Source organism: Alkalilimnicola ehrlichii (genome assembly GCF_003399765.1).
GTDB lineage: Bacteria > Pseudomonadota > Gammaproteobacteria > Nitrococcales > AK92 > AK92.
In genome coordinates, this window is record NZ_NFZV01000010.1 from 1 (window position 1) to 57,671 (window position 57,671).

General features: G+C 57.0%; 46 protein-coding genes, 3 tRNA genes and 3 pseudogenes (1 of these 52 running past the window's edge). 25 read left to right on the forward strand and 27 right to left on the reverse strand.

From position 1 onward, the window contains the following. Positions 1-255: DUF7931 domain-containing protein (locus CAI21_RS10965; RefSeq protein ID WP_147305099.1), on the reverse strand; the 255-nt coding region annotated here is incomplete at its 3' end. Positions 256-368: 113 nt separating this feature from the next. Further along, complete coding sequence (gene purB, locus CAI21_RS10970) at positions 369-1,736, reverse strand: adenylosuccinate lyase (RefSeq protein WP_116302329.1); 1,368 nt, start codon at positions 1,734-1,736, stop codon at positions 369-371. A gap of 243 nt (positions 1,737-1,979) precedes the next feature. Here purB and CAI21_RS10975 point away from each other — a divergent pair. Further along, positions 1,980-3,322, forward strand: a pseudogene (locus CAI21_RS10975) (class II fumarate hydratase). Between the two features lie 307 nt (positions 3,323-3,629). Here CAI21_RS10975 and CAI21_RS10980 read toward each other — a convergent pair. Further along, entirely contained in the window at positions 3,630-4,304 is a 675-nt protein-coding gene (locus CAI21_RS10980; RefSeq protein WP_116302330.1) for a RibD family protein, read from the reverse strand. Positions 4,305-4,565: 261 nt separating this feature from the next. On the opposite strand from CAI21_RS10980, the gene uvrY reads away from it, so the two are divergent. From uvrY to CAI21_RS11015, 8 genes and pseudogenes are all read left to right on the forward strand, one after another. Further along, positions 4,566-5,207: a UvrY/SirA/GacA family response regulator transcription factor gene (uvrY, locus tag CAI21_RS10985; protein WP_116302331.1), complete on the forward strand. Its 642-nt coding sequence runs from the start codon at positions 4,566-4,568 to the stop codon at positions 5,205-5,207. 389 nt (positions 5,208-5,596) lie between these two features. After that, a pseudogene (gene uvrC / locus CAI21_RS10990) lies at positions 5,597-7,074 on the forward strand (excinuclease ABC subunit UvrC); the annotation flags it as partial. 33 nt (positions 7,075-7,107) lie between these two features. Then, positions 7,108-7,353 (forward strand): helix-hairpin-helix domain-containing protein, encoded by a 246-nt coding sequence (locus CAI21_RS26265; RefSeq protein WP_472973967.1) that lies wholly within the window; start codon positions 7,108-7,110, stop codon positions 7,351-7,353. Between the two features lie 5 nt (positions 7,354-7,358). Further along, entirely contained in the window at positions 7,359-7,928 is a 570-nt protein-coding gene (gene pgsA, locus CAI21_RS10995; protein ID WP_116302332.1) for a CDP-diacylglycerol--glycerol-3-phosphate 3-phosphatidyltransferase, read from the forward strand. Between the two features lie 67 nt (positions 7,929-7,995). Next, positions 7,996-8,071, forward strand: a tRNA-Gly gene (locus tag CAI21_RS11000). A 147-nt stretch (positions 8,072-8,218) separates the two neighbouring features. Continuing rightward, positions 8,219-8,292 (forward strand) — tRNA-Cys (locus CAI21_RS11005). A 36-nt stretch (positions 8,293-8,328) separates the two neighbouring features. After that, a tRNA-Leu gene (locus tag CAI21_RS11010) sits at positions 8,329-8,415 on the forward strand. A 358-nt stretch (positions 8,416-8,773) separates the two neighbouring features. Further along, positions 8,774-9,412 (forward strand): radical SAM protein, encoded by a 639-nt coding sequence (locus CAI21_RS11015; protein WP_116302333.1) that lies wholly within the window; start codon positions 8,774-8,776, stop codon positions 9,410-9,412. A 103-nt stretch (positions 9,413-9,515) separates the two neighbouring features. Here CAI21_RS11015 and fabB read toward each other — a convergent pair whose 3' ends face one another. Then, complete coding sequence (gene fabB, locus CAI21_RS11020) at positions 9,516-10,733, reverse strand: beta-ketoacyl-ACP synthase I (RefSeq protein WP_116302334.1); 1,218 nt, start codon at positions 10,731-10,733, stop codon at positions 9,516-9,518. A 272-nt stretch (positions 10,734-11,005) separates the two neighbouring features. Further along, positions 11,006-11,533, reverse strand: coding sequence for a bifunctional 3-hydroxydecanoyl-ACP dehydratase/trans-2-decenoyl-ACP isomerase (fabA, locus tag CAI21_RS11025; RefSeq protein WP_116302335.1), 528 nt, complete (start codon positions 11,531-11,533; stop codon positions 11,006-11,008). A 561-nt stretch (positions 11,534-12,094) separates the two neighbouring features. On the opposite strand from fabA, the gene CAI21_RS11030 reads away from it, so the two are divergent. After that, positions 12,095-12,547, forward strand: coding sequence for a hypothetical protein (locus CAI21_RS11030; RefSeq protein WP_116302336.1), 453 nt, complete (start codon positions 12,095-12,097; stop codon positions 12,545-12,547). Further along, complete coding sequence (locus CAI21_RS11035; RefSeq protein ID WP_147305100.1) at positions 12,481-14,058, forward strand: transglycosylase SLT domain-containing protein; 1,578 nt, start codon at positions 12,481-12,483, stop codon at positions 14,056-14,058. The genes CAI21_RS11030 and CAI21_RS11035 overlap by 67 nt, the downstream gene beginning before the upstream one ends. 78 nt (positions 14,059-14,136) lie before the next feature. On the opposite strand, the gene dxs is transcribed toward CAI21_RS11035, so the two are convergent. Next, entirely contained in the window at positions 14,137-15,990 is a 1,854-nt protein-coding gene (gene dxs / locus CAI21_RS11040) for a 1-deoxy-D-xylulose-5-phosphate synthase (protein WP_116302338.1), read from the reverse strand. Positions 15,991-16,266: 276 nt separating this feature from the next. After that, positions 16,267-16,734: a YcgN family cysteine cluster protein gene (locus tag CAI21_RS11045; protein ID WP_258867979.1), complete on the reverse strand. Its 468-nt coding sequence runs from the start codon at positions 16,732-16,734 to the stop codon at positions 16,267-16,269. Between the two features lie 165 nt (positions 16,735-16,899). Between CAI21_RS11045 and CAI21_RS11050 the strand changes: the two genes are divergently transcribed. The 6 genes from CAI21_RS11050 (at position 16,900) to CAI21_RS11075 (ending at position 22,780) form a co-directional block, all read left to right on the forward strand. Then, the gene (locus tag CAI21_RS11050; protein ID WP_116302340.1) at positions 16,900-18,480 is read left to right on the forward strand and encodes a peptide chain release factor 3; all 1,581 of its coding nucleotides are present in this window, start codon (positions 16,900-16,902) and stop codon (positions 18,478-18,480) included. A 32-nt stretch (positions 18,481-18,512) separates the two neighbouring features. Continuing rightward, the gene (locus CAI21_RS11055; protein WP_258867980.1) at positions 18,513-19,313 is read left to right on the forward strand and encodes a M90 family metallopeptidase; all 801 of its coding nucleotides are present in this window, start codon (positions 18,513-18,515) and stop codon (positions 19,311-19,313) included. Between the two features lie 273 nt (positions 19,314-19,586). After that, complete coding sequence (locus CAI21_RS11060; RefSeq protein WP_116302429.1) at positions 19,587-19,922, forward strand: CBS domain-containing protein; 336 nt, start codon at positions 19,587-19,589, stop codon at positions 19,920-19,922. A gap of 112 nt (positions 19,923-20,034) precedes the next feature. Then, positions 20,035-20,556: an Hsp20/alpha crystallin family protein gene (locus CAI21_RS11065; protein ID WP_116302342.1), complete on the forward strand. Its 522-nt coding sequence runs from the start codon at positions 20,035-20,037 to the stop codon at positions 20,554-20,556. Between the two features lie 67 nt (positions 20,557-20,623). Further along, positions 20,624-22,255, forward strand: a complete 1,632-nt coding sequence (locus CAI21_RS11070; protein WP_116302343.1) for a bifunctional aminoglycoside phosphotransferase/ATP-binding protein — start codon at positions 20,624-20,626, stop codon at positions 22,253-22,255. Positions 22,256-22,324: 69 nt separating this feature from the next. After that, on the forward strand, positions 22,325-22,780 hold the full coding sequence (locus tag CAI21_RS11075; RefSeq protein ID WP_116302344.1) for a CBS domain-containing protein: 456 nt from the start codon (positions 22,325-22,327) through the stop codon (positions 22,778-22,780). Between the two features lie 27 nt (positions 22,781-22,807). Here the strand turns inward: CAI21_RS11075 and dusB are convergent, their stop codons facing one another. After that, positions 22,808-23,830: a tRNA dihydrouridine synthase DusB gene (dusB, locus tag CAI21_RS11080; protein WP_116302345.1), complete on the reverse strand. Its 1,023-nt coding sequence runs from the start codon at positions 23,828-23,830 to the stop codon at positions 22,808-22,810. 253 nt (positions 23,831-24,083) lie between these two features. On the opposite strand from dusB, the gene CAI21_RS11085 reads away from it, so the two are divergent. The 8 genes from CAI21_RS11085 to lpxD all read left to right on the forward strand — a co-directional run bounded on the left by CAI21_RS11085 (position 24,084) and on the right by lpxD (position 34,983). Then, a complete protein-coding gene (locus CAI21_RS11085) occupies positions 24,084-24,635 on the forward strand; it encodes a PRC-barrel domain-containing protein (protein ID WP_116302346.1) in 552 nt (183 codons plus the stop codon). Positions 24,636-24,733: 98 nt separating this feature from the next. After that, the gene (locus CAI21_RS11090; RefSeq protein ID WP_116302347.1) at positions 24,734-25,477 is read left to right on the forward strand and encodes an SDR family NAD(P)-dependent oxidoreductase; all 744 of its coding nucleotides are present in this window, start codon (positions 24,734-24,736) and stop codon (positions 25,475-25,477) included. 94 nt (positions 25,478-25,571) lie between these two features. Then, positions 25,572-26,765 carry a DUF4139 domain-containing protein gene (locus CAI21_RS11095; RefSeq protein WP_116302348.1) on the forward strand — a complete coding sequence of 398 codons (1,194 nt, stop codon included), beginning with the start codon at positions 25,572-25,574 and terminating at the stop codon, positions 26,763-26,765. A 192-nt stretch (positions 26,766-26,957) separates the two neighbouring features. Next, entirely contained in the window at positions 26,958-27,929 is a 972-nt protein-coding gene (locus CAI21_RS11100) for an arsenic resistance protein (protein ID WP_116302349.1), read from the forward strand. Between the two features lie 177 nt (positions 27,930-28,106). Next, complete coding sequence (locus CAI21_RS11105; RefSeq protein ID WP_116302350.1) at positions 28,107-29,264, forward strand: efflux RND transporter periplasmic adaptor subunit; 1,158 nt, start codon at positions 28,107-28,109, stop codon at positions 29,262-29,264. Further along, positions 29,264-32,392, forward strand: a complete 3,129-nt coding sequence (locus CAI21_RS11110; RefSeq protein WP_116302351.1) for an efflux RND transporter permease subunit — start codon at positions 29,264-29,266, stop codon at positions 32,390-32,392. The genes CAI21_RS11105 and CAI21_RS11110 overlap by 1 nt, the downstream gene beginning before the upstream one ends. Next, positions 32,385-33,821: an efflux transporter outer membrane subunit gene (locus CAI21_RS11115; RefSeq protein WP_116302352.1), complete on the forward strand. Its 1,437-nt coding sequence runs from the start codon at positions 32,385-32,387 to the stop codon at positions 33,819-33,821. Before CAI21_RS11110 ends, CAI21_RS11115 begins: the two co-directional genes overlap by 8 nt. Positions 33,822-33,933: 112 nt before the next feature. Continuing rightward, positions 33,934-34,983: a UDP-3-O-(3-hydroxymyristoyl)glucosamine N-acyltransferase gene (gene lpxD / locus CAI21_RS11120; protein WP_116302353.1), complete on the forward strand. Its 1,050-nt coding sequence runs from the start codon at positions 33,934-33,936 to the stop codon at positions 34,981-34,983. A gap of 78 nt (positions 34,984-35,061) precedes the next feature. Here lpxD and CAI21_RS11125 read toward each other — a convergent pair whose 3' ends face one another. The 19 genes and pseudogenes from CAI21_RS11125 to CAI21_RS11215 all read right to left on the reverse strand — a co-directional run. Next, positions 35,062-35,679, reverse strand: coding sequence for a TetR family transcriptional regulator (locus tag CAI21_RS11125; protein WP_116302354.1), 618 nt, complete (start codon positions 35,677-35,679; stop codon positions 35,062-35,064). 378 nt (positions 35,680-36,057) lie between these two features. Next, positions 36,058-38,199, reverse strand: a pseudogene (locus CAI21_RS24840) (TonB-dependent siderophore receptor). Positions 38,200-38,589: 390 nt separating this feature from the next. Next, a complete protein-coding gene (locus CAI21_RS11140) occupies positions 38,590-38,937 on the reverse strand; it encodes an SPW repeat protein (protein WP_116302357.1) in 348 nt (115 codons plus the stop codon). 32 nt (positions 38,938-38,969) lie between these two features. Next, positions 38,970-39,743, reverse strand: a complete 774-nt coding sequence (locus tag CAI21_RS11145) for a peptidylprolyl isomerase (RefSeq protein WP_116302358.1) — start codon at positions 39,741-39,743, stop codon at positions 38,970-38,972. A 21-nt stretch (positions 39,744-39,764) separates the two neighbouring features. After that, complete coding sequence (gene narI, locus CAI21_RS11150) at positions 39,765-40,445, reverse strand: respiratory nitrate reductase subunit gamma (protein WP_116302359.1); 681 nt, start codon at positions 40,443-40,445, stop codon at positions 39,765-39,767. 12 nt (positions 40,446-40,457) lie between these two features. After that, the gene (gene narJ / locus CAI21_RS11155) at positions 40,458-41,177 is read right to left on the reverse strand and encodes a nitrate reductase molybdenum cofactor assembly chaperone (protein WP_116302360.1); all 720 of its coding nucleotides are present in this window, start codon (positions 41,175-41,177) and stop codon (positions 40,458-40,460) included. A gap of 11 nt (positions 41,178-41,188) precedes the next feature. After that, positions 41,189-42,550, reverse strand: coding sequence for a nitrate reductase subunit beta (narH, locus tag CAI21_RS11160; RefSeq protein ID WP_258868936.1), 1,362 nt, complete (start codon positions 42,548-42,550; stop codon positions 41,189-41,191). After that, a complete protein-coding gene (locus CAI21_RS26270) occupies positions 42,541-42,747 on the reverse strand; it encodes a hypothetical protein (protein ID WP_309544949.1) in 207 nt (68 codons plus the stop codon). Before CAI21_RS26270 ends, narH begins: the two co-directional genes overlap by 10 nt. Then, positions 42,744-46,526: a nitrate reductase subunit alpha gene (locus CAI21_RS11165; protein WP_116302361.1), complete on the reverse strand. Its 3,783-nt coding sequence runs from the start codon at positions 46,524-46,526 to the stop codon at positions 42,744-42,746. The genes CAI21_RS26270 and CAI21_RS11165 overlap by 4 nt, the downstream gene beginning before the upstream one ends. A 161-nt stretch (positions 46,527-46,687) precedes the next feature. After that, on the reverse strand, positions 46,688-47,977 hold the full coding sequence (locus CAI21_RS11170) for a NarK family nitrate/nitrite MFS transporter (protein WP_309544644.1): 1,290 nt from the start codon (positions 47,975-47,977) through the stop codon (positions 46,688-46,690). Between the two features lie 186 nt (positions 47,978-48,163). Beyond that, positions 48,164-49,411 carry an MFS transporter gene (locus tag CAI21_RS11175; protein ID WP_116302362.1) on the reverse strand — a complete coding sequence of 416 codons (1,248 nt, stop codon included), beginning with the start codon at positions 49,409-49,411 and terminating at the stop codon, positions 48,164-48,166. Between the two features lie 176 nt (positions 49,412-49,587). After that, positions 49,588-50,001 (reverse strand): ribonucleotide reductase subunit alpha, encoded by a 414-nt coding sequence (locus CAI21_RS11180; protein ID WP_116302363.1) that lies wholly within the window; start codon positions 49,999-50,001, stop codon positions 49,588-49,590. A 559-nt stretch (positions 50,002-50,560) separates the two neighbouring features. After that, positions 50,561-50,860 (reverse strand): DUF2218 domain-containing protein, encoded by a 300-nt coding sequence (locus tag CAI21_RS11185; protein WP_116302364.1) that lies wholly within the window; start codon positions 50,858-50,860, stop codon positions 50,561-50,563. Positions 50,861-50,894: 34 nt separating this feature from the next. Continuing rightward, positions 50,895-51,671: an ABC transporter ATP-binding protein gene (locus tag CAI21_RS11190; protein ID WP_116302365.1), complete on the reverse strand. Its 777-nt coding sequence runs from the start codon at positions 51,669-51,671 to the stop codon at positions 50,895-50,897. Then, complete coding sequence (locus CAI21_RS11195) at positions 51,668-52,738, reverse strand: FecCD family ABC transporter permease (protein WP_116302366.1); 1,071 nt, start codon at positions 52,736-52,738, stop codon at positions 51,668-51,670. Before CAI21_RS11195 ends, CAI21_RS11190 begins: the two co-directional genes overlap by 4 nt. After that, positions 52,739-53,854 carry an ABC transporter substrate-binding protein gene (locus tag CAI21_RS11200; protein ID WP_116302367.1) on the reverse strand — a complete coding sequence of 372 codons (1,116 nt, stop codon included), beginning with the start codon at positions 53,852-53,854 and terminating at the stop codon, positions 52,739-52,741. Between the two features lie 129 nt (positions 53,855-53,983). Beyond that, positions 53,984-55,192 (reverse strand): MFS transporter, encoded by a 1,209-nt coding sequence (locus tag CAI21_RS11205; RefSeq protein ID WP_116302368.1) that lies wholly within the window; start codon positions 55,190-55,192, stop codon positions 53,984-53,986. A 3-nt stretch (positions 55,193-55,195) separates the two neighbouring features. Further along, positions 55,196-56,533 (reverse strand): amidohydrolase family protein, encoded by a 1,338-nt coding sequence (locus tag CAI21_RS11210; protein WP_220347995.1) that lies wholly within the window; start codon positions 56,531-56,533, stop codon positions 55,196-55,198. 144 nt (positions 56,534-56,677) lie between these two features. After that, positions 56,678-57,671 carry the 3' portion of an aminotransferase class III-fold pyridoxal phosphate-dependent enzyme gene (locus CAI21_RS11215; protein WP_116302369.1) on the reverse strand. 287 nt of this gene lie beyond the right edge of the window, so only the last 994 of its 1,281 coding nucleotides appear in the window; its start codon lies beyond the right edge, outside the window — the gene reads right to left on this strand; its stop codon occupies positions 56,678-56,680.

Genomic DNA, 57,671 nt, shown 5'->3' on the forward strand with positions numbered 1-57,671 from the left:
AAGGATGGCGGGGCGAGGGTCGTGGATAAGAAACCGGATACGGGTGTTGCGCCGTCGTGCGGCGACCATGCGTCTTATCGCGTCAATGAAGGGAAGGCTACCGTAGAGGGAGGCTTCCAGGTCTCGACTGACGATGGCTATCTCGTGCTCGGTTTGCGCTGCTAACGCTTCCGTTGCAGCTTGTACCCGAGCGGATGTACCGAGATCAAATACTTCGCGTGAATCCCCGAGTATAAGATGATCGAAATCGCTCACGCCTACCTCCCGCTGGCTGTCATCTTCCACATCTACGGTAACGGTAACGGGAAATCAGCGCTATGGGCAGCCTTGGGGCGGATGGTTCCCCAAGGCTGCTGCGGCCGAAAACCTTAAATAGCCTTCGCTTGCGCTTCGGCGTTACCGAGGTAATTCCAAGGCGTTAGCGCGCTTAGTTCTTGTTTTGCTTTGTCAGGCAACTCAAGATTGGCGATAAATCGCTCAAGGGCGACGTTATCGATGCGTTTGCCGCGGGTCAGCTCTTTAAGCTTCTCGTAGGGGTTTTCGATGCCATAGCGTCGCATAACGGTCTGAATCGGCTCGGCAAGCACTTCCCAGTTTGCCTCCAAGTCCGCTCGCAGCCGGGCTTCGTCAATATCTAACTTGCCTAAGCCTTTTTGCAGTGCCCGATAGGCAATAAGGCTGTGGGCCACGCCAACGCCTAAATTACGAAGCACGGTAGAGTCGGTTAAATCGCGTTGCCAACGGGAAATAGGCAGCTTACTGCCCAAATGGGCGAAGACCGCATTAGCGATGCCGAGATTGCCCTCGGCATTTTCAAAGTCGATTGGATTGACCTTGTGCGGCATGGTGGATGAGCCGACTTCGCCGGCGATGGCCCGCTGCTTGAAATAGCCTAGGGAAATGTAACCCCATACATCGCGTGCAAAGTCGATCAGGATGGTGTTGATCCGGGCGAACGCGTCGAACAGTTCGGCAATGTAATCGTGCGGTTCGATCTGCGTGGTATACGGATTCCAGGTCAAACCCAGGTCTTTTACGTACGTTTCTGCCAATGCCGGCCAGTTAATGCCCGGATACGCACTCAGATGCGCGTTGTAATTACCGACAGCGCCATTGATCTTGCCAAGCATTGGAACATGAGCGATTTGCTCCCGCTGCCGCCGAAGGCGATAAACCACGTTCGCCAATTCCTTCCCAAGCGTAGTGGGAGAGGCCGGTTGACCGTGTGTCCGCGACAACATCGGGACCGCTGCATACCGATGCGCTAGCTCGCGCAACGTCTGGATGACCTGGTCGACCAACGGCAAGACGACCTCTTCCCGGGCTGCCCGCAACATCAGGCCGTGCGATAGGTTGTTAATGTCTTCCGACGTGCACGCGAAATGCGTGAACTCGCCGATCGCGGCCAGCTCGCCGTTCTCGGTCAGGCGCTGCTTTAGGTAGTACTCTACCGCCTTGACATCGTGGTTCGTGGTGCGCTCGATGTCTTTTACCTTCTGCGCTTGCGCAGGCGAGAATTCCTCGATGATGCGTTCGAGGTGAGCGGTGGCCTCGGCACTGAAGGCAGGCACCTCGCCGATTTCAGGGTGGGCGGCTAGCGCCTGTAACCAGCGGATTTCCACAATCAAACGGTAACGCAACAGGCCATATTCGCTGAATATGCTCTGTAGCTCGCTTGTTTTATCTCCGTAGCGGCCGTCGACGGGAGATATCGCGGTTAAGCGGGTCAATTCCATAGCGCAACACCCTTAAAGTCACCAATTCTTGGAAAGGCGCTGATTCTAAACCCTGTCGCTACGTCACGCACCCCCAATCCTTCCGATTTCCGCCGATACCCATAGCTAGTCGCTCGCGCTCGCTCGGTTTTCAGTTTGCGCTACGGCGAAGTGGCGTTAGGTTAGGTGGTAAATCCATCGGACGAGAGGTGTCGAGCTGTGGCGCATAAAAAATACCGAAAGGTCACCGATAGCTTAGGCGAGATGCAAGTGCCTGCGGAGGCCTTGTACGGCGCCCAAACGCAGCGAGCGGTTGAGAATTTTCCCATCAGCGGGATTCCTGTGCCGCGGATGTTTATTCGTGCGCTGGGGCTGATAAAAGCCGCGGCTGCGCAGGCCAATCAAGAGCTTGGCGGTTTAGACGCAAAGCGAGCGGTAGCCATTATCGAGGCCGCCGATGCGGTGGCGACGGCGACTACGATAAGCAGTTTCCTGTCGATGTGTTTCAGACCGGCTCCGGTACTAGCAGCAATATGAACGCCAACGAGGTTATTGCAAACCTTGCGAGTGCCGCTTTGGGCGAGGTCGTGCATCCAAACGATGACGTCAATATGAGCCAAAGCAGTAACGACGTCATTCCCACAGCGATCCACGTAAGCGCCGCCTTGGCCGTGAGAGAGCGGTTACTCCCGGCCCTGCACGGTTTGGTCGACAGCGTAGAGGGGCGTAGCAAGGAGTTGGAAACGGTCGTTAAGACAGGGCGGACGCACCTTATGGATGCAATGCCGGTTACCTTAGGTCAGGAGCTTGCCGCCTGGGGATCGCAGTTACGCCATGGAAGAGAACGGATTACGGCAAGCTTAGAACGGATTCACTGCTTGGCGATCGGCGGCACGGCCGTCGGTACCGGCGTTAACGCTCACCCTGAGTTCGGGCATCGCGTCGCAGCGATATTGGCGAAACGCACAGGTATTGCGTTCCAACGTAACGAGAATCTGTTAGAAAGCCTTAGTAGCCAAGATGCCGCCGTGGAGTTGTCCGGGCAACTAAAGGTGTTGGCTGTCAGCTTGATGAAAATCGCCAACGATTTGCGGTGGATGAACAGCGGTCCGCTAGCCGGTTTGGCAGAAATCGAGTTGCCGACGCTACAGCCGGGCAGCAGTATTATGCCTGGCAAAGTAAACCCCGTGATCCCGGAGGCGGTTGCCATGGTCGCAGCCCAAGTCATAGGGAACGACACCGCCATCACCGTTGCTGGTCAATCGGGTAATTTCCAACTTAACGTCATGTTGCCGGTGATCGCCTATAACCTACTGCAAAGTTTGGAGATCTTGACCGGAGCTGTTAGCGTTTTGGATGCAAAGGCGGTACAAGGGTTTACCGTTAATCAGTCGCGTATGGACGAGGCCTTGTCCAGGAATCCGATTCTAGTAACAGCTTTAAACGCCGTGATTGGGTATGAGTTAGGCGCTAGTATCGCGAAACGTGCTTACCGCGAAGGGCGTCCGGTGTTGGCGGTAGCGGAGGAGATGACTGATTTATCGCGCGAAGAGCTTGAGCGTTATCTGGATCCGGCAGCACTGACTCAGGGCGGCGGACATGCATAAACGATCGGCCGCAGGGAGCGTCTTTCCTGCGGTTTGGCCAAAGCCGCCTTGCATACCGTGAGCGGCCGCCGTAGCCGATGAGGCGTATGATGCCGCCAAGAGGTAAAAGACGCTTTGCACGCGCGACGGGAAAGCTTAGCGCGTCAACCCCGATCATAACGGGCAAAGAGCTGGTCGCTACCGGCGACCGCTTCAGCGTCGTAATAAAGCCAGCGCAAACGAAACCCCGCCGAGTGTGGCAATAGCGGGCCTTCGACCAACATGTCGCTACCGTCCGCAGTCCCGCCCAGGCAGCGGGATACAGAGGTTAAAAAAGCGTATCGAGCACATTGCTCGCCAGCAGGCTATGGAAAATATAAGGGCCTGCTACCGAATAGATGCGTTTGTAGCCGCGTTCGCCAAGTGTGTGTATCGATTCTCTAGCATCCAGCTCTCCCGGCTGTTGAGTTCGAATCACCTCGATACCATGTTCTTCAAGCCGTGCGATCGCGTTTGCGTCGGCATCGGCGGGAGAGAGCACGATAATTCGACGACCTTGCCGGAGTAAGCGGTGCGGAATCGGAAATTCGAGCCCGCGCGTAAATATGGCCACGTCGGGTTGAGGCGGGAGGCGATTGAGCGTACGCCAATTATGTAGATCCTTGAACTCGGATGCCGGACTCACCGGCAAGATATCCTGCGCCGTACCGCGGGCGAGCTGGCGCAGATAGTGGCCGCTGGTCAGTATGAGGTCGGCTCTTGCCGCTAACTCTTGAAACAAGCGCCAATCGCGTGGGTTCGCCGTATGCGGCGGGACTTTGCGCTGGCGGTCGTTAGGGTCGACAATGGCGATCCGGCCATCGAGGCTAGTAACAAAGTTTGTGTACACAAATGGCGTATGAACAGGCTTGCCCCCTTCTAATTCGGCGTTGAGATACAACCCCTGTATAGGCACGCGTTTGGCGGAGGGTGGATATAATTCGATAACGGATGTTTGGTCCATGATGGTCCCCTTCTACGAAACGGCGGTGTTTCCTTAAGGCTTCGGCGTCCTCCAAGGCCGCAGTTCTCGGTAACGAGAAGTCGATATCCATGCAATGCGGTAAGATAACGTTTGGCGAAGCTAATAGAAGAATGACCCTAATAGCCCGTTCATGCTAAGCGCCGTAGCGATCAGCTGGCGATCTGGTATAGGATTGCCGGGTGCAGACCAAGGAGTGGATATGATAATGAGACGGGACTTGAATGGCGAGGTAGGCCATAAATGATTAACGTCGTTTTGGTGGATGATCACCAGTTAGTCCGTAGTGGCATACGAAGGCTATTGGATGATGCGGAAGACATCCAAGTGTGTGGGGAAGCTGCTTCTGGAGAAGAAGCGTTAAAGCTCATCAAACAATGCCAACCCGACGTCGTACTAATGGACGTCAACATGCCTGGTATCGGTGGGTTGGAAGCAACTCGCAAGCTCCTGCGGATTGATGAACAGTTAAAGATTATCGCGTTGACGGTTCATGTCGATGAGCCTTACCCCAGCCGTTTGCTCGAAGCAGGCGCATTGGGGTATCTCACGAAAGGTTGCGACGAAGACGAAATCGTCTCGGCTATAAAAACGGTCGTCAAAGGCGAGCGTTATATTGGGGCCGATATCGCACGCCAAATGGCGCTGTCCGGCCTTTCGGGCATGAAGAAGAATCCGTTCGATCGGCTGTCGCAACGTGAAGTGCAGGTCATGATGATGATTACTCAGGGGCACAAGGTACAGGAAATCTCCGATGTGCTTTGCTTGAGCCCTAAGACAGTGAGTACTTATCGTTATCGGCTTTACGAAAAGCTCGGAGTCGAGAATGATGTCGAGTTGACGCATTTGGCCATACGTCACGATATGATCGATCAACTGCAGTAAAGTGCGATTTTCTGGTTAACGAAGGCGGATAGTGTCGGGGACGGCTAGCACTCCTTAACGTTATTCGCCGTATTTCCAGGGCTAGGCGCGCCTCGTAGGCAATGGCTATCGCCGGAGCAACACAGCGCCAAGGGGGTGGGAAAATGCTCCCTCCGGGCGCGCCGCAGGCGCAGAGTAGCTACATATCGAAAGGAGATCGAACGTTACGGCATTTCACGCCGTTGCCGCGCAATGCCACCCCCCCAATATAGAGCTATCGAACTCAGGAGGCTGGAGCAAGCCTCCCGGTTCGCGGATAGATTCGTAGTAACATGACGACCTCCAGTTCGCAAGCGTTTGATCCCAAAGCATTTGTTCGCACCCTAACCGAACGGCCCGGCGTTTATCGGATGTTGGACGAGCAGGGCCAGGTGATTTATGTCGGCAAAGCGCGCAATCTCAAGCGTCGGGTTGGTAGTTACTTTAATCGCTCCTTAACGGACCGAAAGACCATTGCCCTTGTTTCGCAGATTCGCGGCATAGAAATCACCATCACGCATACCGAAGCGGAAGCGCTCATCCTTGAGAACAATCTCATCAAGCAGTATCGACCTCGGTACAACGTGCTGCTACGGGATGATAAGAGTTACCCCTTCATTTACCTGTCAAGCCAGCAGGAGTTTCCCCGGCTGGCCTACTATAGAGGCGGGCGCAAGGCGCCTGGCCGCTATTTCGGGCCTTTTCCCAGCGCGACGGCGGTTCGCGAAACACTCAACTACTTACAGAAAGTATTTCCGATCAGGCAGTGCGAAGACAGCTTCTTCCGTAGCCGCTCGCGCCCCTGCTTGCAGTATCAGATCAAGCGCTGCACAGCGCCTTGCGTTGGTTTGATCAGCGCCGAAGACTATCAAGCGGACGTCAGGCATGCGGTGATGTTTCTTGAGGGTAAGAGCGGTACTGTCATCGACGAATTAATTAAACGCATGGAGCAGGCCTCCGAGCGTTTAGCCTTTGAAGAAGCTGCGAAATTGCGCGATCGTATAGCGGCTTTACGCACTATTCAGGAGAAGCAGTACATCACTGGCGAACGCGGCGATCTTGACGTGGTGGCCTGCTCGGCGAAAGGCGGCATGGCGTGTGTGCAAGTGTTTTTCTTTCGCTCGGGGCACAATTTAGGTAATAAGACGTTCTTTCCGAAAGTGCCGCAAGGGATGGCCACAGCCGACATCCTTTCCGCTTTCCTTGCGCGCTACTATCTAGGGCGCCGAGCACCCAAAGAAATCCTGGTTAGCGACGACATCCGAGAGCAGAGTTTGCTGGAAGAGGCGCTAACGCGAGAGACCGGCCGTCAGGTCGCCATAAGGCCAAGTGTCCGCGGAGAGCGGCGTCGTTGGCTTGATATGGCGCTGCAAAACGCCGAACATGCTCTCGACTCCGTGCTCGCGAGTCGCGCTAGCATGGAACGGCGCTTCGAAGCGCTCCTGGATGCGCTTGGCCTGCCCGAAGTCCCCGAGCGAATCGAGTGTTTCGACATCAGTCATACGCAAGGCGAAGCCACGGTGGCTTCCTGTGTCGTGTTCAATCGCGAAGGCGCGTTAAAATCCGATTATCGTCGTTTTAACATTGAGGGCGTGGCGCCAGGCGACGACTATGCGGCTATGCGCCAAGCCTTACTCCGGCGATACACCCGGCTTAAGAAGGGCGAGGCGCCGTTGCCGGACCTGCTGTTAATCGACGGCGGGCGAGGGCAGCTGGCACAAGCGGCCGAAGTGTTGGACGAACTTCAAATAGTCGGGGTGACTATCGTTGGGATAGCGAAAGGTCCGGCGCGTCGACCCGGCGAAGAAACGTTGTTTTTGCCCGCGACGAGCGCGAGTACCATTTGCCGCCGAATTCGCCGGCTCTGCATCTGCTGCAACAGGTGCGCGATGAAGCGCATCGGTTTGCCATAACCGGGCACCGGCAACGGCGGGCAAAGGCCCGCCAAGGTTCGGCTCTGGAAGATATCCCGGGGTTAGGCCCTAAGCGCCGACAAAGCCTGCTAAAACAATTCGGCGGTATCCAGGCGGTGACTCGGGCGGGGGTGGAGGACTTGGCACGCGTGCCAGGCATCAGTCGCGCCTTGGCCGAACAGATTTATGAAACTTTCCATAGCGAACGGGGCTAAGAAGAATGCAACTAAATACTCCTAACATCCTGACGCTGCTCCGAATCGTGATGATTCCGGTGCTTGGTCTGGTGTTTTTATTGCCTGCTCCGTGGATGAACGTTTTTGCCGTCGTTATCTTCGCATTGGCGGCCGTTACGGATTGGCTGGACGGGTATTTGGCACGCAAACTCGGTCAAACATCCGCCTTTGGGGCGTTTCTAGACCCTGTTGCCGACAAGCTGATCGTTGCGGTAGCGCTTGTGGCATTAGTTACTATCCATGCCTCTCCCTGGCTGGCGGTACCCGCGGCGATTATTATCGGCCGCGAAATTGCGGTTTCCGCTTTGCGCGAATGGATGGCAGAAATCGGTCGGCGCGCGAGCGTGAAAGTTAACGTTATCGGTAAGATAAAGACGGTTGCTCAGATGGTGGCGATCCTCGTTCTGCTTGCCGGTCATGACATCGCAGGCATCCCTTTGCAGACTATAGGCTTGTGGTTACTCTATGTAGCAGCGGCACTTACCCTTTATTCCATGATCGTATATCTGATCGCCGCATGGCGGGAGATGCAGCATGTGGACTCTACGCCCTAATATGACGGCAAAGCTGTACAGGGGTTGACAGGAAGCAGCATTTGATTAGAATAACGCCCACATCGCAGCGGGAATAGCTCAGTTGGTAGAGCACAACCTTGCCAAGGTTGGGGTCGCGAGTTCGAGTCTCGTTTCCCGCTCCAGATTTTGAAAACCCCGGCGCAGAACCGGGGTTTTCTTTTTCTTGCGATGCCGACACGACGTGGCATAATATGCCGCCTCGATACTCGCCAAGCGAGGCGAGTGTTGGTATCATCTCGGTGCCTGCTAATAGGTGTCGTGAAAGCAAGGGCTAGGTGGCAGAGTGGTTATGCAGCGGCCTGCAAAGCCGTGGACGTCGGTTCGATTCCGGCCCTAGCCTCCATCTTTCGGTATCCGTAAACGATGGGGTACGCATTTTGCCCGGATGGCGGAACTGGTAGACGCAAGAGACTTAAAATCTCTCGCCCGTAAGGGTGTGCCGGTTCGATTCCGGCTCCGGGCACCATTCCTTTATACGCGTATTATTGCATTCTCAAGTAGTGCATAATACGACCCGTGGAGTATTGCCGAGTAACGTTTTCTTAAGCGCAACGGCGCCTATAGATAGTCGTTAGCCGACCCGATAAAGTTGGCGGCTTTCAAACCGTCAATACCCCTCCCGGTTGAGCCTTAAAGCACCGTTTTCTTTATGCTAGCCTCGGTTTAGTGTGCCTGTTTAAAAAGGTTGTTAGGGCGCACCATATCCAGAGTGCACAGGATTGCTTCTTACGCTGGACGCCGCTAAGAAGCGCTTTCGCGAGCAATAAGGCTCGTATCCCAGATAAGTTACAAAACAAAACTACAAGGATGTTGGAGGAGACGATATGGAAGACGTTGACAAGAGGGCGCATTCAGTTGCTACGCCAGCGCCGCATGGCGCACTAGCAGCTGAATGCTCGACAGAAGCCATCCACCTCATCAAGGCTGCCGACCGACTTCGCATTTATTCCGTGACGAGTTTGGATTCGCAGGCCTTCCCCGGTCGGCTGGCGACGGTCGTATGTTGCGGGGGCGAGCGGCTGCTTCCCGGAACACAGCCGATCTATTCCTGGCGAGCGATCGAGTATTTCCTGAAACGCTGTAGAGGTCGCGTTTCAAGCATAGTGTTTAGCGGCCCTAATGTCTTACTGGAGGAAGCGTTACCCTGTGCCATCGAGCGCGCCCTCATGCTGGGTTGGGCGGTCGGACTCCGAACAAACGCGGAGGAACCCGAGCGTCTGCGGGAGCTGCTGCCCAGGCTTTCGTGGGTGAGCTTAGAGTTACCGCTACCCGGCAAAGCGCTGTCGGCGGTTGGCGAGCAAGCCAAGGCGAGTCTGCGAATGCTACGCACTGCTGGCATCCCATTCGAGTGTCGAACGCCGCCGTGGTCGGGCGATCATCGTTCAGCCTATATTCGGCGGCTAGGTAGCCAGCTGGCCGAGCTTGGCGTAGAGCGCTATACGGTTACCTTACAGCGGCATTAAAAGCCTATCGAAAAGCGCTATCGTAGAACGTCGGGTGGGGCGGTAGGGAGCAAGGAGAAACGAAGCTGGCCGGCTTTCATGAACCGGCCAGCTTTTGCGCTATTTAGCCTCGATAACGCTGCAAGACCAACGTCGCGTTTGTACCGCCAAAGCCAAAGCTATTCGACATGACGGTGTTAAGGCCGGCGCCGTCGATGCGCCGGGTGGCGATCGGTAAACCTTCGGCTTCCGGGTCCAGCTCGCTGACATTGGCGGATGCGGCAACGAAGTCGCCTTGCAGCATCAAGAGGGAGTATATGGCTTCCTGCACACCGGCAGCCCCTAACGAATGCCCCGTGAGAGACTTGGTCGCGCTTATGTGCGGAACGTCGCTCGGGAAAACTTCCTTAATGGCTCGCAATTCCGCAACGTCGCCCACCGGCGTACTGGTGCCGTGGGTGTTAATGTAGTCGACCTTGCCTTCTACATTCTGCATGGCTTGCTGCATGCAGCGTATGGCGCCTTCGCCGGAGGGGGCCACCATGTCGTAGCCGTCGGAGGTAGCGCCATAACCGACCAGCTCCGCATAAATGGGGGCACCGCGGCGCAGGGCATGCTCAAGCTCCTCTACGACCACGATCCCCGCGCCACCCGCAATGACAAATCCGTCACGACTTACATCGTAAGGGCGCGAGGCGGTGTCGGGGCTACTGTTGTACTTAGACGATAAAGCGCCCATTGCATCGAACAAGCACGTCATCGTCCAATGCTCTTCTTCGCCGCCACCGGCGAAGACAATATCTTGCTTGCCTAGCTGGATTTGTTCCATCGCATTGCCTATACAGTGCGCGCTCGTCGCACAGGCAGAGCTGATGGTGTAATTCACGCCCTTAATCTCATAGGGCGTCGCCAGGCAGGCTGAAGCGGTACTGCTCATTACTTTAGGAACGGCATAGGGCCCAACGCGCTTTACGCCGCGCTCGCGCACGGTGTCGGTCGCCGTTAACAGCGAAGACGTCGAGCCCCCGCCCGAGCCTGCGATAAGCCCCGTGCGGGGATTAGAAACCAACTCTGGCGTTAGGCCAGAATCTTTTATCGCCTGTTCCATAGCAATATAGCTATAGGCCGCGGCGTCTCCCATGAAACGTCGCGCTTTGCGCGGAATCAATGCATCGAGATCTATATCGACAACGCCGGCGACTTGACTCCGCAAGCCCATTTCGGCGTATTCCTCTTTGAAGCGAATACCTGATTTTCCAGTGTATAACGCCTCTTTAACGGCTTCCTTGTCATTACCGAGGCAAGAAACGATGCCTAATCCACTAATGACTACTCGACGCACAATCAACTCCTCAATCCAACCCCAGGGGTGTATATGCGGTCTCCGCCGCTTCAGGTAACGCTGCGTTAAGCTCTCAGCCCCTATCGGCTATGGCGGTACGCAGTACTACCTTTGGGCCTCAACAGTCTTTATATTGAGTGCCTTTGGAGCATCGCTAAACCGGCCTATTGGGCGAGATCCAAAATAAGCCGACCTTGTTGAAGCCCTGTCCTTTACTGCTCACTGGCACTATGCCTTACGCATACGATATGCGGGCATAAACCGAATTGCGCCTACTTAGAGGCGGAGAGGGCGCTCGGTTCGGTAAACAGCCCCACCTTAAGGTCGCTTGCAGAGTATATTTGGGTACCATCAACGCTAACCGCACCGTCCGCAATTCCCATGACCAAGCGGCGCCGTATTACGCGCTTGAGGTTTAGGTGGTAAACGACTTGTTTCGCTTCCGGCAGCACCTGTCCAAAGAACTTAACTTCGCCGCAACCGAGCGCTCGCCCTTTACCATTGCCACCGGTCCAGCCGAGGAAGAAGCCGACAAGCTGCCAAAGCGCATCTAGCCCAAGGCATCCGGGCATGACGGGATCGCCTGGAAAGTGGCATTGGAAAAACCACAAGTCTGGGTGGACATCCAACTCGGCGATAATTTCTCCCCGGTCGAAGGCACCACCGCTGTCGCTGATTTTGGTAATCCGGTCGAACATTAGCATGTTCGGAACCGGAAGCTGCGGATTGCCGGGACCGAATAGGTCTCCATAGCCGCAGGCAAGAAGTTGTTCCCGGTCGAAGCTTTCCTGTTTGGCCATTCAACTACCTAAATGTTGCGCATGTATGTTATCGACATGCCGTTATCGGTTTGTCATCTTGGTTTTATTTGTCGCTCACTTGGCATGCGTCTTCTTCGGCCATAAACCCAGAAGAAGAGCAAGCGGACTTGTTAAGTGAGTCTTCTCCATGCAGCTACTTCACCTGTATCGGCGGAGCAAGACCTCGCTTAACCATCTGGCTCGCTCAGGTCCTTACCGGACAGATGCCGACCGCTGCCAGTGCGCATAGTAAAACACCTGCGCGGCCGGGTCATCACGTGGTAGGCGATACAGTGCGGTAAAGCGGCTATTTGTGATGCTAAAACGTCGACCGAGTCCGATTTTCGGTAGAAGCTATCACCTAGACTGGTTTGGCTTCTTGATCCCGGACAACGGTGTGGAACGCTGGGTGAGCAGGTAAGCCGCGCGACGGATAGCCTGCTGGCAGTCCCAGGCGGCTGAATGCCGGATACGTATATCAACGAAAGGTAGCTGCCGTCGTTACGGCATAGCTTGCCGACAATTTCTGGGTTACTGCTAATAAAGTATGCTGGGGAGAATATGCGTCACCTCATACGGTTTGTCGCACTAGTGGCCGTGACCGCTGTCGCAACGTCGGCAACGGCGGCGATAGACGATACGCAACGCGAACGTTTCCAAGCGGCGCTGTCAGCCATTCAAAGCGGGGCGGCGGTTAATCTCGATGAAGTCCGCGAGGAGCTGGACGGTTACCCGCTAGCGCCTTATCTGGACTACTACTATTTGAGAAGGCGGCTAACGCCTGCTTACGACGAATCGATCAAAGCCTTTCTCGATCAACACCAAACGCTTCCCGTGGCAGGCTTGTTGCGCAGCGCTTGGTTACGACAGCTGGCCTCCCGGGGGGACTGGGCGGTTTTTCGAGATTATTACACCGGTAGTGCCAATACGCATTGCGGTGTTATGCCTTGCAGTCTCGTTCCGACGCCATCGATACAGAATGGTTGGCCGAGGCTCGCGAGCTTTGGCTGGTAGGTTCTTCTCAACCCCGTGCCTGCGACCCAGTGTTTGCCGAGTTATATCAGCGTAACGAGCTTAGCGCTGACGAGATCTGGCAACGCATAGAGTTGGCCATGAACGCGGGCAATCAGAATCTTGCCCGTTACCTGGGCCGCCATCTCAATTCCTCGGACCGCCGCTGGCTTGAGCACTGGTTTGAAGTCAGCAATCGACCTTATGCCGCTTTGCGCTATCCGCCCTTTGACGCAACGCATGAAAGAGCAGGGCCGTTACTTGCACATGCAGTGGAGACAATTGCGCGCCGGGACATTAATGGCGCATGGGCTCGTATTCCGCGCTTAGCAGAGTTTGAAGGTGTGACGCCGGAAAAGCTCGACCAGGTGCAGCGCTCGGTTGCCTTACGCGCGGCTCATAATCGGCGAGAGCAAGCGCTGGAGTGGCTTGACAGCTTGCCGGATAGTGCAGTCGATGTAGAGGTACGCCGTTGGCGGGCGATTCTAGCCAGAGGAGAGCAAAACTGGCCTCGTCTACTGATTGCTATCAACGATCTGCCGCCGGCAGAACGTGACCGTGCAGAATGGCGTTACTGGCGCGGATACGCGCTGGATCATATAGGCGAGACCGCTCTGGCACGCTTGATTTACAGCGAGTTGGCCCAGGAGAGAAACTACTACGGGTTTCTCGCGGCAGATGCCGTTAACCAGCCGTATAACATGAACTCCGAACCCGTACAGTACGCGCCGGAAGATCTTGAGCGGGTTGCCGCTACGGAAGGGCTGCGTCGTGCTCTGGAATTGTTCGAGTTAGGCATGTTGATAGATGCGAGGCGGGAGTGGCATGCAGGTTTGGATGCCATCGACTCCGAGGAATGGCGCTATGCAGCCGTCCTCGCAGCCCAGGTAGGTTGGTACGATCGAGCAATTATTACCGCCAACAGGGCTGGGCTACATAATGCGTTGGAGCTGCGTTTCCCCATTGGGTATCGCGATTACATCACCCGTTATAGCGAGCAGCACAATTTAGAGCTGCCCTTAACCTTCGCCTTGTTGCGTAAGGAAAGCGCTTTTATGCCGGACGCCGTATCCTCTGCGGGTGCTCGGGGGCTGATGCAGGTTATGCCCGGAACGGGGCGTGACGTAGCCCGTCGCGTTAATATGCGATTACCCAATAATGGCGCTCTGCTCGATGTGGACACCAATTTGCAGTTGGGTAGCGCTTACCTGCGCCAGGTGCTGGATCGTTTCGGTAACAACCCTGTGCTGGCGATGGCAGCCTATAATGCCGGCCCGCATCATGTAGACCGATGGTTGGAGCGCAATGCCGGCCAGCCGGCCGCTCTGTGGGTAGAGAACATAAGCTTTCGCGAAACACGGGAATACGTTAAGGATATTCTCGCCTTTGCGGCCGTCTTCGATTGGCAGATAAACGGCCGCAAGCCGCGCCGTATTACGGACTTAATGTACAGCCTCGACCAACGGGAGACGGCCTGTACGTTCATCCCTCAGAACAACACCGGAGGATGTTGAGATCCTCCTGCTCGGCAAGGAAGCCCTTCGCCCGGAGCCTTAAAGATAGGGGCCGGGCGAAGGGCGGCTCGGCTTAGTCTAATACTGTGCTATACGGGCCAGTATACTTTCGGCATCTAGTCCGGCATCGGCGAGCATCTCTTCCCGACTCCCGTGCTCGATGGGGCAGTCGGGTAGCCCGATATGTCTCACCTTACCTGCCAGGCCATGCTCGGCGAGCAGTTCGCTAACGCCGCCTCCCGCACCGCCGGCCACTACGTTCTCTTCTAATGTGACGAGCAATTCGTGGCGTTGTGCGAGGTCTAGTATAAGCTCTTCGTCTAACGGTTTGACAAAGCGCATATTCGCCACCGTCATATCGAGCTTTTCCGCAACTTCGAGCGCCGGTGCAAGCATACTACCGAAGGCCAGCAACGCGAGCCGTTTGCCTTCCCGACGAATCTCCCCCTTACCAAACGGCAGCGCTTCCATCTCGTTCGTAACCGGAACGCCTGGCCCTTTGCCTCGAGGGTAACGTACCGCCGCCGGGCCGTCGTGAAGAAAGCCGGTATATAACATTTGCCGACATTCGTTCTCGTCGGCCGGCGCCATGATCGCCATATCCGGTAAACAGCGCAAATAGCTTAAATCGTAACTTCCGGCATGAGTCGGGCCGTCCGGGCCGACCAAACCGGCGCGATCGATAGCGAATAAAACCGGTAGTTTTTGGAGCGCAACGTCGTGAACGACCTGGTCGTAACCGCGCTGAAGGAAAGTCGAGTAGATCGCCACGACCGGTTTGGCGCCCTCGCACGCCATTCCGGCGGCAACCGTGACGCTATGCTGTTCGGCAATACCGACGTCGTAGTAACGAGAGGGGTAGGTTTCGGCGAATTTGACCATTCCCGAACCTTCTCGCATCGCCGGCGTAATACCGACCAAGCGCCGGTCTTGGGCGGCCATATCGCATAACCACTGGCCGAAGACCTCGGTATAGCTTGGCGTACTGCTAGCCGTCTTACTGACCAGCCCCTGCTTGGGGTCGAACGTTGAGACGCCGTGATAACGAATCGGGTTGTCTTCAGCAGGTTTGTAGCCTTTACCTTTGCGAGTCACCACATGTAGCAGGCGAGGACCGTGCTGTTGGCCGAGATTCTGTAAGGTCTTAACCAAGGTCGGCAAATCATGGCCGTCGATCGGGCCGTAGTACTCGAAACCCAATTCCTCGAACAGCGTACTCGGTACTAACATCCCTTTCATATGCTCTTCTGCTCGGCGGGCAAGCTCGTGGATCGGCGGCATATGCCGAAGCACCCGTTTGCCGCCATCCCGCAAGCTAGCATAACCACGCCCGGACAGCAGGCGGGTGAGATAGCTGGACAAGGCGCCGACGTTTTCCGAAATAGACATTTCGTTGTCGTTCAAGACGACAAGAAGGTCGGCCTTTACGTCGCCGGCATGGTTCAAGGCTTCGAACGCTTCGCCCGCCGTCATGCCGCCATCGCCGATAATTGCAACAGTACGTCGCTTAACGCCAAGTAGGGAGGCGGCTAAGCTCATGCCCAGCGCGGCGCTTATCGAGGTGCTGGAGTGACCGACGCCGAACGTGTCGTACTCGCTTTCTTCGCGTTTAGGAAAACCCGCTAAGCCGCCGCGTTGACGAATGGTTGAAAGTAGGCGGCGCCGGCCCGTGAGCACTTTATGCGGATAGCATTGGTGGCCGACATCCCAGACCAAACGGTCATGCGGCGTGTCGAAGGCGTAATGGAGAGCGATGGTTAACTCGACAGTGCCGAGGCCGGCCGCGAGGTGGCCGCCGCTTTGTGCAACGCTTTGCAAGACGAACTGGCGCAGCTCGACAGCCAGTGCAGGCAGCCGGGAGGCGGGCAACTCCCGCAAATGACTTGGATCGTCGATACCGCTTAATAAGGGGTATTCATGCGCGTCGCTCATGCTTTCACCTTGAGGAGCCCCAACTAAACCGCTTCTTCGCAAGCGACATTACACGGTGTAGCCAGTATCCACGTCCATCGCGTTTACCGGTTACCCGCACCTGCCCTGTCAGCGCCTGTTACCGGCTCCTTCCTTGATTCTGTTGAAGTTCGTGAGCGGTATTTTATCAGTTGCCGCCGCTTGGCGCAGAAGCTTGAAGAACGGTCTGTCCGTCTCGCGAGAGACTCGAATATCCAAGAGTATGCGGTGCTTTGCAAGAAAACGAAGGCGCAGCCTTTACTCTATATCGGGATCGGCGATTTCCGGATCAATAATAAAGGCATCGAGATCGGTCGGACGAACCAGCTTTTCCGTAACCGCTAAGCCACGCACCGATACTCCCGCCTGATGGACGGTTTCCGTAGAGCCGGAAACCAGCGGGTGCCACCAATCCAAGGTCTTACCTTCGGCAAGGCGACGATAAGCGCAGGTGCTTGGAAGCCAGCGAAACTGCGCGGCGCCTTCGGGTGTCAGGCTAATGCAGTCGGGAACATGCTTGTTTCGATTGGGATAGTCGGTGCATTGACACGACTCGCAGTCGAGCAGACGGCACGCCACCCGTGTGTAGGCCAGCTCGCCCGTATCCATATCTTCCAGTTTATGCAAGCAACACCGGCCGCAGCCATCGCACAGAGACTCCCACTCTTCGAGCGTTAGCTCATGTAAGCGTTTGCGTTCCCAGAACGGGGTTTCTTGATCGCTCACGAAACGTCGGCTCCTTACCTGGTTGATAGTCGTCATTGTATTAGACTTTGTTAATCCATGTGTGCGTTTTGGTCGGCAGTCTTTTGAGGGTAGGCGAATTTATGTCAAGGGCGATGCGAGTTGTTATACTCCGCACTCCCGGAACTCCAGAGTTTAGCGAACCCCATGAGCCTTATTCCGCAAGAAGTTTCTCGTCGCCGCACCTTCGCGATCATTTCCCACCCTGACGCCGGTAAAACCACCCTGACCGAAAAGCTCTTGTTGTTTGGCGGAGCGATTCAGCTGGCAGGTAGCGTAAAAGGCAAGAAAGCGGCAGCCCACGCGACCTCCGACTGGATGGAGCTGGAAAAACAGCGCGGTATATCGGTCACGTCGTCGGTGATGCAGTTTCACTATGAAGGCTGCATCATTAACCTTCTTGACACACCTGGGCACGAAGACTTCTCCGAAGACACCTACCGAACGCTTACCGCGGTCGATTCGGCCCTGATGGTCATCGACAGCGCCAAAGGCGTCGAGGATCGGACCATTAAGTTGATGGAGGTCTGTCGCCTTCGGGATACGCCGATCATGACGTTCATTAACAAGCTGGATCGCGAGGGGCGCGATCCGATGGATGTGCTCGACGAAGTCGAGGAGGTTCTGAAGATTCGTTGCGCACCGATAACCTGGCCTTTGGGTATGGGGAAAGGGTTCAAAGGCGTTTTCCACCTCTACAACGATTGCATCCATCTCTATAGCCCGACGCACGGGGGAAAGATTCAGGAAGGCGAGGTTATACAGGGCTTGGATAACCCTCGACTGGACGAGTTGTTTGGCAGCCAAGCCGCTGAATTCCGCGAAGAAATCGAGCTTATTCGCGGTGCCAGCCATGAATTCGACCTGGATGCTTACCGGAGCGGAGAGCTTACTCCCGTTTATTTCGGTTCGGCCATTAACAACTTCGGTGTCAAAGAGCTATTGAACGGTTTCGTGGAGTATGCCCCGCCACCGCAAGCGCGTGCTGCCGCCGAGCGTATGGTAGAGCCGGAGGAAGCAAAACTGACGGGGTTTGTGTTTAAGATCCAGGCCAACATGGATCCGCAGCACAGGGACCGGATCGCCTTTATGCGTATTTGCTCGGGTGTTTTTCAGAAAGGAATGAAGCTGCGCCATGCAAGAATCGGCAAGGACGTGCGCATAGCTAACGCTATCACCTTCCTCGCCAGCGACCGAGAGCATATCGAAGAGGCCTATGCGGGCGATATCATCGGCTTGCATAACCACGGAACCATTCAGATCGGGGACACGTTCACCGAGGGAGAACTGCTGAAGTTTACCGGTATCCCCAACTTTGCACCGGAGTTATTCCGTCGCGCGGTGCTTAAAGATCCTTTGCGAATGAAAGCCTTGCAAAAAGGTATTGAGCAGCTGTGCGAGGAGGGTGCATCGCAGGTATTTCGCCCTCTTAACGGTAATGACGTTATCGTCGGCGCGGTCGGCGTGCTCCAGTTCGATGTTGTAGCCTTCCGACTCAAGCAAGAGTACAACGTCGAATGTCGTTTTGAGCCGGTCAACGTGGCAACTGCGCGTTGGGTAACTAGCGACGACGCCCGTAAGCTGCAAGAGTTTCGTAACCGAGCATCGGAAAACCTAGCGCTGGACGGCTCCGGCAGTCTGACCTACATTGCACCTTCTCGGGTTAACCTTCAGCTTACAGAGGAACGTTGGCCGGACATTCAATTCCTCGCGACCCGAGAACACTAGTGCTATTCGCCGCAACTGGCTAGGAGGCGTTGTTGAGTTTGTTCAGTCGCTTGACCGGCTTGTGGGCGCGCAGCCCCTCCTTTGCAGAGCACGAGTGGCGGCACGCAATAGCTGCCTTACCGCAGTTTGCCGGTTTCTCGGAAAGCGAACTCGACGTTTTACGAGCTCTGGCCCAGAAGTTTCTGAAAGATAAGGCGATCGAGCCGGTTGGCGGGCTACAATTAACAACCGATATGCTATTGCGTATTGCCTTATTGGCCTGCCTTCCAATTCTCAAGCTCGATCTAAGCTACTACCGCAACTGGTACGCGGTGGTAGTTTACCCTTCTGGATTTGTTGCAGAACACGAATATATCGCTGACGACGGTACGGTCCACGTCGAACACGGACCGCTGGCGGGAGAGGCGTGGGAACGGGGGCCGGTTATCGTTTCTTGGGAAGATATAGAAGCCGCGACAACCTTAGATGGTTTTAATGTCGTTATTCACGAATTCGCACATAAACTCGACATGCTTCAAGGTAGCTGCAATGGCTTGCCTCCCCTGCATAAGGGAATGACGGTCGATGCCTGGAGCACCGCATTCAGCCGCGCTTTCGACGACTTCAATCTGCGCGTCGATACCGAGGAAGACTTACCGATCGATGCTTACGCGGCCGAGAGTCCGGCGGAATTCTTTGCCGTTCTAAGCGAAGCATTTTTCGAAATTCCAGATGCCTTGCTTCGGCTATATCCAGCTGTTTACGCACAGTTAAGCTTATTCTACAGACAAGATCCCGCAGTGCGGCTCTCACCCCAGCGTCATTCCTCCTTATCCTCCGGTCACGGCCTCTGATCGCGCTGGCAATCTTGTTTTCTTGCGCTGCAACACTTGGCACACGGCTGCGTTGTCCGCAGTAGTGACTTATAGCAAGCGCTAAGCCCCGAGCTTTCCAGGCATTAGCGCATTTCTTGATGCAGCTTGCGGCGGTGCGCCCCGGCCGTAACTGCAGGTGAATGGAGGTCTAGGGATGCAAATCAAAGATGCCAGTTTAAGAACGCCTGAGACGGTTGAGCAGGGAATAAGTCTACAGAAAGCGGCTGAGCACATGCGGCGCGCGACGTCGGAATGTTATTGGTGGTTGATGATAGTGGCCGGGTGATCGGGACGGTCACCGATCAAGACATCTGCTTGCGTGCTGCGGCGGACGACATGGTTCCGGCTCGCACGGCCGTCGACGCGATAATGAATACGCAGTTGTTGAGTTGCGGCGTTGAGGAGGACGTTGCCGACGTCGAGCACCGCATGGATGCAAAAGGTTTGCGATGGCTTATTGTGAACGATGCCGACGGAACGCCTGTGGGGGCGGTCTCCAGAGCCGAGTTGGCCCGCTGTCGGGTAGCCCCGTATGTACAACGCTGGCAATCAGCGCGGCATACCGCGTCTTCGGCCGCACCTCATTAACATTTCTCTGCTCGAATTCTAGCGATCGCACTTGCGCCGACCGCAATTATCCCCAATCCGCAAACCTATAAAAGGGTAACTCGTTCATGCCAGTATTAAGAGGGAGATGGTTATGGCCAAGGAAGACCGGCAGCAGATAAGTTCAAGTGGAGAACCGCAGCGGCGCGGATTGCAAAGAGCTCGTCCGGTGCGTTCTATAGACCCATTGAGTGAGATGGAGCGATTGTTCGACGAGTACATGCCGAGTTCGTTAATTCGGCCATTTCGTTTTGAAAGGCCGGGTTGGATGGACGTCATCGGCCAGGCGGAGACAAGAATGCCGCGGGTCGATGTGCTCGAGCGTGATAAGGAAATCATGATGAAAGCCGAAATTCCCGGGGTCGATAAAGACGATCTTGATGTTTCGGTTACCGACAACACGGTGACGATTAAAGCGACAACGAAGCACGAGCAGGAAGAAGAGGAGGGCGACTATTACCGTTGCGAGATATCTCGTGGTAGCTACGCCCGGACGATCGCCTTGCCTTCGGAAGTCGACGCTAGTCAAGCGAAGGCCAAATTCGATAACGGGGTACTTGAGATGACGCTCCCTAAGAAGGAGGCGGCGAAGCGTCAGAAAATAACTGTCGAGTGAACCTCGATACGCTGTCAACGCTTGCGGCGGCGATTGTTAGCGCCGCCGCGCAATGGGGATATAGCCGATGCAAACTCGGGGCGTGACGATGGAGGCTCTGCTAGAGGCCCATACTAGGTTGGTCGCCGCGTTGCGCTCGCCAAGCTGCTACAAGCATCCCGCGACCACGGTTGACGTCATAGAAACGCATATATCCACCGTATTGTTAGCCGGTGCTTACGCGTACAAAATCAAAAAGCCGATACGTCTGCCATTCCTAGACTTTTCCACCCTTGCCAAACGGCAACATTATTGCGTCGAAGAACACCGGCTCAACTGTCGTTTAGCGCCTGAGTGGTATCTTGGAGTCGTTCCCATCGTTAACAGCGGGAACGAGGTCGCGGTAGAGGGAGAAGGGAAGGTCCTCGACTACGCGCTAAAGATGCGACGCTTCCCGCAGCAGGCGTTACTCGATTGCCGATTGGCTGCCGGCGAGCTTCTACCCGACGCGGTAACTCGCCTAGCGGATTGTATTGCGCTCTTTCATCGGCGGGCTGCGCGGGCAGACGAGACAGATACGGCATTACAGGCGGAGCAACGCCTGCGGCCCGTTACCGATAATCTTGCCGAGCTTAACGAACTGCTGGCTACCGATATGCCGGCGGAACGCATTGCATTTAAACGCGCTGAGGAGTTTCTTAGCAGGCAACGCGAATGTTTGGCGGCCTGGTTTGAAGAGCGGCAAGCTCACGGATATGTCCGAGAGTGTCACGGCGATCTCCACCTAGGCAATGTTGCGCTACTGGCCGCTAGCAATGAATTAGTGGTATTCGACGCCATCGAGTTCGACCCGTTACTACGTTGGTTGGACGTTATCGATGAAGTCGCGTTCACGACGATGGACCTAGAACACAGGCAAGCGAATTGTTTTTCTGGACTGTTTTTAAATGCTTATCTTCAACGTACGGGCGACTACGCAGGCCTGACAGCGCTGCGCTTTTACCAATGCCATCGCGCCCTCGTGCGGGCTAAAGTCAACCTTCTCCGAGCGCAGCAGCTAGCGGAAGATGCGGAGGGTAGCAATCGGAGCGAGGCTCTGAACTACTTACACCAGGCGGCCGCTTATACCGATCCTGGCTGGCCGCAGCTAGTCATCACCCACGGGCCGTCGGCATCCGGGAAAAGCACGCTCGCGCGGCAGCTCTCCGAACACGCGGGATTCATTTGGCTGCGCGCCGACATCGAGCGGAAACGCCTCGGCGGCCTCTCGGCAGAGACACAAAGCGGCTCCGCCCTTAACCAAGGTTTGTATACGCCGGAGGCGACCGACAAAACTTACCGACATATGTTCGAGTTGGCAGAGTCGTTGCTCGGGGCCGGTTTTCCGGTCGTCATCGATGCCTCATTCTTACAATACCGACAACGCATTGCAGCGGCGCATTTGGCGCACCGGGCAAACGTAGCGTTTGTGATCGTCGGCTGTGTCGTGAAGCCCGACGAACTGCGCCGCCGACTGAAACAGCGGGCGCTGGATGAGCAGGTATCGGAAGCTGACATCGATGTATTAGAACATCAGCTTTCTCATTGCGACCCTTTAACGGATAAGGAGTTGTTATGCTTTTCTGAAGTGGATTCCAGCCTAAGGAGTAACTGGATACAGGCACTACAGGCGGGTCCGCAGACATCCCAGACGGGTTTGCACCCACTCGCTGTGGAATAACCACAGTGGCACTCGCGCGCTTAGTCGGCAAATCTAAGCTTGAAGGAGTCCGGAAAGGAGATCGCGTTCATGGCGGTATCGGAACTGTGTAACCGAGAGGTCGTTATCGTTCGAGCAGAAGAGTCGGTACAGACCGTAGCCGAGCTAATGCGCGGCTATCATGTCGGAGATGTGGTCGTCGTCAAGCAAATCGACGGCAAACAGGTTCCGGTTGGTATGGTGACCGATCGAGATGTGGTCATCGAAGTTATGGCAGTGAATGTCGATCCACTGCAAATAACGGCCGGCGATCTGATGAGCACTGACTTGGTAACTGTCGACGAACGCGAAGATTTACCCGACGCGACGGCGAAGATGCGGCGAAGCGGTGTACGCCGCGTTGTGGTTGTCGATTCGGAAGGGGCGTTGGTGGGCATTCTTACCGTGGACGATATCCTAGAGATTCTAGCTGAGGAGCTTAACGACTTATCCCAAATACTCTATCGTCAGGTTGAACGCGAGGAAGCATTCCGAACCAGCCCATAATCGAAGGCGTAGTAGCTTGCTCGAAGCCTAATACGTAGCCAGCGCTGTTGTACGGGAGGCGACATCAGAGCTTTCGCTGTATGCGTTAATTTGACGCCCAAAATACTCCCGTAGCAGCCCAAGCTGTTCTTCCGCCGAGTCGACGCGGACTACGCGACGCCGAACCTCGGCGCCGTTAGGCTGAGTATTGAGGTACCAACCGATATGTTTCCGCGCGACACGCAAGCCTTGATACTCTCCATAGAACCGATGCAGATGCGCTATGTGTCCGAGCATGATGGTAGCCACTTCTTCGATATCCGGCTCGCGAAGCCGCTCGCCAGTACGGAGGAAATGATCGATTTCCCTGAATATCCACGGCCGCCCCTGGGCGGCTCGGCCGATCAATAAGCCGTCGGCGCCCGTTATTCGAAGTACCTCCGCGGCTTTTTCTGCGGAGTCTATGTCGCCATTGGCTAATACGGGAATTCGTACCGCTTGCTTAATCGCTCGAATCGTCTCGTATTCGGCCTGACCGCGATAGGCATCCGCCCGGGTTCGCCCGTGCACCGCCAGCGCCGAGATCCCGCACGCTTCGGCAATCTTCGCTATCCGCACGCCGTTACGCCGTTCCGGGGATATACCCGTTCGGATCTTAAGCGTTACCGGCACGCCCACCGCGCCAACAGTAGCCGTTAAAATCCGCTCTACCAATCGCTCGTCGGCCAACAAGGCCGACCCCGCTTCCTTTCGGCAAACCTTCTTAGCCGGGCAGCCCATATTAATATCGATAATTTGGGCGCCTTGCTCGACATTATACCGAGCACAATCAGCGAGCATGCTTGGGTCGCTGCCAGCGATTTGTACGCTGCGAGGTTCCGGCTCATTGCCATGCACTATCCGCAAGCGCGACTTCTGGGTATCCCACAACGCCGGATTAGACGCGACCATTTCCGAAACCGCCATCCCGGCCCCTAAGCGACGGCATAGCTCTCGATAGGGTAGATCGGTTACTCCGGCCATTGGCGCGAGGATAAGGGAATTGCGTAATGTGTAGGGGCCAATTTGCATAGCGCAGACAAAAAACCTAAGTGAACGATCCGGGAAAGGTGCATAGCCGGCGAGCTACGCACCCTCTGAGAAGATATCGCCATTATACCAGGATTATCGAACGGGCTAATCCTGGCCGGCAGGGGCTTTGCACCCGCTGGCGAAGCTAGATGGAGTATTTTCAAGCGAAGGCGTACTAGAACAGCCTTGTCATGGCGCAATTCCGCCCCTAAGGAAACAGAGAAAAGCAACATACCGTAATGGGAGGAGCGCGATGGCCAGAGACTGGCGGCGCCGACTAAGGACGGCACCAGCGGTAATAGCGTTGATCGCCGCTGGTAGCGCTAGCGCTGCATACGCCATTGATCGCCCCCTCGATCAAGTATCCTTTCCAAGCAATGCCGAACTAACGCTTGTCGAGCGACACGCCTTCGACGCCAGCGTTGTCGAAATGACTGCGGAGGAATTAATTGGCCGGGATGTCGTTAACCTCTCGAACGAACGCTTAGGTTACGTCAACGACATCGTTCAGGACGATCAAGGCGGGGGGCTATATGCCGTCGTGGCAACGGGGGGATTCATGGGCTTAGGCGAGCATGAGATCACAGTTCCGCTACAGCAGTTGCAACTTGCAGAGGATACCGAGCTACGGTTGCAATCGACCATCACTCAATCTCAGGTAGAGCGCATCGCCGCATTCAACCGACACCGCTATCAGCCAGTAACGCGAGATGTGGCCATTATCGAATTGGCCGGCATCAGCGAAGAGCAGTTGGCACGCACGGAAAACGCCGCGACTAACCCGGCGGAAGACGCTCAAGACTAAACCCAGCGCTCTGCGGCCGGTGGCGCCCGCAGAGTCGGGACAAGAATCCCTCAAGTTCGCTATGCTGCAGACTCGATGATAAGCCGAGGGAGAATCGCATGACGGGATGGGCTGTAGTAACAGGTGGTGGTTCTGGCATAGGCCGTGCACTAGCGCTAGAGCTGGCGGCAAAAGGACTATCTGTCCTAATTGTTGGTCGACGCGAACAAGCGCTACGGGAAGTGCAAGCGCATGCCCCCGATGCTATTAGGTTGGTAGCTGCCGATATTGCCACCGAAGAAGGCCGTCAGGCCGTGGCAGAGGCATTGCCGAATAAAGCACGGCTACAGGCGCTTGTGCATAATGCGGGCGTGATCGCCCCCATCGGGCCTTTATCCCAAGTAACGCTGAAAGACTGGCGTCAGAGCCAAGCGATCAACGTCGAGGCCCCATTATTCTTAACGCAGCGGCTGTTAGACCGTCTCGCAGGTGGGCGTGTACTGCACGTATCCTCCGGAGCCGCCCATAACGGCTATCAGGGTTGGGGGGCGTACTGCACGAGCAAAGCGGCCCTCTATATGCTTTATCAAGTGTTGCGGGATGAACTGGAAGATGCGGATATTGCGGTTGGTAGCGTACGGCCAGGTGTCGTCGACACGCCGATGCAAGACTTCATCCGCGAACAGCCCGCAGAACATTTCCCGGCCGTCGCACGTTTTATTAGCCTGAAACAAGAAGGCTTGCTCATTCCCGCAGAGAAAGTGGCCATATTCATGCGCTGGCTGTTACTGGACGTACCGGCGGGGGAATACAGCAGCCGAGAGTGGGAGTTTAACCAGGACGCCTCACGCGCGGGTTTATAGAAGAAGGCGGCACACTTTACTTTCTTTTTACGTCGCGGCGGCCGTTAATCGCGTTATCCTACCAAAATCGAACAAGCACAACTGGAGAAAGGATATGCGAAGAACACGCTGGGGCATTGGCGCAATCGGCGTAGTAATGCTCGTGTCGGGATTGGCAACGGCTGCCGATATTGAAAGCACGGCAGTCGATCGCGTTGACCTTGACCTGACTTTGTATAGCAACGGGTTGAGCTTAGTACGCGAAGGCAGAACCGTGGAACTGGCGCCGGGCGAGCAGGTGCTGGCTGTGGGCGATGTTAGCCGAGAGCTGGTTGCCGACAGCATTAGAGCGGACGGCCCGTTCGTTCTACGGGAGCAGCGTTTTGCTTACGACGCCGGGACGCCGGAGCGGCTACTTGAGCGCTACGTCGGAAGACCTATTACCCTAATTCAGCATCACACCGAAACAGGGCGCACCACGGAGGTCGAAGCGCAGCTGTTAGCCCTCAGTAACGGCACGCCGATCTATCGCATTGGCGATAGCATTGAGATTGGCGACGACCACTCTCCTTGGCGACCGCGCTTACCGATAGAAAAAAACACCTTCGTTACTCCTACCGTGTTATTAGGACTGATAAGCGAAACACGCGGACCGCAGGCGCTGGAGCTGTCCTACTTAACAGGGGGCCTAGGCTGGGAAGCTTCCTATAACGCTCGCTTACACCCTGACCGCGGGCGCCTTGATCTGGATGCCTGGGCAAGCTTACACAATCGCAGTGGGGTCGACTTTGAAAACGCAACCATCGCTCTAATCGCCGGCGAGCCTTATCAAGCCGCTCGGCCTATGCCAGCAATGCGGGCTGAGACGATGCGCGCCCACTCGGCGGAAGCCGAGTTTCACGTCTCAGGCAGTAGTTATCGCCGCTACGATTTACCAGAGCCGATTAGCTTGGCGGACGGAGAGCGGAAACAGGTTCGCTTATTTGCCAATGACGGGGTGCCCGTTCAACTCGAGTATCGTTTGATCGGGGAGGGCAGCCGCTCACAACGCACCGAGGTGAGACAGAACGCCGAGCTTTGGCTGCACCTCGACAATAGTTCGCCGAACCTTGGCCGAGCCTTACCGGCGGGCATCGCTCGCATCTACGAAGCCATCGAAACCAACGGCGAGCAATTGCTGGGCGAAGTGCACATTCCCGCCTTGGCTCCGGAGCCAATGGGAAAGCCCGGTAGGTCGAAGCTTCGATGTAGTTGGCGAGCGGCGACAAACCGCTTATCGGGACCTGGGCGAAGAGGGAGCCGAATATGAATGGCGTATCCAAGTAAGTAATGCCCGGGACCGAGAAGTCGCGGTTACCATCGAAGAAAACTTCCGTGGCGACTGGGAAATCCTCGATGAAAGCGGACCCCATGAATTAGCCCGAGCACATACTGCCCGTTGGCGCATCGCTGTTCCGGCCCATGAAACCGTAGAGCTTACCTACCGAGCCGCTATTCGCCGATGACCGCCTTTGAGAAGCTGCAGCCGCTTGTCATTATGGCCGCAGCACTGCTGGGCGTGGCCTTAGGCCACGCCCAGCCTATCGCTGCCCGTGCAGAGCTTCTGATTACACCGCTTTTATTGCTCATGCTTTGGGCAGTATTCGTTAGGGTACCCTTAGAGTCCCTCAGGGCGGCCTCCAGGCAAATCCGCTTCCTGAGCTTAGCACTCGTATTCAATTTCATTTGGGCGCCGGTTTTCGCTTACGCCGTCGGCTGGCTATTTCTTAGGGATCATCCGCAGCTGTGGCTAGGCTTCGTGATGCTGTTGGTCACGCCGTGTACCGATTGGTACTTGATATTTACTGCATTAAGTCGCGGCAATGTACGTTTGGCTACCGTCTTGTTACCGTGGCATTTAGTCTTGCAACTTCTGCTGCTTCCTGTTTATCTTGGGTTTATTCTCGATACGACCATCGTCTATAACGCCAGCGAGCTGATAACCGGCTTCGCCTTAGTAATAGGCATTCCACTCGCTTTGGCGATACTCTGCCGATGGTTAGGGAAAACGCACATAGAGACGGAGACGGCAGCAAGTAGGCTGGGGTATCTACAACTTCTCTGCTTAAACTTGGCCATCGTTGCGCTCTTCGCGGCTCATGGCCAATTGCTTTTCGCGCACATCGATTCGGTCGTGCGGCTGCTTATTCCGCTGCTCATGTTTTTCGGCGCAACGTTATGGCTGGTACACACGATATCCTGCCGAGCCGGTTATCGTTACCCTGAGCGGGTCGCACTGTGCTTTAGTTGTTTGGCAAGGAACTCGCCGGTCGCACTCGCCATCGCCGTGGTCGCCTTTCCAGATTGGCCATTACTTGCCCTGGTTCTGGTTGTCGGGCCATTAATGGAGCTGCCGGTGCTCGCTGTTATCTCGCGGCTCTTACTCCGTGCACAATCGATCGGCTCGCAGACAACCCCGCATAGGGGTGCTTAACAGCGCGCTAAGGGCAGCCATTCCAACCGCGTCTACCACAAACGTGTCGAAAAGCATCGCTTAAGAACGACGTACTTATTGACAGCATCACAAGAAGGTTTAACATACGTGCGTGTTTGTATCCTTAAATCCGAAAGGGACTCCATGCCTGCATATTGCCCGCCGGGAGGTTGTTTAATGCGAGCGCCGTTTAATGTTTTCGCGGGTCTGAGAGGACTCTCCCTATCCCTACTCCTAGGCATAGGCCTGATAGGCTGCGGCCAGGGCGAGGGCTCTGGCGGAGCGAACCAAGGACCGCCGCCACCACCTGTTACAGTTGCAGAAGTTACCGCGCAAAATGTTCAGGTCACCGGCGAATACGCCGGGCGTGCACGGGGTTCGCGGCAAGTCGAGGTACGGGCGCGGGTCGGCGGTACCCTGGAAGAACGTTTGTATTCCGAAGGCCAGTTCCTCGAAGCGGGTGATCCGCTTTTTAGAATTGAGCGTCAACCTTATGAAATCGCTGTCAAGCGAGCCGAGGCTGAGCTTGCTAACGCACGCGCAAGCCTAAATCAGGCCGACCGCGAATGGCGGCGTATTTCTTCGCTGTTCGAGCGTAACGCGATTAGCGAGCGGGAGCGGGATCAGGCGCTCTCCCAGCGGGAGCTTGCGCAAGCACAGTTTGCTTTGGCCGAAGCCAGTTTGGCGCAGGCTCAGTTGGACTTGAGTTACACCATTGTGAGGGCGCCGGTAGCCGGCCCGACCGGGCTGGAAAGCCTGCCGGAAGGCAGTTTGATCGATCGCGGCACGCTGCTGACAACAGTCACACAGCACAACCCCATACACGTCCATTTCGCACTTCCCCCGAGTGACGCGGCCACCCAACGCATGGTTCGTGCTGCGATGGCCGGCCAAGGCGACGTTCAGCAAGTCGAGGCCACCTTGTTATTCTCCGACGGTTCGACTTATGGCGAGAAAGGCATCGTTAATTTCACCGATAGCACGATCGATCCGAGAACCGGCAATGTTTCGGCAAGGGCCGTGTTCGCGAACGACAACAACGAACTCACGCCAGGCCAGTTCGTCCGCATCCGGATGCCGATCCAGCAGTTGGAGAATGTGTTCTTAGTCGAAGAGCAAGTGGTCGGCCAAGGCCGCCAAGGCCCTCGCGTTTTCATCCTCACCGAGGAAGGAACGGTCCGCGAACAACCCGTCGAAGTTGGGCCGGTTGTCGACGGTAAGCGCGTGATCTTAAGCGGGTTGGAAAACGGCGATAAATTGGTCGTTAACGGGCATGTCGCGCTGCGCGACGGCGCTCCGGTTACGCCCACTGTCCGCAACGGGCGGGAGGACTAATGCTTAGGTTCTTTATTGATCGACCGATTTTTTCGTCGGTCATATCCATTATTATCGTCCTGCTTGGCGCCGCGGCATTGCGCGTTCTGCCGGTCGAGCAATACCCGGACGTAGCACCGCCGCAGGTGGTTGTCACAGCAATCTACCCCGGTGCCAGTGCCGAAGTAATGGCCAACTCGGTCGCCGCCCCTCTGGAGCAGGAAATCAACGGCGTCGACAACATGATCTACATGGAGTCAACGAGTACCGACGCCGGCTATATCCAGATTTCGATTTCTTTCGAACTGGGTACCGACCCAGACCAGGCGGCCATCAACGTCAATAACCGGGTTCAATCGGCGTTGGCACGGCTACCACAACGCGTGCGCGATCAAGGCATTCGTGTCGAAGCCCAATCGACTAACATTCTGATGGTACCGGTCCTGTACTCTCCGGACGGCAGCCTCACTACGCTACAAATCAGCAATTACGCTTTATTAAACGTCCTTGACGAGCTGGTTCGTATCCCCGGGGTAGGTGATGCGTCCCTTTTCGGCGAACAGGACTACTCCATGCGTGTCTGGCTACGCCCGGATATGCTGGCGCAGTACGATCTCACGCCGTCCGATGTTGCCGGCGCGCTTCGCTCTCAGAATGCCCAGTTCGCAGCCGGCAGTATCGGTGCGGAGCCTGCTCCGCTAGGCCAGGCGTTCACATTTGCCGTCGCTCCGGAAGGTCAACTGAGCAGCCCGGAGGAGTTCGAGCGGGTCATTCTACGTGCCGACGAAGAGGGCAGCGTACTCCGTTTAGGCGATATAGCGCGGGTCGAACTCGGTTCCAGCAACTATGCCTTCTCGGCGGTTTATAACCAAGAACCGACGGTCCCGATGGGTGTCTACTTACAGCCTGGCGCTAATGCTTTAGAGACGGCACAGCAGGTGAGGGAAGCCCTGGCAGAGATGTCTACGCGTTTCCCCGAGGGGTTAAGCTACGGGATTCCCTACGACACCACCGAGTTTATCGAAGTATCGGTACGGGAAGTGGTCGTCACCTTACTTGTGGCGCTTGCGCTGGTCGTACTGGTGACGTTCATTTTCCTACAGCACTTCCGGGCGGCATTGATTCCCTTGGCAGCCATTCCGGTATCCCTGATCGGCACCTTCGCCGGCATGTTGGCGCTCGGTTTCTCGGTCAATTTGCTCACGCTATTCGGCCTAGTACTAGCGATCGGGATTGTGGTCGACAACGCCATCATCGTGATGGAAAACGTCGAACGTTTGATGCATGAAAAAGGCTTGAAGGCACGCGAAGCGTCCATCGAGACAATGCAGCAAGTAGCAGGGGCCGTAGTCGCTTCTACCCTGGTTTTGGTTGCTGTCTTCGCGCCAGTAGCTTTCCTCGGCGGACTGACCGGCGAACTTTACCGGCAGTTTGCTGCGACTATTGCCGTTTCTGTCGTTGTCTCTGCCGTGGTCGCGCTGACCCTAACGCCTGCCATGTGCGCATTGCTGCTCGATCGACAAGCGAAGGAACCGGCTAAAATCTTCCAGTGGTTCAACTACGGTTTCGAGCGCGTTACCAATGGCTTCGTTAGCGCCGTCGACGTGCTATTGAAGAAACCCGTCGTCGGTGTCGGCTTATTTGCCGGCATGTTGTTGGTCGTCGGTTTCTTGCTGACTCGCATGCCCGACGGTTTGGTCCCGCAAGAAGACCAGGGCGTTGCGATTGCAGTCGTCCAATTGCCGCCGACCGCCTCGTTACCGCGCACCGAAGTGGTCCGCGACGTGCTATCGGAACAACTGCTGGGCCTGCCCGAAGTACAGGACTTCACGGCTTTCGCCGGTTTCGACATCATTGCCGGTTCCTTACGAACCAACGCCGCGGCCGGCTTTGTGAATCTCTCGCATTGGAATGAGCGGACGGGGCAGGGGCAGGATGCCGCTTCCGTAGCTATGCAGGTAATGGGGATGGGTTTTGGCATTCAGGAAGCCAATATCTTCGCCTTCACGCCGCCGCCGATTATGGGGCTTTCCCTGACCGGCGGGGTCGAGGGGTATTTGCAGGTTCGTGGCGACGTCACCATGGCCGATGTCGAAGCCAGAGCTCAGCGCTTTGTGGCCGCGGCTAACGAAAGGCCTGAGCTGGGCAACGTCCAAATCACCCTGGACACCGGCATTCCTCAATATCGCGCGAAAGTCGACCGCGAACAGGCCAGCGCTATAGGCGTACCGTTGAACCAGGTATTCGAAGCGATGCAAAGCACCTTCGGCTCCCTCTACGTCAACGACTTCACCTATGCCGGCCGTAACTGGCAAGTCAATCTACAGTCCGAAGGCGAGTTCCGCAGCCAACCGGAGGATATTCAGCGGGTCTTCGTACGTTCGGAGTATGGCGAGATGGTGCCGCTGAGTTCCCTTGTGACCTTAGAACGCACCAATGCAGCGGATATCGTTAATCGATTCAATGTTTATCCGGCTGCGCGCTTGATGGCAGACCCCGCCCCCGGTTACACGACGGGGCAGGCCAAAGCTGCGTTGGAAGCTGTTGCCGCCCAAATGGAAGACGGAGATACCGTCCTTGGCTGGATTGGCGAAGCCTATCAGTTAGACGCCGCGGCAGGTGCCGGCACAGCCGCCTTCGCTTTAGGCTTACTGATGGTCTTCTTGATTCTGGCAGCGCAATACGAGCGTTGGACGCTACCGCTAGCGGTCGCTTCTGCAGTGCCGTTTGCGGTGCTCGGCGCCGCTCTCTTCAGCGTACTGCGCGGATTCCCGAACGATATCTACTTCCAAGTCGGGCTTTTGCTGTTAATTGGCTTGGCAGCTAAGAATGCCATTCTAATCGTCGAATTTGCGGCACAGAACCGGGCGACTGGCCTGAGTTCGCAAGAAGCCGCTCGCACCGCGGCCAAACAACGCTTCCGGGCCATTATGATGACGGCATTAACCTTCATCATCGGCTCCTTGCCGTTGCTGTTTGCAACCGGCGCTGGTGCTGCCAGTCGGCAGGAGCTTGGGACGGTGGTCGTCGGCGGCATGATCGCTGCAAGCACGCTGGCGCTTGTCTTCGTACCACTCTTCTACAAATTGTTGGAGGATTTGGCCACGTGGCGTCGGCAGCGTAAGGAAAGGAGAAGCGCCGATGCATAAGAAGCTCTTATTGGCGGTGGCAACGTCGCTGGCGGTAGCGGGATGCGTTACCGTCGGCCCCGACTACCAGGCTCGCGATTTCGATTTGCCGGAACAATGGCCCGAGCATCATCTGCTTGATGAGGCCGATACCACCGACTGGTTGGAATGGTGGCAACGGTTCGAGGACCCGGTCCTTAACCAGTTGGTGGGGCGGGCGCTCGACGACAACCTGGAAATCCGCTTGCAAGCGGCCAGAATCGAGGAGGCGAGGGCAAGGCTCGGCTTGGCGCGGGCAGAGCAAAGGCCTAGCCTTTCCGCCCAAGCGGAAGCCAGCCGCGATCGGCAACCGGCGGCTGCGATGCCGCTGGAAGGGTTCGAGCCGTCGCCGAGCAACCTGTTCTCGATTAGCGGTATGCTCAGCTACGAGCTGGACCTGTGGGGTCGCTTGACCCGCGAGCGGGAAGCCGCCGAAGCCATTTTGGAAGAGAACCAGTTCTCGCGGGAAGCCGTACGCCTCAACGTCGTTGCCGACGTCGTTGCAACGTACTTCAACCTGCGGACAGCGCAAAGCCAACTGGCGATCACAAAACAAGCACTGGAAACCCGCGAGGAAACCTATCGACTGGAACGCGTTCGCTTCGAGGCCGGCGATGCCGACGAGCTTTCCTTGCGCCAAGCGCAATCCGAGTTAGCCACCGCTCGTGCGCAGCTACCGGCGTACATTCAGCAAGTTCGGGTGTTGGAGGGTGCGCTAGGCGCTTTGCTGGGGCTAACGCCTGCCGAACTCTTCCGCGAGTTTGAGCTGGGCGATGAGCGGCTTGAGCAAATCGCATTGCCAGAGGGTGTTCCAAGTTACTTGCCGTCACAGCTACTGGAACGACGGCCGGACATCCGGGCGGCGGAAGCCGGCGTTATCGCGGCAACCGCCGGCGTTGGCGTAGCGCAAGCCTCTCGTCTGCCGAGGTTGAACCTTACGACGCTATTGGGCACCGCAGCCGTTGATACCGGGGATCTCTTTACCGGCGATGCGATGACCTGGGGGCTTGGCGCTTCCGTTGCCGGGCCGCTGCTGGACTTTGGGCGCGGGCGGGCGAGGGTCGATACTGCGGAAGCAATCCGTTCCCAAGCGGAGCTGCGGTATGAAGCCACCGTCAATACCGCGTTCCGCGAGGTACGCGATGCGCTCGTCGTTTACGAGACCAGCGGCGATCGGGTGGCGGCCATTCAAGAGCAGGTCGATGCTATCGGGCGCTCTTTGTACGTCGCCGAACTGCGCTACCGTGAAGGCTTGGTTGGCTTCATCGAACTACTCGACGCCCAACGAGCGCTCCTATCGGCAGAGCTGGCGCTGGCAGAAGCCAACCGTGACCGCCTGACCGCCACAGCAACGTTATTCAAAGCACTCGGCGGCGGCTGGAGCGAAACGGCGGCAGAGGACGACGCTTAGACTGGCAACTGCACCGCTCCAAAGGAAAGGAGCGGTGCAGCCGCTTCCCTGCGCAGATCGACTTCCGAGGGAGAGTCGAATCGCGCTAAGATGTACCGAGGAGGCATACTGCATGAACACGGAAAGTTTTAGTTTAGGAGAACTGGCGGCACTCGTCGGTGCACGCCTGGTTGGCGATTCGGAACGGCGGATACGACGAGTGGCCGCTCTCGATAAGGCCGAGCACGATGCGTTAGCGTTTTGCACCGGCCCTCGCTATCTCGATCAGTTACGAACAACACAAGCTGGAGCGGTTCTCGTTAAGCCCGCTCACGCAGAAGCTTGCCCTACGGCGGCGCTGGTCGTCGATGACCCTTACTATGCCTACGCGCTGTTAGCCAACCATTTGTACCCCCGACAGCCCGCGCCGGGCGGCATTCATCCGTCAGCCGTTATCGCAGACGATGCCGAAGTCGATCCGGAAGCAGCTGTTGGGCCAAACGCGGTGGTCGAGGCAGGCGCGAGAGTAGGGCGTGGCACCATTATCGGCGCTAATGCCTACATCGGTGCCGGGGCGCACATAGGCGAGGACACCTGGTTAGCCGCAGGCGTATACATCGGCGCAGCTTGCGAAATAGGTGCTGGCGTTATTGTCCATTCAGGTGTCGTGATCGGTGCCGATGGCTTTGGTTTCGCGCCTGGGCGAGAAGGCTGGCGTAAAGTGCCGCAGCTAGGCAAAGTCATCGTTGGCAATCGGGTCGATATTGGCGCCAATACGACGATTGATCGCGGCGCTTTAGATGACACCGTCATTGAAGACGGTGTAAAGCTCGACAACCTCGTGCATATTGCTCACAACGTAAGAGTCGGGGAAAACACGGTCATCGCTGGCTGTACTGTTATCGCCGGTAGTACCCGAATCGGCAAGAACTGCATTATCGGCGGAGCATCGGCAATAACCGGGCATGTGGATATTGCCGATGGCGTAACGCTAATGGGCATGACCGGTGTTTCCGGCAATATCCGCGAAGCAGGCGTCTATGCATCGCCGACACCCGCGCAACCGCTGAAAGAATGGCGCAAGAATGTAGTGAGGTTCACGCAGCTGGAAGATATCGTACGCCGGTTGCGTATTGTCGAACGAGGGTTGGCTGAACAACACTCGGCCGAACAGCACTCATAAACAAAGTCGATTCAACTCAGAGGAGGGCCCCTGCGGCTTCAGCCGCGGGGGCCCTTGAATTTTGCACGCCTAAATCACCTAATGACGCCGGATACCGGTGAAATAGTAATCAAGCATTTCTTCGCCGTATCGCGGCATTTCGTATAGCTCCGGATCTCTGAGCCAAAGTATGCTCATTCCCTTCATCAACGACATTAGGGCAACAGTGGCAGCTCTGGGATCAACGCTATCCCGCAACAAGCCTTGTTCTTTCGCCGTTTCGAAATCCTTTGTGAGTTGATCCATCGACTCCGCATCGAGCACTTTCTGCCGCTCAACGCTAGGATTAATCTCGCTGACGTATTCGCAGCGACTCCAGAGTACCGTGTAAATTTCGCGTTGAGTTTTGCTATCGACGAACGTCTTTAGCACGCGTCGGCAAACTTCGTGAATCATTTCTAGCACATTACCTTCGCTGGATTCCCTGATGCTATCGGCCAATTCCGCCATAGGGGCGCGGGCTCGCTCAGCAAGCGCCGTGAACAAATCGTTCTTATCCTTGAAGTGCCAATACACAGCACCACGAGTAACGCCGGCGCGGCGAGCAATCATTTCCAGCGTGGTCCGCGAAACGCCTTTCTCCAGGAATACCTCGATAGCTGCATCGAGAATCGATTCCCGGGTTGCCTCAGCTTCTGCCTTAGTACGTCGCGCCACTATAACCGTCCTCCAACCAAACTTGGTGCCTATTGTAGCGTGTTACGTACAGTCTTTGCATACAAACGAGTATGTATACTTGGGCGCGCATTGCATTTAACATAATATATATTATACGCAGCACGCTAAGTCAGATTAGGACTTGGCTAGCCCGACTCCGCAAGATAAGAGCTCAGCAGTCGTTTATATGGAGATAAGAATAAACAGCGAAAAGCGCCTGCTCGGCGCTATGCCGGGCTTTCTCTTTCTGACTGAAGCGGTTAAACGAGTTGGACGATATGCGCTGAGGGCATCGGCCGCGAAACCGGATTCTCTTGGCGCCTCACAGCGAGCGCTGTTGCGCCAAGAGAAATATTCGGGGGCAGCCTCCTCTATCAGTCAGAATGCGTAGTTCGCGGTCAGGCTGAGGGTGCGCGGAGCGCCAGGGAAAATCATCCTGTCATTGAAACCGCCGACGAAATAACGTTCGTCAGTCAGGTTGCTGATGTTGAGGGCAAGATCAAGCGCACCGAGCTTGTAGTAAGCCGCAAGGTCGAACACGGTATAAGCAGGTAACACGACGCTTTCGTCAAAGGTTTCGCGTTTGCCTACGTAATTAAGGCCACCTCCTAAACCGAGTCCGGTATCGACGAAGTCGTACCGGGTCCAAAGGTGGCCGCTGTACCGAGGGATGTTCGAAGGACGTTTGCCGATATTATCGGGGTCGCTGTCTTCGGTGACCTCAGCATCGATGTAACCCACCCCGACGAGTAGCCTCCAGTTTGGCGTAAGCTCGCCCACTAAATCGATCTCGCCGCCACGGCTGCGAAACTCGCCGATCTGAATCGAACGCTGAGTATCGTTCGGGTCGCGCACACGCTCATTCTTTCTGGTGATTTCGTACACAGCTAGGTTGGCGCTTAGGCGGCCGCCAAACCAGTCGGCCTTGATCCCAACCTCGATCTACTCGCTCTCTAGCGGCTCCCAGGGACCGCCCTGTTCTGGGGTGCCGCCAAGCTGCGGTTCGAAACTCTCGGCATAGCTCGCATACAACGATACCTGTTCGGTAGCCTTGAAGACGGCACCGAGGTCGCCCGTCACCGCCGTGTCGCTGTCCTTATCGGAGCCGAGCCAATCCGCGCTGTGACGGTCGTAACGCACGCCGCCGGCCACAGTCCAGCGCGGGGTCAGCTCGATGCGGTCGCGTAGGTAAATACCGCGGCTTTGGCTGCGGGTCTCCCGCTCGGTCAGTTCGTAGTCATAGTCGGCGGGACGGGCTTGCCGGTAGACGGGGTCGAAGATATCGATGGGCGGTACGTTACCGGTGGTCGACCCGACGACATCTGATCGCACTGTATTACGCGCATCGACACCAACGTTGATCTGGTGCCGAAACCGTCCGCTGTTAAATTCACCGGCGAGATCAGCAACGGCATAGGCCTCTTCGTTTGTGTAGTCGAAGTCGCGGAACTGGCGGCGCATAGTCCTGCCGTCCGCTTCCAGCCCGCTCGGCTCGTGATAGCGATCGCGATAATCGCTATGCGACGCGCGACCGGTCAGAGAAATACGCCAGATCGAGGTTAGGTAATGCTCGAACCCTGCCTGCAGGGCCCAACCCTTATTCTCTTGGAGATCGGTCGGTTCCTGCAGCGACCGATCTATAGGCAAAAGGTCGACATCGCCGCCTGGCGCCGGAATGCCGCGATCACGCTTGCCTTTGTTGCGAACACCGAACAGCTCTGCTTCCAGCGCCAAGGTACTAGCATCGCTGATCAACCAAGTCACGGAAGGAGCCAGCTGCCAGTTGCGCTCTTCAATATTATCGCGAAAGCTTCCGCCATCTTCGCCTGCCATGATCAGGCGATAAAGTACCGGACTATCCTCTCCCAATGGGCCGGTGACATCTAAAACGCCTCGGTATCGGTCGTGTTCGGCGGCGGTCACGGTCACGGAGCGCTGCCGAACCGCAAGCGGTTTTTTGGTGACTAGGTTGACCATGCCGCCCGGGCCGCCTCCCCCATAAAGCAGTGCGGCAGGCCCCTTCAGAACTTCGACACGATCGACGTTTGCGGTTATCGGATTAATGAAACCATCGTAGGGGTTAGCGCGCAGGCCATTGAAGGTGACGTTATCGCGCTGACTGCGAAAGCCGCGGATCTGGAAATCCTGGTTATAAGAAAACTGGCTCGCCCCGCTGACGTTTCGGTAGAGCTCGTCGAAGCGGTAGACATCCTGATCTCGAAGCACCTCGTGATTAACGATGCCTACGCTCCGTGGGATCTCGCGCAGAGACTCATCGGTACGTAGCACTGATTCGGCGTCTCCCACGACATACGTGTCGCCCCGGTCTTCGATGCGAATGGTGCTGAGCCGGAATATGCCGTCGTCGGTTCTTTCGGCGTTCTCCTGTGTCTGCGCAGAGCTCGCTGGCGCAGCTAAGGCAAGCGTGGCCGCAATAGGCAGCGCAGTTAGCAAGTTATGCTTTACTAAAATGCGGGTAAGCGGAAAGTCTGTAATTGCAGTGTCGCGATGAATGGTCACAATGCCCCCATAGACAAACTAGAGCAGTCTCATCCTATATGAAAAGAAAGATGATAATGATTCTCGTTATATTTAACAACGCTTGTCGGGCGGGTATGAGTCTTCTTACTCTAAGTCGCGGATAGTGCAAGCTCGGAAAGTTTGGGCAATATAATGGCCTTTCTTGCCAGCGCGATCATGCCGCAATATGTGTTAGCTTTGCCAAGCCGCCCTGTCTGGTAGAACACGTGAGCTACTGAAACTGCTGACTTTAGCCGTTGGCTACGTCCTGGCGGGTGCAATTACACTTCACGCGGCCGTAAGCTGCCCTCGCCTCTCAAGCAGCGCTACAGAAGGTGTCGCTTATACATCACACCTGCCCGCTTCGCTTGGCTTGCCTGATGCCACCTTTCAAGCCCCGCGTGGGCCCTTGCCGATAGCACGTACACGGGCCGCGCCATCGATCGTCACTACCAGACCACACAACATGGTGTTGGAGGTCGCGAAAACGAGCCCAAAGAAACCGAGAACGAGCGGCGAAATTAGCAACCAAATACCCAACAGGAGCACGATCCATTCCCGCCGAGGCAACGGTCGCACTAAACCCAACAGGGGAATGGCAATCAGCGCTGCTCCAACCACATAGGAGTTCCAGGCCGATACACCGCCGTAACCGTCCTCATACGCCAGTATGTACGGTGCGACAACGAGCCATAGCCCGACTAGGGGGTTCATCCAATCTTGCCAGCGCATTCCCATGCAATCCTCCGTCGATCCTTCGTGACTGCCGCTTACTGCACTAGCGGCGACTCCGCACCCTCGATCTCTATCCCTTCAATCCGCGCGCGACCGGCAAGCACCTGCACATACTGCATTAAACCGCGGCGGTAGACGCTTTCACGCAGATAATCGGCAATGAGCGGTCGCGCCTGCTCGAAGGTGTAGGGCTCGCCGCCCGCCCGCGCTTCGAGATAGACCACGTGATAACCATAGCGTGTCTCGATCGGCCCCGGCGCGATCTCGCCTACCGTTAGTCGCGCAAGTGCCCGCTCGAACTCCGGCACGGTACGACCGGAGGCTATCGTTCCCATCTGCCCTCCCTGCTCCCGCGAAGGGCAATCGGAGTAGCGAGCGGCAAACTCGGCAAATCGGCCAATGTCGCCGTCAAGCTCGCGAATCAGGTCACGCGCCTTACGGTCAGCCGCCTCCCGGGCCAGCGGCTCCTCGGGCACCATCAGCAAAATGTGCGAAACCGTGTGCAACAAAGGCGAGCGCAGCGTGTCGCGGTTTTTCTCGAAATAACGGCGACAGCTGGTTTCGTCCGGCTCCGGCACGTAAACCTCCTGTTCTATGAGCTGGCGGATCAGCGCCTCATCCTCGGGTTCGCCCGGTTCGGGCTCGGGGCGGATGCCTAGACGCGCAGCCTCCTGTAACATGAGTTCGCGGATAACCAGTGCTCGTGCCGCCGCCTCGCGCGCGTCGGCGACCGAAGAGGCTGGGTGGTATTGCGTTTCCAGGTTGATTGCAGCCTCGGTAATAGGTGTGCCGTTCACCGCAACGTGCATTGCGACCTCCCTCAATCTCGGTTATCGGCTTCGGACCACTTGGTAGTTACGGCGTAGGTAAACCCAGGGCCAGCTCCAGATATGCACCAGGCGGCTGAACGGGAACGCCGCAAACATGACGAGCCCTAGCGCGATATGCAACTTATAGGAGGAAGGCACTTCGACTAGATGCATCCACGCCCCGCCCTGAAAAGAGACGATTCCACGCGCCCAGGCAACCAACTCGGTCATTACCAGGCCGTCCATGTGGTGGCGAGAAACATAGATGGTGAACAGTCCAGTGAGCAACTGACCGAATATCAACAACAGAATGAAATTATCCATGGGCGCGCTATTGGCCTGAACGGCCGGCACCGTAAAGCGGCGCCACAGCAATATTACCAACCCGGCCAGGCAGATTACGCCGAAAATCCCACCGGCGACCATTGCGAAGACCTGCTTCGCTGCCGGCGTTACCCCGATTGCGTAAAAAAACGCAGGAGGGGTAAGCAGGCCGAACAGGTGGCCGAAGAACAGTGCCAGGATGCCGATGTGAAAAAGTAGGTTACCGACCCGATAGGTGCGTGTATTGTGCAGCATCTGGCTCGACATGGTGCGCCACGTGTACTGACCACGCTCGTAGCGCAGGATGCTGCCAAGGATGAAAATGGTACCCGCTAGATACGGGCCGACGCCAAAAATGAGCTGGTGAAGGTATTCCATGGCCCTGCTCCTTTAGGTGTTTGACCCCTGCGCCGGGACCTTCCGGCGCATGCCCACGTCCCACTGCACCGGCTGTACGTCCGCTCCGCCCCCCTTGCTGGAGCTTGCCAGCGCCGATTCCTGGGTGAAGCTCACCGCTTCCTCCTCCCAGATCTTGTCCATATTAACGATCGCCTCGTCCGGACCTTCCTCGGCCACTTGGCGGTGCAACTCCGCACGCTCCTCCGCCGAGATGCCAACGAAAGCCTCCAGCGCCTCCAGCAACACCGCGTAACGGCTGTCGCGCTCGCGTAGTCGCGCAGCTACCAAAGTGACGACCGGAATTGCCTCGCCAAGCATTTCGCGCGCCTCCATAACCGAGCGCTCGGCGAGAAATTCGAGCACCAGCGGCAGGTAATCGGGCAGCTCGCGGGCGTCGAGTTCGAAGCCGCAATCCTGGTAGTGAGTCATCAACTGCACCATCGCCGGCCCCCGCTCGCGCGATTCGCCGTGGGTATGCTCAAAGATATGCAGCGAGAGTTTGCGGCCGCGATCGAACAGCTCGACGTAGCGCTCCTGCGCTCTTATCAGATCCAGCGCCATTAGCTCTTCGATAAAGCTCCGCACCTCATGTTGGGCCGCCTCGGGTAACAGCCGCTCCCGTTCAAGTACGGAACGCATCTCCGGCAGCGCCTCATGAATCTCCGCCGTCGGATAACGCAGCAACAGCGAAAGCACCTTGAACGTCAGCATATAGGGCCTCCTTAGGTCCGGTCCCGGGGCGAGCGCTCGACCCGAATCGGGAAGTACTTACGTACCGAGGTAGGTTTACCGCCGAACACGTCCGGGTCGTCGGTTGCGCCGCCGCAGCCTTGACCAAAGGTGAAGCCGCAGCCGCCACGTTCGGTGATAGCGTCGTAGATGTCGGAGGCGTACTCGCGCTGGTTGGTTGGGATAACAAAACGGTCTTCGAAGTCGGCAAGCGCCATGTAGCGGTACATCTCTTCTACTTGTGCCTGGGTGAGCTCCACCCGTTCGAGCACTTCGGTATTGATCCGCCCTTCGACGTGCTTATCGCGCATGTATGCGCGCATGGCGATCATGCGCTTGAGTGCCCTTACGATGGGCTCCTCCTTGCCGGCTGTGAGCATGTTGGCAAGATAACGCATGGGGATACGCAGCGACTCGACATCGGGGAAAATCCCGTTGTTGCCGATTTTGCCGGCATCGGCAGCGGCCTGAATGGGTGAGAGCGGCGGCACGTACCAGACCATCGGCAAGGTTCGGTATTCCGGGTGCAGCGGAAAGGCGACCCGCCACTCTTTAGCCATCTTGTACACCGGCGAGCGCTGCGCGCCCTCGATCCAGTTCTCGGGAATACCCTGGCGCCGCGCTTCGGCGATCACCTCCGGGTCGTAGGGGTCGAGGAAGCAATCCAGCTGCGCTTCGTAGAGATCCTGCTCGTCGGCCACACTGGCAGCTGTCTCGATCCGATCGGCATCGTAGAGCAGGACGCTGAGATAGCGGATGCGACCCACGCAGGTTTCGGAGCAGACGGTCGGATGTCCCACCTCGATGCGCGGATAGCAGAAGATGCACTTCTCCGATTTGCCCGACTTCCAGTTGTAATAGATCTTCTTGTAAGGACAGCCGGTAACGCACATACGCCAGCCGCGACACATTTCTTGGTCGATCAGGACGATACCGTCCTCCTCGCGCTTATAAAGCGCGCCGGAGGGGCACGAGGCGACACAGGAGGGGTTGAGGCAGTGCTCGCACAACCGCGGCAAATACATCATGAAAGTATTTTCGAACTGCCCGTAGATTTCCTTTTGTACCCCCTCGAAGTTGTAATCCTTCGCGCGTTTCTCGAACTCGCCGCCGAGGATCTCCTCCCAGTTCGGGCCCCACTCGACCTTATCGAGCAACTTCCCGTGCAGCAGCGAATAGGGCCGCGCTTGCGGCATAGTCTTACACTCGGGGGCGGACTGTAGGCTTCCATAATCGTAGTCCCAGGGCTCATAGTAATCCTGGATGGAAGGCATATCCGGGTTGGAGAACAGATTGCCGATCACTCGCCACTTGCCTCCCAGACGCGGGCGAATCTTGCCGCTCTCTAATCGCACCCAACCGCCGCGCAGCGCTGCTGGTTCTCCCAGTCCTTGGGGTAGCCGATTCCGGGCTTGGTCTCGACGTTGTTGTACCAGGCGTATTCCATGCCTTCGCGGCTTGTCCAAACGTTTTTACACGTGATCGAACAGGTGTGACAGCCGATGCATTTGTCCAAGTTGAGGACTTTGCCGATCTGTGCGCGAATCCTCATTGCTCGCCCTCCAGTTTCTTCAGGATGTGCTGAGGGGCGCTACCCAGCCAGTCGACCTTGTCCATGCGGCGGACGAGGATAAATTCGTCGCGGTTGGAGCCTACGGTTCCGTAGTAATTAAAACCCCAACTGAGCTGAGCGTAGCCGCCAATCATATGGGTCGGTTTGAGCACGGTACGGGTGACGGAGTTGTGAATGCCGCCACGCCGGCCGGTCATCTCGGACCCGGGTGTATGCACCAGCTTTTCCTGCGCGTGGTACATCATCGCCACCCCTTCCGGAATGCGCTGCGAAACGACCGCGCGAGCAGTGATCGCGCCATTGACGTTGTATGCCTCAATCCAATCGTTGTCCTCGATCTGCGCCCGCTTGGCGTCGGCCTCGCTGATCCAGATAATCGGGCCGCCACGCGAGAGCGTGAGCATGATGAGATTGTCGGTGTAGGTGGAGTGAATCCCCCACTTCTGGTGCGGAGTCAGAAAATTAAGCGTGATTTCAGGATTGCCGTTGGGATGGTGCCCCTTTATCGGTGCGATAGTTTTGGTATCCACCGGCGGTTTATAGACACATAACTCCTCGCCGAAGCCGCGCATCCATGGATGATCCTGGTAGAACTGCTGGCGCCCGCTTAAGGTGCGCCAGGGAATTAGCTCATGAACGTTCGTGTAGCCGGCGTTGTAAGAGACGTGCTCGGATTCGAGCCCGCTCCAGGTCGGCGAGGAAATGATCTTGCGCGGCTGTGCCACCAAGTCGCGGAAGCGGATTTTCTCCTCTTCCTTGGGCAGCGCGAGGTGGGCGTGATCGCGGCCGGTGATCTTCGACAACGCTTTCCAAGCCTTCACCGCCACTTCGCCGTTGGTTTCGGGGGCGAGCATTAGAATCGTCTCGCAAGCATCGATGGGGGTGTCTATCCGCGGCCGCCCATGCCCTACCCCTTCGGTATCGACCGTACGGTTGAGCTGGCCGAGCTTGTGCACCTCCTCCTCGGTGTTCCAGGTAATCCCCTTGCCGCCGTTGCCGAGCTTGTCGAGCAGCGGACCTAGAGAGCTGAACTTACGGAACGTGTTGGGATAGTCGCGCTCGACTACCGCTAGCGTAGGCATGGTCTTGCCGGGAATAGGCTCGCACTCGCCTTTCTTCCACTCCTTTACTTCCAGCGCTTGTGCAAGCTCGGCGGGCGAATCGTGCAGGATCGGCAGCGTGACGATGTCTTTTTCCACGCCCAAGTGACCCACGGCCAACTCGGAGAACTTGCGTGCGACGCCTTTGTAGATATCCCAGTCGGAACGGGATTCCCAGGCGGGATCCACCGCCTTGGAGAGCGGATGGATGAACGGGTGCATATCGGATGTGTTGAGATCGTCCTTTTCGTACCAGGTCGCAGTCGGCAGAACGATATCGGAGTACATACAGGTGGTGGACATCCGAAAATCCAGCGTCACCATCAAATCCAGTTTGCCCTCCACCGGCTTGTCTCGCCAGCGCACCTCCTCGGGCTTAACCGCCGCCTCGTCCTTACCCAGATCGAGCCCGAGTACGCCATGCTGACTTTCCGCACCCATGAAGTATTTAAGAAAGTATTCATGTCCTTTACCCGAGGCGCCCAACAGGTTGGAGCGCCAGATGAACATGTTGCGGGGGTAGTTGTTCGGGCCGTCCGGATCCTCGCTGGCAAACTGTAGACTGCCGTCCTTGAGGCTTTGCACCACATAGTCCTTCGGGTCCATACCCGCGGCCTCGGCCTCGCGACAAATCTCTAACGGGTTGCGCGATAGCTGCGGAGCGCTGGGCAGCCAGCCCATGCGTTCGGCGCGAACGTTATAGTCGAGCAAACTGCCGGGGAAATCCTTGGGGTCCGCCAACGGCGAGAGGATTTCCTGTACCTGTAGCTTTTCGTAGCGCCACTGGTTGGTATGGAGGTAAAAGAACGAAGTCGAGTTCATTTGCCGCGGCGGCCGCGCCCAGTCAAGCGCAAAGGCAAGCGGCAGCCAGCCGGTCTGCGGCCGCAGCTTCTCCTGGCCGACGTAGTGAGCCCAGCCTCCGCCGCTCTGACCGACGCAGCCGCACATCATCAGCATGTTGATGACGCCGCGGTAGTTCATATCCATGTGATACCAGTGATTCATGGACGCGCCGATGATGACCATCGACTTGCCATGGGTCTTATGCGCGTTCTCGGCGAACTGCCGTGCCACCGTAATCACCCGATCTCGCGGCACTCCCGTAATACGCTCCTGCCAAGCCGGCGTGTAGGGAATGTCGTCGTCGAAACTAGCCGCAACGTTAGCTCCGCCGAGGCCGCGATCCAACCCGTAGTTAGCACACTGAAGGTCGAAAACAGTGGCAACGAGTGCTTCCTCGCCGTTGGCAAGCGTAAGCTTACGTACCGGGACGTTACGCTCAAGAATCTCCTCATGGTCAGTATGCAACCAGTGCTGGCTGGCCTGGCGACCGCCGCCGAAGTACGGGAACGCAACTGCAACCACGTCATCGCGACTGTCGATCAACGATAGCTGCAACTTAACCTCGCTACCGTCACGGGCGTCCTTAGATTCGAGGTTCCACTTGCCCACGCCTTGTTGCTCCTCGCCCCAGCGGAAGCCTATGCTGCCCTGAGGCAGCACGATACGCTCGCCACCCTCCTCCACAGCCACCGTCTTCCACTCGGGATTGTTCTTCTGCGCCAGTGCATCGGCGAAGTCGCTTGCCCGCAGATAGCGCCCTGGTATCAGCCGGCCGTTGCGACGCTCCAGTCGGACCAGCATGGGCATATCCGTGTAGCGTCGGACGTAATCGTCGAAGTAGTCGCTGACGCCATCAAGGTGCCACTCGCGCAGAATCACGTGCCCCATCGCCATCGCCAGTGCCGCATCGGTACCCTGTTTGGGGTGCAGCCAGATGTCGGCGAATTTAGTGACTTCGGCATAATCCGGCGTAACCACCACCGTCTTGGTGCCGCGATAGCGCACCTCAGTCATAAAGTGCGCGTCGGGCGTGCGGGTTTGTGGGACGTTCGAGCCCCACATCATGATGTAGGTGGAGTTGTACCAGTCGGCCGCCTCGGGCACGTCGGTCTGTTCTCCCCAAACCTGGGGCGAACTTGGCGGCAGATCGCAGTACCAGTCGTAGAAGCTCAGGCAGGTGCCGCCGAGCAGGGAAAGATATCGCGTTCCGGCGGCATAGGAGATCATCGACATCGCCGGAATCGGCGAAAAACCGGCGACACGGTCGGGGCCGTATTTTTTCACCGTGTAGACGTTGGCGGCGGCGATTAACTCGTTCGCCTCCTCCCAGTCGGCACGGACAAAGCCCCCCATACCGCGTTTGCTCTTGTACTCCTTCGCTTGGGCCGGGTCCTCGACGATGGCGCCCCACGCGGCGACCGGATCTTTGTGCTTTGCCTTAGCCTTACGCCAGAGGTCCAGTAGCCGCCCTCGAATCATCGGGTACTTCACCCGGTTGGCACTGTAAAGGTACCAAGAGTAGCTGGCGCCGCGCGGGCAGCCGCGCGGCTCGTGGTTGGGCATATCCGGCCGCGTCCGCGGGTAGTCGGTTTGTTGTACTTCCCAAGTGACCAGACCGTTCTTGACGTAAATCTTCCAGCTACACGAACCCGTGCAGTTCACGCCGTGGGTCGAGCGCACGACTTTATCGTGCTGCCAGCGCTGCCGATAGGCGTCCTCCCAGCGGCGATCGTCAGTGGTCAGCACGCCGTGATCGCCCGCAAACGCGGTCTGCTCCCGCTTAAAGTAGGTTAGACGCTTGAGAATCTGACTCATGTCGCTCCCCTTTTGGCTGGTCTGTCTCGGCGCGGCGCGCCGTTGCTGCGCGGCTTAACAGGGCGCCTCTGCGTTGCGCCGAGCGTAGTACCACCACGTCAAGGCGATGCAGGAGGCGTAAAAGGCAATAAAAACCCACAGCGCACCGGCTGGTGCTCCCGTTAAGCTGATGGAAATGCCGTAGCTGCTGGGAATAAAAAACCACCGTAGGCCCCTATGGCCGAGGTAAAACCAAGCACCGCGGCAGCTTCTCGGTTAGCATCCGCCAAGGCCTGTCGTTCGGCCTCCGGTCCGCGACCGGCCGCCGCTTTCTGGTGTTGATTAACGAAAATCACCGGGATCATGCGGAACGTCGAACCGTTACCGACCCCCGTTGTGACGAAAAGCAGCATGAACATCGCGAAGAAGCCCCAAAAACTCCCCGCCCCGCTTTCGCTGGGCAGGAAGAAGATCACGCCGGCGGCGGCCAACGCCATCACCAGAAAATTCCATAGCGTCACCTGTGCACCGCCGCTCTTGTCAGCGAGCCAACCGCCGAGGGGGCGAACGAGCGCTCCGACCAACGGGCCGAGAAATGCATAGGCAGTGGGATCGACAGCGTCAAACTGGCTGTCGATGAGCAGCGGGAAGCCTGCGGAGTAACCGATGAAAGAGCCGAACGTGCCGATGTAAAGCCAGCACATCAGCCAATTATGTTTGCGTCGGAAGATCACCGCCTGGTCGCGGAAAGAGGCGCGAGCATTGGCGATGTCATTCATGCCGAACCAAGCGAGCAAAGTGCAGAGGATAAGAAACGGTACCCAAACGAATCCGGCATTCTGCAACCAAAGCGGCCGCTGAGGATCGCCGTCGACATACAGCGGGGCGCCGCCCAACATGCCGAACACGCCGGCAGTGATTACCAACGGCACCACGAACTGCACCGTAGAGACACCGAGGTTGCCCAAGCCCGCGTTCAATCCCAGCGCGGTCCCTTTCTCACGCTTGGGATAGAAAAACGAGATATTGCTCATGCTCGAAGCGAAATTGCCGCCGCCCAGGCCGCACAGGATCGCCAGTACAACCATAACCCAGTAGGGAGTTTCCGGATGCTGGGTGGCGAAGCCGATGCCAAGCGCTGGGATGAGCAGCGAGGCAGTGGAAATCGCCGTCCAACGGCGCCCGCCAAAGATCGGCACCATAAAGGAATAGAAAATGCGCAGGGTCGCCCCGGATAGGGCCGGCAGCGAGGCTAGCCAAAATAATTGATTTGTGGTGTAGGGGAAACCGACGGCAGGCAGCGTAACGACCACCACGCTCCACACCATCCACACCGCGAAAGCAAGCAGCAGACACGGAATAGAAATCCACAAATTGCGTCGGGCAATCGTGCTCCCACCGCTTTCCCATTGACTAGAATCCTCCGGATTCCAGTCAATTAGTACTTGACCGCCTCGAGCACGTGTATCCATGCGAACAACCTTTCTTGATTCTTTTCCGGGGGCCCTACCCATGCGTGGGTTGTCATCACAAACATGGGGAGGTGGCATAGCCATAACAAGAGCCTGTTGTATCAATAGCTCAGGTGGCGGATGTTCTCCTACTCTAGTCAGCGTAGGAGAACATCCGCCACCGGGCAAGGTGCGGTTACCTCCAGGTTATTTCTCGTGTTCGGGTTGGAGTACGTCGGCACGGCGTACTTCGGTGAAATACATCCAGACCAAAGAGACCGTTGTCACTCCATACAACAGCATAAAGATCGACGAGTTGATTCCGCTGAAATCGACCAAGGCGCCGAACATAATCGGCAATAGAAAACCGCCCAAACCGCCGACGAGGCCGACAATACCCGACACCACGCCGATATTGGCGGGAAACTCGTTGGCGATGTATTTAAACACCGAGGCTTTGCCAAACCCCCAGGCGATACCGACGACAAACAGTAGCGCAGTGAATACCCAGGTGTTTAAGCCTAGGGCAAACGAGATGGTGCCACCATTGGCAGTCTGCACGGTAAACTCGCTCTGCGGGTAGGACAGGATAAACAGGCATATCCACGAGACCCACATGACCCACCACGTCACGGAATGAGCGCCGTAGCGATCGGACAGCCAACCGCCGAGTGCGCGAATCACGCCCGATGGCAGCACAAAGATAGTCGCGATCAATGCTGCCGTTTGAATGCCAAAGCCATATTCGCTGATGTAGTACTGGGTTATCCACAAGCTAAGCCCGACGTAGCCGCCGAACACGATCGAGTAGTACTGACAATAGCGCCAGACCCGCGGGTCTTTAAGCACCGTGAGCTGCTCGCGGACCGTCACGTTCGTACTGACCAAATGGCTCCGATCGGTATAGGTAAAGAGCCAGAATAGGATGGCCATCGCCAGCATGGCGACTGCGTATACTTGCGGCACGACCTGCCAGCCGTACGCCACGAGCAACGAAGGGGCAATGAACTTAGTGAGCGCCGCACCGCCATTGCCCGCACCGAAGATGCCCATAGCAAGACCCTGACGCTCCTTTGGGAACCAGCGGGCCGTGTAGGCAATACCCACCGAAAACGCCCCGCCGGCCGCGCCGACGAACAGACCCAGCACGAGGAATTGCCAGTATTGGGTGGCTACTGAAATCAGCCAGATTGGGATCACCGTGGATAGCAGTAGAACCACGAGAACGATGCGGCCACCAAAACGGTCGGTGAGCATACCCAGCGGAAGGCGTACCAGGGAGCCAGTGAGAACCGGAGTCGCGGTGAGCAAACCGAACTGGGTCTGGGATAGTCCAAGCTCGGTCCGTATAGGAATCCCGATGATAGAGAACATTACCCACACAGCGAAGCATAGGGTAAAGGCAGCGGTGCTCGCCGTCAGTACCGAGATCTGCTTAAATTGCTGGCTAGCCACAGAGTCCCTCCTGTTTCATCTGTAGATCATAACTATTGTCGAGAAGAAGAAATGCCATGGCTATAAGCCTTGTGGTCGTATGAGATAGCGCGGCGTCGTCCCAACACTACCCGAGTGCCGCCGTACCGGCAGCCGTCCCCTAGTTCGGGCGCAAGAAGCCGCTGTGAATCCCCGTATTACCGTAACGAAATAGCCAGCAGATCGCCGCCGCGATCAAAGGCCAAATAACGAGAAATATCGCCGCCGCTTTGAATGGTATTAATCATCACCTCCAGGCTGGCATCGACCGTTTCGCTCGAAGGCGGCTTATCGCCCGCCCCCGCTAGGGCGGCAACGAATACCATTTTCCACTCTGGGTTGCGGCTGTCGGCCTCCTTACATAAGGCTTGGAAGCTGGATAAGTCTTCAGGCCGCTTGTCGACGCTCATGAGCGGCTGTAACGCACCGCCGCGGCCGGCTTCAAAGCGCCTTACCTCCTCCGGATCCGGATCTTTGGGTAACACCGGCTTTGCAAAAACAAACAGCAGCCGTTGTGGCTCGGGTTGTTGTCGAGCGACCTTCAAAAGATCCTCAAAGCCTTCTATCTCCATTCAAAGCCTCCTACATTACAGAAGAAAAAAACGGCAGACGATGGTTTAGTTCCGAATGTATTGTATAGACTGGCGAGCATAATAAAAATCAAGCCGCCGGGCGGCACGCTTCACCTTGCACGAGTAGCCGGTATTAAATAGCCATTACCCTTGATAAAGAAAGCCTTCAAACACGATATCCGAATGCAGCAGCAAGCTGTGGCAGCACGTTACACCGGTTTTTTATTAGCATATTCGCACTAATATAAGGAAAAATTCCCACTTTAATCCTTGCAAAAGCCGAGTTTTGAATCGAAATCTGCAGATTGTAAAAATTGATTTATATCAAAAACAAACGCTGAAACGACGGGCGGCTCCCAAGTCTTTTGTCTCGGCTCGGGCGGTCGCTACAGTGCTCGCGGAGTTGGGACGGGAGCGGCTGCTCTTCAGTGACGGCAGCCAAATCGTTTGGTTTAATCTTACCGGTGGAAGCATATGGTACGGCACCCTCCGCCCCAGGTCGGATTGGGCACCGCCCTTACACGTCAATCGACAGTGTTCAGTAAGGCGAAAAGAGGGGCTATTGAGCGCTCGCGAAAGCCGGGGCCCAATGGACAGGCAAGGGGTTGCGACGGGATAACATGCCGACATGGATGGTCAGGACCTGCTGTAATTCCTTCATTCCGGCTTCGTCGGCACTTTCGCAATCGAAGGTCAGCAGACCTTCCTCGGCCTTAAAGCGACAGCTACCCCATGGAAACAGCGCCAGCCCGGAATGCTCGTCGTACTGCACAGAGATCTTCCGGCTGAAATGCTTGCACAAGCGCATTAAGTGATTGCTTGCCTTCGGCGTTTCCACGCGTCCTTCGCTACGTACCATAAAACACTCCTTCTCGAATCGTCCGCGCTTAAATTTAGAGTGCGCGGTCTACCACAACCAGCGGGTGGCCATGAGAACAATGCTCCAAACGCCCTTCGACGCCGTATACCTGTTCTAATAGATCGCTTTGGAAGTTCGCCGGTGTGCCGGAAGCCAATACTTTCCCCTGATCCAGTACTAACACCCGGTCGCAGAACCTCAGGGCGAGGTTTAAGTCGTGAATGGCAATTAAGGCGATCGCTCCCCGCGCTCTAGCCAGTTGACGCACTGCTTCTAAAACGCATACCTGCCAACGCAGGTCGAGCGCACTCGTCGGCTCGTCCAATAGCAACATACGCGGTTGGCGGGCGATCACCTGCGCCAACCCAACCATCTGCCGCTGACCGCCGGACAGCTGGTCCATGCGCCGCAACGCGAGGGGACGAAGCTCCAACAAGTCCAACGTGGATTCGGCATTGTGTTCCGCTTCCTGCACCGTTAGCTCAGGACAGCCCGCCCGCAGGGCACTCAGCAGCGACTCATAGGCGGTCAACGAGCACGCCTGGGGCAAGGTTTGCGGCAAGTAACCGGCTCGTCGCAAGCGTTGTGCGGGCGTGAGGCGCTGTAGGGCGTCTCCATCGAGCCACACCTCGCCGCGGGCGGGGGCTAAGCCGACAATCGCCTTTAACAGCGTCGACTTACCTGCCGCATTAGGTCCGACCAGCGCCACCAAGGAATGACTAGGGATGGTTTCGATACTGACATCCAGTAAGACCTTGCGCCCCCGATAACCGGCACTTAGGCCATTCACAGCAAAGCCGGACTGAGTCATACCCTCCTCCCGCGCCCAAGGATAAGCAACATAAATAAAGGAACGCCGACCAGGGCGGTCACGATGCCGATGGGAATAATCACACCGGGAATGATGACTTTGCTGGCGATCGAGGCTAACGACAACATAATGGCGCCGGCCAACGCACTGCCAAGCAAATAAAAGCGATGGTCCTCTCCCAAAGCTAAGCGCGCGATATGCGGCCCTACCAGGCCGACGAAGCCGATCACGCCAACAAAGGCGACGGCGGTTGCCGCCAGGAGACTGACTCGCAAGAGGACAACCAGCCGAAGCTTTGCGACCGACAGGCCGAAACTTAGCGCTTGATCCTCACCGCTGCGCAAGGCAGTCATCGCCCAAACGCTACGAGCCGATAACACCATACAGAAGGTAAAGACGACCGCCACAATGGCGATATTCTCCCAGGTAGCACGGCTTAAGCTCCCCATGCTCCAGAACACGATCTGCTGAAGCGTGTCGGTATCGGCAAGGAAGTGGACTAACCACACCAAGGCTTCGAAGGTAAACAATAAGGCGATACCGAACAGAATCACGGTTTCGACCCCGGCGCCCTGGCTGTGCGCCAGGGCGAGGATCAATAGCGTCGCCAACACCGCAAAGCCAAAGGCCATCATCGGTACGGCATACATCTGCCCTAAGCCGAACAAGCTAAGATCGAGCAGAATGGCCAGCGATGCTCCCAGCGTGGCCGCGGCCGAGATACCTAAAGTGAACGGACTCGCAAGCGGATTATTGAGGACGGTTTGCATCTCCGCGCCGGCCAACCCCAAGGACGCCCCAACCAGAACGGCCATCAAGGCATAAGGCAGCCGAACATCGTAAAGAATGACGGCCTGGCCGGCGGATAGGCTGGATGGATCCCACAGTCCTCTAACCAACTCTGTAATCGGGAACACGGACGGGCCCGTTGCGATATCGAACAACAGCGAAATCAGCAACACGAGCGCCATGACCGTCAGCGCTATTCTTCGATAGCGGACGAAATGTCGATAGTCGTCCGCGAGCCGGGGCTTCGTTTGCGGCAAGGACTCGATACGAGCATTCATTTACAGACTAATCCAATAGGTTCCGTCAAGCGGCACGGGTTGGAATCGCGCGAAGATTTCCTCGTGAGTCGCTCTTGGATCTAGATCTGGAAACAAACCGGGATATAGCCACTGGGCGAAAACCTGAACGGCTACAACATTAAAAGGCGAGTCATAGAAAGTGTGCCAAATGGCGTGCGCACGTTCTGCTCTGACAGATTCAAGCTGGGCGATTCCCCGCCGCTGCATTGCCCGATCGAGCGATGCGTACGCGCGTTCCGAATCCACCCCGGCCCCCAACGCAATATAAGGCGTTCTCGGCCCGTCTGCGTTCGTGCCAATAGCCGTGGCGATATAAACATCCGGTTGCTCGCTAAGAAGGAACTCGAGACTAACGACGCCATGGGTTCCAGGAATTAAGCCTTGGGCCAGATTCCGACCGCCCAGCCTGTCGACGAACTGCCCTAGCATGCCATTGACCATCGTTTCGCAACACCCCTCGGCGAAGCCCACTCGACTTTCGATAAAGACCGTCGGCGAGCGCGGTTGGCGGGCTTCGATAACGTCTAAAACCCGCGCCATTTCGCTTCGATAAAAATCCAGGTATTCCTCGGCCTCTTGAGTGCGCCCCAAGACTTTCCCCATCACCTCGATGCTGCGAGGGGTGTTGGCTAGTGGATCTTTGCGGAAATCGACGAAAACGACAGTAATGCCCGCCCGCTCAAGGCGCGCGACGGTGGCCCGATCCTCCACCGTCGGACCATGCCCTATAAGGCCAAGGAAGGCGATATCGGGCTGCGCCGCAATCGCTTGTTCAACGCTGAAACTCGCCGCCGAGGTATGCCCTACCCGGGTAACTTCCGCTAGATGAGGAAACCGTTCTTGGTACTGCGCATAGGTTACCGGATCTAGCTCTCGGAATTGGCCAAGCATGGCTGCTACCCGCGCCAACGGGTCGGGGCGCTCTAGTATGGCTAGCGCATGGATGAAGCGATCTTCGCCGAGGAGTATGCGTTCGACCTTATCCGGTACCGTCACCTCGCGTCCGGCCAAATCGGTTATAACCGTCTCGCCCGCATGGGCATACGTTCCCCAAAGAATGAGAAAAAACAACAGCAGACGGCATGTCGCATTCATGCAAATAACCCCTCGTTTGGAAGCGCTCGATAGCCATTCAAATGAGAATGGTTATTATTAGCATAATTTAACTTGATGTTCTAGATCTTGCTCGCGCAATTACTTTGCTTAGTCATCGCAAGCCTTTGCTCAAACCCCAACTTCCGCACTTCGCGCGCGCTGGCGAACGACCAGTCGGCCTATGAGCAGAGCGCCCCCCGACAGCAACAGAGCGCAACCGAGCCAGGCGCTTCCCGCACCAAACCCGTAACGGTGAAACAGAGGCAGCGTTAACGGCGCAGCGAGAAACTGACCGATGAAGAAACAGGCGGTTATGCCTCCGATGACTCGCCCCCGCTGCTCCGCCTGGGCAACCGACAACAGCCACACCATAGTGTTCGGCCGTACCAGCCCAAAGCCGAGCCCTGACAACAAAAGCGCCATGCTTGCCCATAGAAGCGACTCGGCCCAGGCCAATACGAGCAAACCGCAGGCCAGGACAAAGAAACCCAAGGCATGAAATACGGCATGGGACAGCTCGCGTTTCAGCACGGAGTAATTGGCTGCCACGGTAGCCGTGACTAACATCATCGCACCCGTGGCCAAACCGATTTCGGTCGCACTCGCCTCCCCGATAGCGCGCGCCTGAAAGGGAAAATGCAGCAGAATCGCGTATAGCAACAGCATCTCGCCCAAGCCCAAGACATAGCACAGGATAACCAACCCCCGCTTCTCAGCGTTTCCGGCCGGTGCTTGTTTAAGTGGCGTTGGCAAAGCCTCCCGGCTCGACGGTTCCGTAACGGTAAGCAGTACGACGGGCAATAACGGGAAGGCTAGGCAGAACAGCAAAAACGGCCACGTCCAGTGGATGTCGGCCAGCACGCCGCCCAGCGCGAGAAACACGACACCGCCGTAACCGCCGAACGCCGCTTGCAGGCCCATCATCCGGTTTCGCGCCGCGCCGGAGTAATAGCTGCTGAGCAACGCCGTGCAGCTGACCATGACCCCGGCAACGGCAGCCCCCAGTAAGAGCCTCGAGGCAATGAGCACCTGCCAGGAGTCCGACCAGAAATAACCGATACAACCGCTAAGACCGCAGATTAAAAGCGAGACGGCGAGCACCCGTTTTTTCGACCGCCTGTCGAGCACATAGCCGATCAGAGGCGAGCTTAGCGCAATTGCCAAGCCGGTAATGGTAAGCATCTGCGGCACGAACCACACCGCCCAAGGATCGTCGTCAAAAGCAGCGACGATATCCGGCATAGCGGGCGCTATCGCCGCGCCGGCCATGATCGTTAACGTGCTGGCGATAAGTAAGGCTAGGTTGCGGCCTCGGCTGGCAGCGGTAACGGCGCGCATAGGCTATGCTCCGATTCGTTGCCGGGCGGAAGCGGCGGCAACCGCGTAGTCGCGGAACAAGGCCTCTTCGTCAAAGGCGACACAATGCCCAGCCGCAACCACAACCCGCCCTGCCACGATAACCGTATGCACGTCCTTGCTACCGCCGGCGACGAGGAAGGTACGCAAAGGGTGATTGCCGATTCTATAGCGCCAATCGTCGATATCGACGAGCACCAGGTCGGCCTGTTTTCCAGGCTCTATCGAGCCGATTTTATGTTCCCAACCCAAGGCTTTGGCGGCATAGCGGGTTCCCGTCAGCAAGGCGCGCGTCGGCGGGCAAACCGTGTTGTCGTTAAGCGCTTCGTTGTGGCAAAGGTGGGCCGCGCGCATAGCCTCGGGCATGCCGCCGGTGTAGGTGATATCGCCGTCGGTGCTGGACGATATCGGGTAACCGTCTCGCAGCAGGCGACCGATCAGCTTCGTTTCGCTGATGGTTGCCTCGCCCAACATGCCGTAATGGGCCGGCGAGTGACAGATGTTAACCCCGGTGTCCAGGAGGCGCTGCAACTCTCTATCGGAGACATAGGCGGTGTGCACGGCGAGTAAGCGCGGCGTCAGTAAGCCCAAGGCGTCCAAGCGCTCGATCGCTGTCATGCCGAATACGGCCCGCAGCGCGTCCGCCTCGTGCTTAAGCGGCGCCAAGTGGGTTGCGTAAGGACACTGGTAAGACTTGCACAGATCGCGCAACGCGATCAGCAGCTCGTCGGAGCTACCGAACGCGCCAGTCACCGACGGCATGCCGCCGATAAGTCCCGACGGGTGATTGTCCCATTTCTCCAGGAGCCGCTCCCAGTCGGCCGCTTGCGCAGCGGGGTCAGCGACTCTGTCAAAGCATGTGGCGCCGTTGCGGATGTATATATCCGAACCCCACCGGCTCACTCTCAGCCGCATACCGAGGTCGATGGCGGCTTCGGCCATCGCATCGGGGTGGTTGGACGAGCCGAGGTCGCCTAGCGCCGTCGTGCCCGAACGTAATTGGGTCCATAGGCTCCAACGAGCGATGGCGCGGCCCTCCTCCGCCGTTAGGCGATCGCCCACCGTGGCGATAAAACCGAACATGGAGCCCAGAGCCTCGATATTGCCGCCACGGGCATAAGGCGTCGGCTGGAGATCGGAATCGTCCGGCTGCTCGAAGTTTGGCGCCACAAAGCTCTCGTGCCAATGCGGATTTACAAAGCCCGGCAGGACTAATTTACCGTCGGCGTTAAGCGTTCGGTCATAAGCGGGCTCCGGGCTATCGGCATGGCCAACGGCTTCGATGACATCGCCGCGCAGCAAGATCCAACTGCGAGGGAGCACCTGATTGTCGCGGCCGCCGTATAGAGATAACCGCCGCGAATCAACACACGCTCCGCGTTGCTACAGGAGGTTCGCAGTCGGCTAGTCGGCAAACCGATGTGGGACGCTGCCGGGGTATCGCACAACTCTGTCATGATGTCCCTTTCAAGCAACCTGCGCCACGATAACGCCGTCGGCAATCATTGTTTGCAACGACTCGACGACGGCATTTACGGTAAAATCGATCTGCGGTTCGGTATGCACACCGGAAATAAAGTTAACGTCTCGCCGCAGCAGCACCCCGCGCCGAGCCATTTGCGCCACGAATTCAATGGCATAGGCGGCATGTTCGGCGGGGTCGCGAGAAAATAGGAACATGGGAATGGGGTCGTAGCCGACAACCCGTAGCGGAGCGCCAAGCCTCTCCGCAGCGGTGTTCACGCCCTCTTTAAGACGTTGGCCGAGTTTGGCAAGACGGTCGATGTAGTCGCTCTCGGCATAGGTTTGCAGCACCGCTCGACACACCTCTAAGGAAAGCAGCTCGCCGCCGAAGGTGGTCGATACCTGGAGCCGTTCCATTTCCTGCATAAGCTCGCGCCGTCCCGCAACCGCAGACAGCGGCATGCCCGCCGCAATGCCTTTGGAGAGCGTGACCAAATCGGCGTCGACCTTGAAGAACTCCTGGGCGCCGCCGAGCGCTAACCGAAAACCTGTGACGACCTCGTCGATAACGAACAAAACCCCCTGCTGCCGACAGGCCAAGCGCAATTGCTGGATAAAGCGCCGACTTAGAACCCGGTTATAAGGTACTGATAATAAAACGGCTGCCAGCTCGGAGCCCTTTTGCTCGACAAGATCGAGCAAGGGCTGCTCGTCGTCCGGGCTGAACAGGGGCATGCGGTAGGTGTAATCTTTCAGGCCCGCCGGTACGCCCGGCGTGTCGAACATGTATTGATCGTGCCAGCCGTTATAACCCACCGTCACTATCTTCTCCCGCTCGGTAATGCTGCGCGCAAGGCGTATCGCGGCACTGTTAGCGTCGGCTCCGGTTTTGAAGAAGCGGACCATTTCCGCACCTGGGATAAGGCCTACTAAGCACTTCGCAGCCTGTACCTCGACAGGCGCCGGCAGGCTGTGTAGCAGACCGTTACCGAGGTGT

What these genes read in the sequence shown, in the direction of transcription:
- CAI21_RS11095 (WP_116302348.1), top strand. Translation starts at nt 25,572, where the DNA reads ATGCGAAGAACACGCTGGGGCATTGGCGCAATCGGCGTAGTAATGCTC.
- uvrY (WP_116302331.1), top strand. Translation starts at nt 4,566, where the DNA reads ATGATTAACGTCGTTTTGGTGGATGATCACCAGTTAGTCCGTAGTGGC.
- CAI21_RS11090 (WP_116302347.1), top strand. Translation starts at nt 24,734, where the DNA reads ATGACGGGATGGGCTGTAGTAACAGGTGGTGGTTCTGGCATAGGCCGT.
- CAI21_RS11110 (WP_116302351.1), top strand. Translation starts at nt 29,264, where the DNA reads ATGCTTAGGTTCTTTATTGATCGACCGATTTTTTCGTCGGTCATATCC.
- dusB (WP_116302345.1), bottom strand. Translation starts at nt 23,830, where the DNA reads ATGCAAATTGGCCCCTACACATTACGCAATTCCCTTATCCTCGCGCCA.
- CAI21_RS11200 (WP_116302367.1), bottom strand. Translation starts at nt 53,854, where the DNA reads ATGAATGCGACATGCCGTCTGCTGTTGTTTTTTCTCATTCTTTGGGGA.
- CAI21_RS11070 (WP_116302343.1), top strand. Translation starts at nt 20,624, where the DNA reads ATGCAAACTCGGGGCGTGACGATGGAGGCTCTGCTAGAGGCCCATACT.
- CAI21_RS11030 (WP_116302336.1), top strand. Translation starts at nt 12,095, where the DNA reads ATGCGTCACCTCATACGGTTTGTCGCACTAGTGGCCGTGACCGCTGTC.
- fabA (WP_116302335.1), bottom strand. Translation starts at nt 11,533, where the DNA reads ATGGCCAAACAGGAAAGCTTCGACCGGGAACAACTTCTTGCCTGCGGC.
- CAI21_RS11060 (WP_116302429.1), top strand. Translation starts at nt 19,587, where the DNA reads ATGTTATTGGTGGTTGATGATAGTGGCCGGGTGATCGGGACGGTCACC.
- CAI21_RS11170 (WP_309544644.1), bottom strand. Translation starts at nt 47,977, where the DNA reads ATGGATACACGTGCTCGAGGCGGTCAAGTACTAATTGACTGGAATCCG.
- CAI21_RS11085 (WP_116302346.1), top strand. Translation starts at nt 24,084, where the DNA reads ATGGCCAGAGACTGGCGGCGCCGACTAAGGACGGCACCAGCGGTAATA.
- CAI21_RS11205 (WP_116302368.1), bottom strand. Translation starts at nt 55,192, where the DNA reads ATGCGCGCCGTTACCGCTGCCAGCCGAGGCCGCAACCTAGCCTTACTT.
- purB (WP_116302329.1), bottom strand. Translation starts at nt 1,736, where the DNA reads ATGGAATTGACCCGCTTAACCGCGATATCTCCCGTCGACGGCCGCTAC.
- dxs (WP_116302338.1), bottom strand. Translation starts at nt 15,990, where the DNA reads ATGAGCGACGCGCATGAATACCCCTTATTAAGCGGTATCGACGATCCA.
- CAI21_RS11075 (WP_116302344.1), top strand. Translation starts at nt 22,325, where the DNA reads ATGGCGGTATCGGAACTGTGTAACCGAGAGGTCGTTATCGTTCGAGCA.
- pgsA (WP_116302332.1), top strand. Translation starts at nt 7,359, where the DNA reads ATGCAACTAAATACTCCTAACATCCTGACGCTGCTCCGAATCGTGATG.
- CAI21_RS11105 (WP_116302350.1), top strand. Translation starts at nt 28,107, where the DNA reads ATGCGAGCGCCGTTTAATGTTTTCGCGGGTCTGAGAGGACTCTCCCTA.
- CAI21_RS11180 (WP_116302363.1), bottom strand. Translation starts at nt 50,001, where the DNA reads ATGGAGATAGAAGGCTTTGAGGATCTTTTGAAGGTCGCTCGACAACAA.
- CAI21_RS11165 (WP_116302361.1), bottom strand. Translation starts at nt 46,526, where the DNA reads ATGAGTCAGATTCTCAAGCGTCTAACCTACTTTAAGCGGGAGCAGACC.
- CAI21_RS11065 (WP_116302342.1), top strand. Translation starts at nt 20,035, where the DNA reads ATGGCCAAGGAAGACCGGCAGCAGATAAGTTCAAGTGGAGAACCGCAG.
- narI (WP_116302359.1), bottom strand. Translation starts at nt 40,445, where the DNA reads ATGGAATACCTTCACCAGCTCATTTTTGGCGTCGGCCCGTATCTAGCG.
- CAI21_RS11050 (WP_116302340.1), top strand. Translation starts at nt 16,900, where the DNA reads ATGAGCCTTATTCCGCAAGAAGTTTCTCGTCGCCGCACCTTCGCGATC.
- CAI21_RS11195 (WP_116302366.1), bottom strand. Translation starts at nt 52,738, where the DNA reads ATGAATGCTCGTATCGAGTCCTTGCCGCAAACGAAGCCCCGGCTCGCG.
- CAI21_RS11100 (WP_116302349.1), top strand. Translation starts at nt 26,958, where the DNA reads ATGACCGCCTTTGAGAAGCTGCAGCCGCTTGTCATTATGGCCGCAGCA.
- CAI21_RS11115 (WP_116302352.1), top strand. Translation starts at nt 32,385, where the DNA reads ATGCATAAGAAGCTCTTATTGGCGGTGGCAACGTCGCTGGCGGTAGCG.
- narJ (WP_116302360.1), bottom strand. Translation starts at nt 41,177, where the DNA reads ATGCTGACGTTCAAGGTGCTTTCGCTGTTGCTGCGTTATCCGACGGCG.
- CAI21_RS26270 (WP_309544949.1), bottom strand. Translation starts at nt 42,747, where the DNA reads ATGAGGATTCGCGCACAGATCGGCAAAGTCCTCAACTTGGACAAATGC.
- CAI21_RS11015 (WP_116302333.1), top strand. Translation starts at nt 8,774, where the DNA reads ATGGAAGACGTTGACAAGAGGGCGCATTCAGTTGCTACGCCAGCGCCG.
- CAI21_RS11190 (WP_116302365.1), bottom strand. Translation starts at nt 51,671, where the DNA reads ATGACTCAGTCCGGCTTTGCTGTGAATGGCCTAAGTGCCGGTTATCGG.
- CAI21_RS10980 (WP_116302330.1), bottom strand. Translation starts at nt 4,304, where the DNA reads ATGGACCAAACATCCGTTATCGAATTATATCCACCCTCCGCCAAACGC.
- CAI21_RS11145 (WP_116302358.1), bottom strand. Translation starts at nt 39,743, where the DNA reads ATGCACGTTGCGGTGAACGGCACACCTATTACCGAGGCTGCAATCAAC.
- lpxD (WP_116302353.1), top strand. Translation starts at nt 33,934, where the DNA reads ATGAACACGGAAAGTTTTAGTTTAGGAGAACTGGCGGCACTCGTCGGT.
- CAI21_RS11185 (WP_116302364.1), bottom strand. Translation starts at nt 50,860, where the DNA reads ATGGTACGTAGCGAAGGACGCGTGGAAACGCCGAAGGCAAGCAATCAC.
- CAI21_RS11140 (WP_116302357.1), bottom strand. Translation starts at nt 38,937, where the DNA reads ATGGGAATGCGCTGGCAAGATTGGATGAACCCCCTAGTCGGGCTATGG.